This window comes from Bacillus cereus group sp. N11, assembly GCF_016483605.1.
Classification (GTDB): domain Bacteria; phylum Bacillota; class Bacilli; order Bacillales; family Bacillaceae_G; genus Bacillus_A; species Bacillus_A toyonensis.
The window spans coordinates 1-57671 of record NZ_JAEHBN010000004.1 but is presented as its reverse complement, the minus strand read 5'-3'; the positions used below and the strand labels follow the sequence as shown (position 1 = coordinate 57671).

Here is a 57671-nt window from a genome sequence, read left to right as displayed (position 1 = left end):
TATACAAAAGATTCTGATTATTTTAAATATTTATTTTCATAAAAAGAAAAAAAGCGGTCAGAAATCGCTTTCCCTCCGCTTTGTTGAATAGCATTTACTTGTAAGCCATCCTCTATATCAAATGGATTTTGAACTTTAAATATTTCCTCCATTATTTTCAAAAACTCTTCTTCATTTTTAGATTCACCGTTAATCGTAAGTGAATATGGTTCCACTTCTCCCAATTTATAATCAACAATAAATTGAATTGTCACCTTTTTCCTTGGCATCTCAGGACTCTCCCCCTGAAATTCTACTAATTCTAATCCTTCCGTTCCACGATAGTATATCCATCCTGAATTTTGAAAATAATTTTCGAACGATTCACCAATTGAAAAGACTGGATATTCATAAAGCGAGCTTGTACGAACTTTTTGAATAATATCCCGATCAGTTGGGAAAAAGAAATGACTGAGCAAAATACTAGCAACTGCTAACATTGTAACGATCGTTGCTCCCATTTTACTCGTTCCTCCACTATCACGAATGAGATAATTTTCAACCGATTCATCTTTAATTTCACGTGCCTTTATGCGGTATATACGTCTTTCTGCAAATTGATAATATAATCCATTCGCAAAAATCCCTAGCCCGAATAAGATAAAAACGAGTAATAAAAACGTGAGAGGCACCATATTAATGATTGGCAATGCTACGTTGAAGCCCATATAATATGAAAACGCATCACACACTACTAATAACAGTATAAATAATGCAGCGGGTAAATAATACTTACGATAGCCAAGCCAACCTACATTAAAAATAGCAGCCCAACCATTCCAGCTCCATTTTGCAATTCGCTTATTTTCAAGCTCCCATTTTTTTTTGTAGTACGGATATTGTCTCCCTACATATTCTTCTAATTCTTTGTCTATTAGCGAGCTTCCTTCACCTTGTTTATTATGCAGTTTTTGCTGACAGTTTGCACAATTTAACTGTTCATTCGCACAAGGTTGCCCACAATTTATACATTCCAAAACAATCCCTCTTTCCATTCATACTTCATTTCAAAATACCTTCGTGTTTTAACAGCCACTCTTTCCTCCATAAACCACCCGCATACCCTACAAGCTTTCCACTCTTTCCTATTACACGGTGACACGGAACGATAATTGAAATGGGATTACGACTGTTTGCTCCTCCTATTGCTCGTACAGCTTTCGTATTACCAACCTTCTCCGCAACATCTAAATATGAAGCACTTACGCCATAAGGAATAGTGTAGAGCGCATCCCATACATTTTTTTGAAATGACGTTCCCTCTGCAGACAGTGGTACAGTAAACTCTTTTCTTTTTCCTTTAAAATATTCATCTAGCTCATTTATACATTGATCTATCATTTCATTTGTATTTTCTTCTTGTCGTTCATCAACAAATATAACAGACGTAATTCCTTCTTCGTTCGCTGTAATTTCTAGCAAACCTAATTCACTTTCATAATAAGCCTGGTACATATGTCATCCTCCAATTCAGTTCATATTAGTCATTGTAACACGAATAGACAAAATTTTTCGTATAAGCGTTTTATTAGAGAAACAAAAAAGAGAATGGTAAAATATAAGAAAATTCAATCAAGGAGGCTATTTGATGCATTCCAAACTTTTTTCACCCTACACAATTAAGGATGTTATACTAAAAAACCGTATCGTCATGTCGCCTATGTGTATGTATTCTTCGGAAAATGAGGATGGAAAAGTAACGAATTTCCACCTCGTTCATTATGGAACTAGGGCTGCCGGTCAAGTCGGTTTAGTTATGATTGAAGCAACAGCTGTGTTACCTGAAGGTCGCATTTCTAACAAAGATTTAGGTATTTGGGACGACAGTCTAATTGAAGGATTACATACAGCGACAACTTTTATACATGATAATGGTGCAAAAGCTGCCATTCAACTCGCTCACGCCGGAAGAAAAGCTGAGTTAGAAACAGATGCGTTAGCACCTTCAGCAATCCCATTTAATGAAACAATGAAAATACCACTGGAAATGAGTAAAGAGCAAATTAAAGACACCGCACTAGCTTTTCAAAAGGCTGCACTGCGTTCAAAACAAGCTGGATTTGACGTTATTGAAATACACGGCGCTCACGGTTATCTAATTAACGAATTTCTTTCTCCACTTTCCAATAAACGAACGGATGAATATGGCGGTTCATCTGAAAACCGCTATCGTTTCTTACGTGAAATCATCGAATCTATAAATGAAGTTTGGGACGGACCGTTATTTGTTCGTATTTCAGCAAATGATTATCATCCTGACGGGCTAACCGTTCAAGATTACGTTCAGTATTCAAAATGGATGAAAGAACAAGGAGTAGATTTAATCGATTGTAGTTCTGGTGCAGTTGTACCGACACATATTGATGTTTATCCTGGTTACCAAGTACAATATGCTAAACATATTAAAGAACATGCTAACATTGCAACTGGGGCAGTTGGATTGATTACGACTGGGGCACAGGCAGAGCAAATATTAAATACTAACGAAGCAGATTTAATTTTTATCGGACGTGAGTTACTTCGCAATCCGTACTTCCCAAGAATAGCCGCAAATGAACTTGGTTTTGAATTGCAAGAACCGTATCAATATAAGCGGGCTCCTGGGAAAATCAATATGAATAAATAAAACCGAGAAGCCATTCTTCTCGGTTTTATTTATTCTATCGTTGTAATTTCATTTGAATTATAAATGTGGAGACCAGATTCTTCTCGCAGCGCAGTTATATACATCCCTTTCGCCACATCTTTAGCTGAAATTGGTTTATACTTTTTGAAAGCCCCTTTAAATATAAAAGGAATAATTCGAGTTAACTTTTCAGCCATTCGTTCACCAAAACGAAACTCTTGTCGATTTCCAACTAATAAAGACGGCCTAAAAATATGAATACCACCAATCACTAACTTTTGCAATTCCTCTTCCATTTTCCCTTTTACTTGTGAATAAAAGAAAAATGATTTAGGATTTGCTCCCATCGAAGACACAACAAGGAAGTTTTGCACCCCTTGCTTTTCAGCTAAACAAGCAGCTCGTAACGTATATTCATAATCTACTTTTTTGAAATTCGCCTTTGTTTTTGCTTTTTTTATTGTTGTTCCTAGACAACTAAAAACATCATCTACTGCAAAAAATTCTTTATATTTTTCTAATGCCGAATAATCTACTTTCTTCTGCTGTAACTTCTCATGTTGCCATTGCATTGGTTCTCTTACAAAAATAGTAACCGAATCGTAGTAATCTGATTCAAGTAATAGACGCGTTATCTCTTGTCCAACTAAACCACTTGCACCAAGTACTAACGCTGTTCGCTTATTCATATATGCATATACCTCTTATTTTACTTTTCTCTCCTTCAGTGACATACAACTTTTAGGAGTTTCCTTCTTTTTATTTTACCATAAGTAAAGCACTATGCGTATGCATAGTGCTTTACTTACTCTTTTTTCTTTTCTTTCTCTGGTAATTTCGTTATCGTTGATGCATTCCCTAAATTACTTATTAAGCGTCTTAAAAAGATTAAAACGAAAGATAATGGCAATACTACCGCTAATATCAATAAGATAGCTTCCATTAAATATCCCAAGCGCTCATCCCCCTCTTCACCTTCCTTTCAAATATATGAAAGCAGCGTTGTCACATATGCATGCATTCACAAAAATAATACATCTATATTTGACAACTTTATTACAAAATCAAATCGTAATGATTATTATTTATTGCAACTTTATGAAAGATGTATTATACTAAGTTCGCAAACTAAAACGTAATTATTCCGTTTTGTATTAAAATGATATTTTTCTTCTATAATTGAAGATATATCCGTAAAAAAAGAAAAGAGGAGAACTTCATGCCTAAAAGATTGACTATATTTTCATTCTTACTTATTTTCACTTTAATTTTTACTGGCTGCTCAAATAAAAAAGAAGGTACTGCCAAGAAAGATGGAAAGCTAACTGTTTATACAACTATCTTCCCTCTTGCAGATTTCGCAAAAAAAATTGGTGGCGACTATGTAACAGTAGAAGCAATTTACCCTCCTGGTGCCGATTCACATACATTTGAACCGAGTCAAAAACAAACAGTACAAGTTGCAAAAGCCGATTTATTCGTTTATAACGGTGCTGAATTAGAACCATTTGCTGAGAAGATGGAAAAAACATTACAAAAAGAAAATGTTAAAATTGTAAATGCATCAAAAGGAATTAAACTTCGTGCTTCTTCTGAAGAAGAACATCACGATCACGGAGATGGTCATAAAGAAGATGATCACCATCATGATAAAGACCCGCATGTTTGGATAGACCCTACTCTTGCGATGAAACAAGCTGAAAAAATCAAAAATGCTCTTGTGGAATTACAACCTGACCATAAACAAGAATTCGAGAAAAACTTTGCAGCACTTCAAACTAAATTTACCGATTTAGACGATCAATTTAAAGCTGCTGTAGCAAATGCGAAAACGAAAGAAATTTTAGTTTCTCATGCTGCTTATGGTTATTGGGAACAGCGCTATGGTTTAAAACAGATTCCTATCGCCGGAATTTCAGCTTCTGATGAGCCATCTCAAAAAGAGCTTGCTGACATTACAAAAACAGTAAAAGAACACGGTCTAAAATATATTTTATTTGAAACTTTCTCTACGCCAAAAGTCGCATCAGTTATTCAAAAAGAAACTGGTACAACAGTTTTACGCTTAAATCACCTTGCTACTATTTCTGAAGATGATGCGAAAAACAATAAAGATTACTTTACTTTAATGGAAGAAAACGTAAACACATTGAAAGAAGCAACAAACTAATTTACTATATTTTCTAAGCAGCTGAATCTATTGTTCAGCTGCCTTTTTATGTATGTATCCTTGACTTGACCAAAATAACAAGTAAAATTATCCATATTAGCTTTAAGCTATACTCTTTTAGAAGGTGAGTTGGAATTATGAATCTTCACATTTGTGAAGTAACAGCAAAAAATTGGCGTTCAGTAGCTGCTTTAAACGTCGCAAAAAACCAGCAGCAATTTATTGAAAGTAATGCGTTTTCTTTAGCAGAATCATTATATGAAGGAAACGGGACGTCAGTAGGTTTATATGATGGAGAAACACTTGTTGGATACGCAATGTACGGTTGGTATTCAAAAAAACACGAAAGCATCTGGTTAGATCGTTTTATGATTGACCAACAATATCAAGGAAAAGGATACGCAAAACGTTTCCTCCGCTTACTCATTCAATTTTTACAACAACAATTTACATGTAAAATAATTTACTTAAGTTTACATCCGGACAACAAACTTGCCATGGGCCTATATGAATCATTTGGTTTCCATTTAAACGGGGATATTGATGATGAGGGTCCAGTTGTAGGTGTTGTAATGGAGTTACTAATAAACGAAAACACAAGCCTGTGAAAACAGGCTTTTTATTATATATTTATCAATGTTATTTTCTATTTTCCGTTTCTTTCCCTTATGTGTTTCGTTATTGAAATCTAGTACAATCTCAATAGAATGCTCATAAAAAAATAAGCCTGCAGTTGACGCAGACTTATTTCACACACTCCCCAAAATGTTCTTGGAACCATTCTTTATTAATATCTTTACCGATAAATACGACTTCACTTACTCGCTTTTCACCCTCTTGCCACTCTCTATCATACGAAGCAGCAAATAATGTATGTACACCTTGGAACACGATACGTTTATCTACTCCATCGATAGATAAAATCCCTTTATAACGATATAAATACTCCCCTAGCTCTTGCACGACAGCTGACATCCACTCATTTAGTTTTTGTAAATCTAACGGACGCTCTTCACGTAGTACAAATGATTTTACACCTTCTAAATGATTATGCTCTTTATGAGGATAAATTTGTAACGTATCTTTCGTTTTAAACGTTTGAATTTGTAATAATGATGGTATATCTACCTCACAGTTAGTTGCCTCGATTAACTTTGCAGTGGGGTTAATACCTTGCAGTTCATGCAAAAGATTTTCCTTTTCACTTTCTTCAATTAAATCTAATTTATTCACCAACACTACATCAGCAAATGCAATTTGTTCCTTTGCTTCTAATCCCTTGTCAAAATGTTTATGTATATGGTAACTATCTACTACCGTTACAACGCCATTAATTTGGTATGCAGATTGAATAACAGGATCTAAAAAGAATGTTTGAATAATCGGGCCTGGATTTGCAAGACCTGTTGTTTCAATTACTAAGCCTTCAAAGTCCATTTTCCCTTCTGCTTTTACGTCCAGTAATTGTTTTAACGCAACGAGTAAATCTTCACGTACAGTACAGCATAAACAACCGTTAGTCATTTCCATAATTTCTTCTTCAACATTCATAATCAACTGATTATCGATACCAATTTGTCCTATTTCATTTACAATCACCGCTAATTTCTTACCGTGATTTTCTGATAAAATACGATTTAATAAAGTCGTTTTCCCTGATCCAAGAAAACCAGTTAATATTGTTACTGGAATCATCCCTTACATCTCCTTATAGCTATATGTGTCTACATTATAGCATATAGAGAAAATCGTTTTTGTAGCAAAACATATTTATTGTTTGTACGCTCCTCAAACTATATAATATGTAGTAAGAAAGCCTTTTCAAAATAATAATCATTCATCAAGGGGGTACTTATAATGGAACGAGTTCAAATGACCGAAACACTAAAATTTTCTCGTATTATTCAAGGATTTTGGCGTTTAGCAGAATGGAATATGACGAAACAAGAGTTACTTTCTTTCATTGAAGAATGTATGGATATGGGGATTACTACTTTCGATCACGCTGATATTTATGGTGGATATACGTGTGAAGGGCTGTTTGGAGAAGCTTTACAACTAAAGCCTTCCTTACGAGAAAACATGCAAATTGTTACCAAGTGTGGAATCGCTCCCCCATCACCGAAATTTCCAGAGCGATATGTTGCTCACTACAATACGAATGCTGAACATATCATAAAGAGTGCGGAGGATTCATTACAAAACTTACATACAGATTATATTGATGTATTACTCATCCATCGTCCTGATCCATTTATGGATCCAAATGAAGTAGCAGAAGCGTTCTCACGCTTAAAGCAAGAAGGAAAGGTTCGTCACTTCGGTGTATCTAACTTTTTACCTTCACAGTTTCATATGTTAAGTTCATATTTAGATTTCCCGCTCATTACAAATCAAATCGAAGTATCTGCGCTGCAGCTTGAGCACTTTGAAAAAGGTACGATTAATTTATGCCAAGAAAAACGAATCAATCCAATGATTTGGTCACCTCTTGCTGGTGGCGAAATCTTTACCGGTCAAACTGAACGTGCTGTACGTGTACGTGAAACTGTACAAAAAGTTGCTAATGAGCTAGGTGTTACTAGCATCGATACGATTATGTATGCTTGGCTGCTTGCTCATCCAGCTAACATGATGCCAATCGTTGGCTCTGGGAAATTAGATCGTGTAAAAACGGCCGCTCTTGCTACAAAAGTTAACTTAGATCGTCAACAATGGTTTACAATTTTTGAAAGCTCTAACGGTCATCCTGTACCATAATATAAAGAAGAAGAGCTGTTTCTTTACAGCTCTTCTTTTTCATATGTATTTCTCGTCATTGCAAATACACACATATCCCTTAATCCATTTTCATCTACCGCAACACTAGCACTTTCTAAAATACCCTCTAATTTAAAACCTAATTTCTCAGGTATTGCTCTACTCTTTTTATTTAGAGAATCACAACGAATTTCTACGCGGTTTGCTTTTAGTTCAGAAAAAGCATAATCCGTTATACCTTTCGCAGCCTCTACCATATAGCCTTTTCCACTATATCTCGAATCAATCCAATACCCGATTTCAAATTGAGGTATCTCCCAATTAATACGATGTAATCCGCTAGAAGCAATAAATTCACCTGTTTCTTTCGAGAATACTAGCAATCTCAAATCTTCTCTTTGTAAAAATTGAATATGCGATTTTCTTATACTCTCTTCTATTTCTTCCTCTGTTTGCTCTTTCTGTGCAAAAACCATCCAAGGTTTTAATTCTTGTATTGAAGCTTGAATTGCGTCATATACAACTTTACCATCGCCTGGTTTCGGCATTCGAATAAAAAGCCTGTCAGTATAAAATTCAGAAGGAAAATCAAATAATAACGGATTCACTGTAAACACTCCCTATAATTCTTTTATATATTATAATATCCATTTCAAGTTGTACAGTAAAGAAATTTCTGAATTTTAAATATTTTATTCATTCACTTCCACCGCTACACGAACTCCAGACTCAATCGCACCTTGAATCCATCCGTGATATAACGTTGTATGATCTCCAGCAAAGAATATTTTCCCCTCTGGCTTTACAATCGCTGGTTGTAGCTCAGATTCTTGACCGGCTTGAAAAAGAGCAAATCCTCCAAGTGCATATGGATCCAATGTCCAACTTTTTGATATTCCAGACATGAATTCATCATATACTTGACCACCTAATATCGTTGCTAAGTTGTGTAATGTGTAATAGATACGATCACCCTTCGATAACCCATCCCATAGCAGCGCATCATAAGACCATGTATAGCTTCCTAACATCATAGCTGGTCCTTTCTGTCCAATTCCATGGCTTGGATAATAGGCGTAACGAATTGGCAAATCTGTTATAATTCTGCCACCTAATTGCCCTTGTTCTTCCCAAAATCGACTTTTAAATTGAATGCCTATTTTCGTCGCAGGCATATAATGCAATTCACGAATTGCTTTCCACTTTTCATGAGATATAGAGTCAAATGGATCTACTTCCACAAAACGCATTGTCGAAAACGGAATTGTAACAATAACTAAATCCCCTGTAATACTACTATATTCAAAAGTTTCCTCGTTTCGATAGAAAGCCGTCACACCGTTATCGTGTTGATGTAGCTTCATTAATTTTTGATTATAAATAATATTTTCTTCTAATTGCGGTAAAAAAGATTTTGGTAATCTATCGTTTCCACCTATTATTTCACAAAATCCGCTCTCCTCTTGCATAATGTATAAAAAACGTAACGTCTCAACGAATGACCTTTCTAAAAAACCTTCTAAATCTAATAAAACACCAATCATCTCAATCGTTATTGGTGAAAAATACGTATTATATTGATAAGGATGGTACTTTAAAAATTGTCCTGTAGAGTATCTTCCAAAATCCTTTACTACAACATCCCAATTTTTCTCTGGATTCTTTTTTATAAAATTTATAATGGGCTGTACCGCTAACAATAATAGTTCCTCAGACGTTTTCCCAACTTCATTCATTTCCACAGGATATCTTAAAATACTTGGATCTTTTTCGTATTGTTTTAATGTCGTTTTCCGACCATTTACGTAGATGATATCTGTCTCATTCCTATTAATAAAAGGACTCACCTGTAACCCAAACTTTCTTATATATGCCATCGTTAACGTGTGCGAATATGGAATTCTCATTGCCCCAACATCTAAATATAATCCGGTATCTTCCATTCTAACTGTCTCTATGCGGCCGCCTACACGATTGTTTGCTTCAAAAACCTTCACTTCATGTCCTGCAGCCTTTAATAAAGATGCCGAAACTAATCCAGCCATGCCTGCCCCTACTACAATAATTTGTTTCGGACGTGTCGTCTTATTCAATCCCTTATTTATAACTTGTAACGTTTCATCCATCTCAGTGTTATACATTAAATCTTTCTGCACAATTCCACCCCTTACTTCATAAAGTGAAACTATAATCAGTGGGTGTTCTTCCCCCACTGATTATTAGTTGAACCAATCGGGCTTTTATGGGCAGTAAAACTCCCACCTAACTTCATTGCTCCAGCCGAATTTTGAGGTGGGAGTTTTACTGCCCGTTAATGCGGGATAAAATGCGCATTAGTGGTTTAGTGCATTTTATTCATAAATCCCTATAAACATAACACCATTGCAATTTGAATATTCACTAAAAGTACATAAGAGACAGATCTCACATTTCTTTATGCTTCGTATAATATAGCAACTGCAACGAAGGAGTGGTTGAAAATGAAACAGACTTATGATTACCACGCTACAAAAAAACATCTAGAATTAAAGAAACAAAACTTATGTAAAAAACTTAGCAATAAGAGACTATCTGAAAAAGAACGTGAACAGCTAAAATGTGAAATTGACAACTATGAATATATTTTAAACTTAGTCGAAATGAATCATTATGAACGGGGATTTTCTCGTTAAAAGCGGATATAAAATGATCCGCTTTTCATTTTGAGCATTTCATTACGCATTTTTCGTAAGTAAATATATAATAGGGTGTACATTAAGATTGAGAGGTATATTCTATGATCAAATTAAGTGTATTAGACCAATCACCTATTTCAGATGGTAGCACAGCAATCCAAGCTATTTCACATACAGTTACGCTTGCACAAGAAGTGGAAAAACTCGGATTCACACGTTTTTGGGTATCCGAGCATCATAATTCCGTAAGCTTAGCTGGTTCAAGTCCAGAAATACTTATTTCTCATATTGCAGCGAAAACAGGACATATGAGAGTTGGTTCGGGTGGTGTTATGTTGCCGCATTATAGCCCATATAAAGTTGCCGAGAATTTCCGTGTTTTAGAAGCACTTTATCCAAACCGCATCGACCTTGGTGTTGGTAGAGCACCTGGTGGTATGCCAATAGCAACTCGCGCACTACAAGAAGGAAAAATGGTCTCACTTGATCAATACCCAGAACAAGTTACAGATGTTGCAATGTATTTACATGATCAAGTACCAGAAAATCATCATTATGCAAATTTAAAGGCTACTCCAGTTATTCCAACATCACCTGAAATGTGGATGCTCGGTTCTAGCGGAGAGAGCGCTAAAATTGCGGCGCACAACGGAGCTTCTTTTGCATTTGCACAATTTATTAATGGCTTCGGAGGCCCAGAAGTTATGAGGGCTTACCAGGAACAATTTCAACCTTCCTATTTAGGAGATAAACCAAAATCAATTGTCGCGATTTTTGTTATTTGCGGAGAAACAAATGAAGAGGCAGAAAAAATTGCTTCTAGTTTAGATTTATCAATCTTATTACTAGAGCAAGGAAAACGAACGACTGGTACACCTTCTATCGAAACTGCTCAAAATTATTCATACAGCGCGTATGATTTATTCCGTATAAAAGAAAATCGTCAACGTATGATCGTAGGTGATCCAACTTCTGTGAAAGAAAAAATAGTAAATTTAAGTAAAGCGTACAATACTGACGAATTTATGGTTGTCACGATTACTCATCAATTTGAACATAAATTAAATTCTTATCGCTTACTAGCAAATGCTTTTAATTTATAATTGTAAAAGGGAGATACATCAACGACGATGTATCTCCCTTTCTTACTATTTATTGTTTTTACTTCCTATATATTCAATAGCTTCTTTTAATAACTCATCAAAATGATTAGGATAATCATGATTTAAGTTAGGCACAATTTTATACTTATGCTCTATATTCTTATCTCTTAATAATCGTACAAATTGCTGCGTGCATTCGAAACAATCTTCATCTTGATCCCCGCATACTATATATCCCTTTATATGTTTATCCTGTAGCACTTCCAGCAACTCATTCCATTCTTCAATCTCTGGAAGCCACGGTGCCATAAAAATAAAACCATCTACATCTATATCTTTTTGTAAAATCGTAAGTAAAGCTACTCTTGCTCCAGCAGAAAAACCACCTATTATTACATTTTCTACTGTATGATTCTCTATAAATTTATCGTAATGCTCTTTTAATTCTTCTTTCCCTCTATGTATATCATCCCAAACAAACCCATCTGAAAATTGAATTTGCGAAGACTGTGGTAACGCTAACGTATAATCTTGTGTAATAACTGATTTCCAATATGGTTCTATTATTCCTATATTTTCTTGATCACCATGCATTGTAACTAGTAGATTTCCCTTTTCCTCGCTGTAAATATATTTCACATCTGCTCGTTCTGTTTTCTTTGCTACTTCTTCTCTTTCTTTACATAATTGAACCATTTTATGAAACTCTTCAAACTTATGTAGTGGTTTTAAATCGTCGTCGGAAATTAAATATTCATTTCCATACCAAAATCCATTCTCTATAATAGCTTCCTTCATTACATGCAAAGCTTCTTCTTCAAGTCCTGCTGCACTTGCTAGTGCATATTTAAAATTATATATTTGTGCCTCATTACCTATTACACCTTTAGCATGTTCCATTATATACGTATACGCTTCAAAACTTCCTTTATTTGCATAACAACGTAAAGTTTCATTTAATAACTGGATGTAAGTCATACTATTTTTCATATACCAATCCCCCGAAACCGTTTATAATATTTATTTCTCGAACTTGTATACCATCCTTTGATCATGGTATGTACATTGTTATATTCAATAACTCAACCTAACCATACTTGATCCTCAGAATGATATTTAATAATTACCGTATGTTTACGCATAATACATCACCTCTTCCTATCCAATACGTGTAGTATAAAACTAAATAGACAGAATAGTCAATATATTTTCAATCAAAAAAAGACAACAATATATTATTGTTGTTTTTTACATCTACCCGCTCTTTTGTTTTTTTCTATCCGGTTTACTTGAAACTAAATAATGTTTTTCTGAAATATATAAGTCTCTTTTTAATAGACGATTTAAGTACGGCCCTAGCTTCATTCCGCATATAAGGCGATCTTCACTACCCTCAACAATTGGAAACATTTCTTTTTCTGTTACATATTGATCTACTGCCTTTTGTACGATATCAATTTCTTTAACTAGGTTTAAATTTTCTTCTGTATGTTCAAATACCTCAAGCGTTTCCTTCGTAATAAGAAAAACATTTGTCGGAAATACAGGCAAATACGGCTTTAACAAATCATAATTTACTGTATAATCATCATTTACTAATACTGTATATACGATATTAGCATTTGTTTCTAGAAACTTAGCCATCGCTTGTTCTAATTCATCTTTCGTAATTTCCCGTTCTTCTTTTCCAGTTCTGAAAAAGCGAAACATTGCATCGCCTCCCTTTTACTATATTATAGCATAAAAGAAAACTGAAAAATCACAAAAAAATCCATTGAAAAAATTTTTCAATGGATTTTTCAAAATATATTTATTTTTATTTTAAGAATGCACTTAGCATCCATACATGCTGTTCTAATGTCGTGTGAATCGCTAGTAACATATCAGCTGATGTTTCATCGCCAGCTTCACCAGCAACTTCCATACCTTCTTTTAATTCTTGAATAAGTGCAGAGTAATCATTCACTAAAGTTTGCACCATTTCCTCAGCTGATTCCTTGCTTGTCCCCTCACTGACACTAGATGTTGCAAGATATTCTTTCATTGTCGCTAACGGTTTACCTTCTAACGCTAAAATGCGTTCTGCTAACTCATCAATATACGTCCCTGCTTCATTATAAAACTCTTCAAATTTCTCATGTAATGTAAAGAAGTGTGGTCCTGTCACATACCAGTGATAATTATGTAGTTTCACATATAACACATTCCAGTTTGCTACCTGCTTGTTTAATACTTCAACAACATTTGTATTCGTACTCATACAATCCACTCCTCTTATCGTTTTGTAATGCTTATCTTTTAATAACCTAATTACATTTTACCATACATTTCCTACCCTTTCGAATGATTGGCTCATATGTAACAAAGTTTTAACACCTTTAATATTTCCCTAATATCATACAATTCATGTATTTTTTCAACTACTTCATATGTCTAATCGTCCAAGCTGCTACATATGCATTATAGTAAGTCAAGCTCATCATAGAAGAAAGAGGGATAACATGGACAATCAACAATGGCAAGTAGCAAAGAAAGTTGCTGCTACTTATATCGGAACTGTCGTTGGAGCTGGATTTGCTACTGGACGAGAAATTGTTGAATTTTTTACAGTGAACGGATTATACGGAACAATTGGTATATGTGTAAGTGGATTTTTTTTTATTTGGCTCGGCACAAAGATGATGTTACTTTCATCACAAATCGGGGCATTTTCAGCGCAAGATTTTAACAAATATTTATTTGGAGATGTATTCGGAAATGTTGTAAATACATTATTACTACTCGTATTATTTGGTGTAACGAGCGTTATGCTATCAGGGGCTGGAGCGGTATTTGAAGAGCAACTTCGTTTACCAAGACAACTCGGTATTCTCATTACAGTTATCGCCTGTCTCATTATAGGTAGCCGCGGATTACAAGGTGTTTTTGAAGTAAATACACTTGTCGTACCTATTATGATGATATTTATTATAGGACTTGCTATTACAACCTTTTTCCACAGTACAACACCTATTAGTAATACTATTCCTGCAGAGAGCTGGAATATGAAGTGGATTACTAGCCCTATTACATATGTCGCTTTAAATCTTTCTCTCGCCCAAAGCGTTCTCGTCCCGTTAGCCGGTGAAGTAAAGGATCGAAAAGCCATTTTGTGGGGTGGAATTTTAGGTGGTGCAGGACTTTCTTTAATTTTATTATGCAGCCATTTAGCTATCTTATCAGTCGACCAATTTTATCAATACAATATCCCAATGGCTGAAGTCATAAGAAGATTTAATGCAACGTTTCACTTTTTCTTTGTTCTTATTATTTTCGGTGAAGTGTTTACAACTTTAGTTGGTAATGTGTTCGGGATGACAAAACAAATGCAATCTATCACTGGGTGGAAAAGTAACAATATTATTTTCTTCATTTTACTAATTAGTTATTGCTTTAGTTACATCGGTTACAGTGAGCTACTCCACATTCTATATCCAATCATCGGATGGGTAAGTATCGTTCTACTTCCAATCATTGCTTTTAAACAACTTCAAAAAACATAAAGAAAGCATCCATTTTATTGGATGCTTTCTTTATGTTCATTCACAATCATCACATATTTCCCAGTACGGTCCCATTTCCAATGCCAAATATGGCTTTAATTGCAATCGAATCATTCGACTAGGCATGCGCTCTAAAACAAATTGAATCCCTTCTTCATCCTCGTCTAATTCAACTTTTGAAATAGCAATTCTTTGCATAGTAGAAATAGGAATTCCATCTTTATATAAAGTGATTTTCACCTCATCATATTCATTAAAATACAATTCAATACTCATTTGATTTTTCAACATTTCATCAACAATTTCATATTTATCATTTTGTTCTTGGATTATATATTTCCAGCCACCTCTATCTTTTTTTGGAGCTGCTTGAAATAATGTCATCAAATCCTCGTATAGCATAAGATAACCCCTCTCTTACTAAAAAACGATGAGTATTTTATATACCCTTTATCTCTATCACTATCCATAGTCATTGTACCATATATCACCGTTCTTACCGTATTCATTTGCTTCATTAGTACTTACAAAATACTTATTCTATCTTCATTATTATGTTTCTTAGTCCGTTACTTACTATTCTACTGTAAGTTTTATTCAACACCTATTTTTTATTTACTCACAACAAAAAAAGGAGAGTGATATATCACTCTCCCTAAATAAATTTCCCTGTAGCTGCTATTGCTAATACTATAATTAAAATTGTAAATAATATTGAGACAATTAAACTAAAAATGGGTAATGCTTTCTTTTCATTCTTCTTAAAAAGTAACTTTAAACTAAGAAGGATGTTTACTGGTACGAGTATAAAATAAAAATATTTAACAATTTGCACCGAGCTATCCGAAAGTGTTTTTAAAATAAACACTTCAATTAGAAACACCACAAAAAATGAAATACTTAGCCAAAATGAGACATAACTAAGCCAAGAATGTCTTTTTGTACCCCAATACACTCCCATAATAATCTCCTTTATTTGTATTCGATATGATTGTAATTATACACAAAGTTAACAAATACCTCTATTTTTCGACAAATAATATGAGAAATTCAGTTTTAAACATCATTAAGCTATTCTCCATCCTCATTCATTATAAGCATAAATTCATCCCAGTTAATGTGTTAAAAAAAAGACTGCCCCAATAGCATACTGCTATTGGGGCAGTCTTTCTCTTTTAAACTTTAAATCTTTCAATTAATCCTTGCAACTCTTCAGCCATTTGAGATAATGTACCGGCTGCGAAACCAATTTCTTCCATAGAAGCTAATTGTTCTTCAGCAGACGCTGCGACACTTTGTGTACTCGTCGCATTATTCTGTGCTGTCATTGCAATTTGTCCTACTGAAATAGATACTTCATTGGCACCTTTTGACATCCCATTAGCCGTTTCAACCATCGTTTTAATTTGATTAGCAATTTCATTTGTAGATTGTAAAATCTCAGCAAAATTTTGCTTCGTTTCATTTGCAATAACTAGTCCAGATTGAACTTCTTCATTTACATGACCCATAGATTTTACTGTCTTACTCATATCATCTTGTATTTCACATATTAATTTACTAATTTCACTGGAAGATACACTAGATTGCTCTGCCAATTTACGTACTTCATCTGCAACGATCGCAAATCCTCTTCCGTGCTCACCCGCTCTTGCGGCTTCAATTGCAGCATTCAAAGCAAGAAGATTTGTTTGATCTGCAATATTTTGGATTACTTCTAATATGTCACCAATTTGCTTTGATTTATTATTTAATAACTGTATAACTGCATCAGATTGCGAAACAGATTCTGCAATAGATTGCATTTGATTTACTGTTTTCCCTACTAGCTTTCCACCATCTTCTGCTTTTTCACGAGTATGAGTAGAAGCCGTATTAATAGATGATGAACTATTTGCTACATGCTGAATTCCTTCTGTTACATCAAACAGTAACATCGCACCATTTTCTACACTTGTTGTTTGCGTCGTTGCACCACTTGATATTTCATCCATTGCCATTGTAATTTGTTCTGTTGCTTCACTCGCTTGCCTTACACTAGCAGTTAGCTCTTCTGATGCCGCTGCAACATGCCCGGCCGAATCATTAATCCTTCCAATTAACGTTCGTAGTGAATCTGTCATCTCATTAAAACCTTTTGCAAGTTGACCAATTTCATCGTTTGAATGAATTTCAATTGTTTGTGTTAAATCTCCTTCACTTATTTCTTTAGAAGTGGCAACTAATCTCTTTAAAGGTTTTGTAATAGAAAGCGTTACGAAATAAATAAGTGCCCCTCCTACAACTAGTGAAATAATCATAACAATTAACATATTATAAAATAAAGGCTGAGCAGCTTCAATGACTTCACTTGAGTACATCGTTCCACCGATTTTCCAACCTGTTTTTAAATTTGTAGCAAATACCATTTTCTTTTCACTACCGTCATACGTGTATGAAAAAGCGCCCTGATTATCTTCGTAAATTCTCTTTGCCCAAGAATCAGCTGCTTTATCTCCTGGTTTTTCTTGAGGGTGAGCAATTATTTTTTGTTTTCCATCTAAAATGAAAGTATATCCTTTTTTACCAATATTGATTAGCTTTGTTGTTTTCAATAAATTCTCTAAACTTAAATCTACCGCAACAACACCATTTTTATCTTCTGTTTGTTTCGCAATCGTTACGACAATATGTCCATTTCCTTTTGCCTTATACGGTTCAGTGACCACGATTCCACCTTGTTTACTCACTGCATCTTTATACCAAGAACGAGTTGTTGGATCATAATCTGCTGCCATTTGTATATTAGGTTCTTGCACAAATTTCTTATCATTGCCGGCAACATATACTTGTTCAATATCTTTATTTAAATTAATATACTGAGATAACACCTTTCTTAATTCATCTTGATTATCTCCTTGATACATATCACTATGAACCACTCGTGCAAAGTTATTTATTTCGTTAAATTTCGCCTCAATCATTTGATTGATTAAATTATCTAATATTTTTATATTATCGTGAGCACTACTCGTAATTTGTGATTCAAAATTCTTTTTAGCCGTTTGATAAGACATGCCCCCAATAATAGAGACAGCTGCAATTAAAATTACAAAAAATGAAATTAATAGCTTTTTTGCTACTTTTATATCTCGAAACCACCTTAACAGTTTACTCATTATAAGCCTCCTAAATTCAAATATTAAGTTTTAAAGATAAATAACCGATTATGAATATATCCCATTCCCTATCCTCTATTTTTACAATTCGTTTTTCATAAACACCTTGTAAAGTTTAAACAAATATTCTCACTTTGTCTATATATATAAATAATATTATTATAAAATTTACAAATGTAAAAAACCAAAGGAATAGCCCTTTGGTTTTTTACATTTTTTTATGTTGTTTAGAAATCTTCTTCCACTTATCGCGCTCAGCTCTTGCAAGAATAGCATCTTGTTTTCTCATAAAATACGCCAATTCTCTTTGCAACTTTTTATAGCTTTGCAAACGATTTATCGTCATTAGCCCGTTATCAATTGCTTTATGCACTGCGCATCCTGGCTCATTCTCATGTTTACAATCTCGGAAGCGACATGTTTTTGCAAATTCTTCAATATCAGAAAACGTTGTTTGGATTGCATCGCTTCCATCCCAAAGCTGTAACTCTCTCATGCCAGGAGTATCAATGACTAAGCCCCCACTCGGTAGTTGGAACAGCTCACGATGAGTTGTCGTATGCCGCCCTTTACTATCTTCCTCACGTATATCTCCCGTTTTCGCTATCTCAATTCCTACGAGTGCATTTAACAAAGTAGATTTTCCAACCCCTGATGAGCCGACTAAAGCAATTGTTTTTCCTGAAGCAACAAATTGTTGTAACGAGTCAATACCTCTATGCTCTAAACTATCGACGACGAAGATCGGAACACCAATTGCAACAGCTTCCGTTTCTACAATTTTTTGTTCCACATCTTCACATAAACTACTTTTTGTTAAAACAATAACAGGCATTGCACCACTTTCATACGCTAATAGTAAATAACGCTCCAACCTTCTTACGTTAAAATCATGGTTAAGTGCATTCACTAAAAATAAATAATCAACATTTGCTGCAATAATTTGTTCTTCAGTTCTATTACCAGCTTCTTGTCTTGAAAAAGAACTTCTTCTCGAAAAAATACGATGAATGATTGCCTTTTTCTCATTTTCTATTTTCTTTATATACACCCAATCACCAACTGCTGGGTAATCTCCTTTCGTTACCGCTTCATGTCGAAACTTCCCAGACAGTTCTGCCATATATTCACCGTCATTACAAATAATACGATATATATGCTTATGCTCAAGTAAAATACGCCCTACTTCATAATTCTGCTCTACAGCTTGCTCTTCAAAAAATGAATCCCAGCCGAACGACTCTAAAATATTTTGATTCAAATCAAGATCCTCCCTAGTTTGTACTAAGTGGAAGGATTGCGAACTATCTTATATAATATCGCCCTTTCCATCCACGTTTGTATTTAATTTATTATTCATTACAGTCATATTCGCCATAATACATCACTCCGATCTTATTTTAATTACTCTCATTATATGGAATATCAATTTAAAAAGCTACTTTATTTGACGTAATTTTCAAATAAATATCTCTTTAACATTCTAATTTGTCCACGGTGATTAATTTCATCTTCTATCACATGAAACCAAAGATAGTGCTGGTTATACGCTACACCGTTAGGCCACTTTCTTTCTGACATTAGCCATGTATCATCTACTTTACTCAAATACTTTAGCGACTCTTCTCGAACACTTTGCAAAAGTTGTACATAATACTGTATTTCATGACCATGAATCGTTCTCCCAACTTCCCCTAAATACAGTGCATCTTCCCATATTTCTAATTCTTCTTTTGTAAAGTCACGATTTTGAAATGAAATAAGCTGATGGGCTTTTTCTATAGATGCCATATGTTTTAATAAGGCGCCAATTGAATTCCCACCACTTGGCATAATTAAATCTAATTGCTCAACTGATAGATTTTCTATTTCCTGTAATGTTACCGCCCTCGTATGCTCCAGCATACTTACTAATTCCCCTATATTTTTCGTATAACCATCCACACTTCTTATTCGATACTCTATATTCATATCACACACCTCTTTCTGTATTCATATTATTGTAAATATGATTCATATAATAGACTGAAATATATCGGAATTTTCTGTTATAATTAAATTGAATAAGATTTACCCAAACAAACTTTCTCAATATGCTTATATGAAATATGAAAAGGAATCAATATGAAAAAATCGAATCTTATTCACTAAAAGGAGTGGATTCGATGGAAATGTATCAATGGCTAACCGCAGTTCTCGTTGGTGGCATTACTGGCTTCGTTTCCCATCTAATCAATAACCAAGGTAAGTTATTGCTTCCACGCCGTTTGAAAACTTTTTTTCATTTTGGATTTTTAACTGATATTTTTACTGGTAGCCTAGCCGCACTTCTTGGACTCGTTTTATTCGATGTCACCGCAATAAAGGAAATTATAAAAGTCTCCATTGTGACTGCTATTTCCGGTCAAACTTTTTTACTTCACCAAGCTCTAGGTGGTGAGCAGGCTAAAAATACGCAAATTGGAAAAGCTGATGAGAAGATTCAAGAAATTGACAAATTATTACGACGTTAGTCTATACTTTCTTTAAAAATTATTGTTATAATGAAAAATATATATTTTCTATTGCGTCGTTTGTCAGAAGAAAGGGTGTTTCGTATGACAAAAAAGAAAATAGAAGATTTCTTAACAAACACCGAAAAAGAGGAACTGCTAGAAAACTATAAATGTTTACGAGAAGCCCGCACAAAAAGTGAAGCTAACTATTTTGGTGAAGAAGTAAACCATCTACTAAATAAAGCAAAACAACGAATTATTAAAGATGCAGGCATACATGATGAAAATGCAGCAACTGTTCAATCAAAGAGAAAAGCACTGTTTTAGTTATATTAGCTAAAACAGTGCTTTTTATTTACAAAGATTTTCACCATAAGCATTTTTCACATTACTTTCACATCTATTTCACAAATATAAGTAATCCTATATGTTAAACTAAGTATATCCTTTTCCAAGGAACTATATGCCGATATATAAATCCCTATCTTTATAGGGATTTTTTATTTTTATACTATATGCTGTTTATATAGTATAAAAGAAAAGGAGCTTAGCATGCGATCTTCCCCTTCCTCACTACTCTTCTAATATTAACTCGATTTCTTTCATTGCCCCTTCATTCAATGATACATCCACCGCTTTCACACTTTCTCTTATTTGCTCAGCCCGCTTCCCGCCAGGAATAACAGTATAAATTCCTTCTTTATTTAATAACCATGCTAACGCTAAATGAGGCAATTCAATATTATTTTCTTTAGCTACGTCTTTTAACTTTTCAACTTTTTTAAAGTTACCTTTATATATATTTTCTTCAAATAGATTTACACTTTGACGCCAATCCCCTTTATCCAAGTCAAAATCTTCTGTATATTTACCACCTAATATCCCAAAGGCTAGAGGCCCATACGGTATAAATGAAATACCTTCTTTTATACAATACGGCAATAGTTCTTCCTCGGCAGTACGATTTAACATATTGTAAGGCGATTGTACAACATCAATATGACCATGTTGATTCGCTTCTTTTAATTGTTCTATGTTTACATTCGATATTCCAATTGAACGAATTTTCCCTTCTTCTTTTAAACGAGTAAGCTCTCCGATTGAATCTATGTAACTTGTTTCAGGATTTGTAAAATGTAAATAATATAAATCAATATAATCAGTCTGTAATCTTCTTAAGCTATTCTCCACAGCATTTCTTAAATAACTTGGTTCATTGTTAATATAAGTTTCTCCATTTAATAACGGCTGAATTCCACCTTTTGTAGCAAGTACAAACTCGTGGCGTTTCTCTTTTAATACCTCTCCTATCAATTCCTCCGATCTACCAAAACCGTATGAATCCGCTGTATCAAAAAATGTAATTCCTTGCAGGATTGCTTCTTCTATTAATCGTTTTCCTTCTCCCTCATTCACATCAACATATAAATTATGCCCCCCTACTGCATTTGTACCTAAACCCAACTTTGAAATATTTAGTCCAGCCTTTTGCAATTTTATATACTTCATTTTTTCTCCCCTTATATTTCTATTGTTCGAATATAATTGAACAATAGAAATATATCACTTTATATGCTATAGTGCAAATATATTAACTTATACAAGTAGGTGAAAAAATGCGTACACTCTATCATCCAAATCGAGAAGAAATTCAATTTTCTTCTGTCCTATATGCACTTAGCGACCAAATTCGTTTACAAATTGTAAATATGTTACTAGAGAAAAATGAGCAATCTTGTGGTGCGTTAAACATTCCAATCGCAAAATCAACTTTATCTCACCATTTCAAAGTTTTACGTGAATCAGGTGTCATGTATACACGTCTTGAAGGAACACAACGTTTCATTTCAATTCGTGAAGATGACTTAAATGCTAGATTCCCGGGTTTATTAAACGTTGTATTACATGCGACAGGGCCATACTAAAAAACATCTCACTTACAAATGAGATGTTTTTTAGTATTTGTTATTCTTTTAATAGATCTATTAATCCATTCCCTTCAGATGTACGCTCATATCCTAAAGGTACAGTTCTTTTAATAAGTTGCGCGTAAATTTCTGGCTCTGATAACTTTCTGCCATATTCTCTTTCGCACTGCTTAATGAGAAGTGCTAATGCACCAGCGACATGCGGCGTCGCCATTGAAGTTCCACTTAATACAGCATATTTCCCCTCTGGATACGTAGATAATATTTCATCACCTGGCGCTACTAAATCAATTTCTTGATTTGAATTACTAAAACATGCGATTTTCCGCTCTAAATTGACAGCACCAACTTCAATTACTTCAGCATAAGCACCTGGGAAATCTAGTTCCTCCGTATTATCATCACAATCTCCATCATTTCCTGCAGCACATACAACGAGAACATCTTGATTTACTGCATTTTGAATAGCTTCATGTAATTCCGGAACGTCTTGCGGACCACCAAGTGACATTGAAATAACTCTGACTTCTTCTTTATTAGGTCCTCTCCAATTTACAGCGTAATGAATCGCCTCAATAATTTGCTCATAGCTTCCAGAACCATCTCCCGCTAAAACCTTTAACACTAGCATTTTAGCAAGAGGTGCGACTCCTAAAACACCGACATCATTTTCAGTCGCTGCAATCGTCCCCGCTACATGAGTCCCATGGCCGTTATTATCAAGGTAAATGTTCGGATCTCCTTCATAATCTTTCGTGAAATTTCTCCCACCAATAATACGATCTTTTAAATCTATATGATTAATATCACAACCTGTATCTAATACGGCAACGACAACATCTTTTCCTTTCGCACTCTTCTCCCATACTTGTGGAGCGTTAATCAGTTGTACACCTGGTGGAATTTCATTTACTTGTTCAACCACCTTATTTACGGTAAACGGAATCAATTGTATACCTTTTTGTTTATTCGCTGTACTACTGTTCATCGTAATCCCTCCTGAAAATATATTATTTTCATTTCAGACCACTATTGAATAGGTTTACATTTAACATTCGTTTTAACTGTTCTATTTTCCTTCATTTCAAATGTTTCTCAATATAACTTACCAACATTTATCCCGTGCTTTGCAGGCAATAACAGTTCAAATCATTCAACGAATGTATAAAAATAAAAGGACCATTAAATGGCCCTTTTATAGTTTTTTTAAAGAATCATATATAATCTTTAAAATATTATAAATGAAAACTAAATCTCACTTTTTTTTAAAAACTTCTCTATTTCTTTTATTAAATGTTTCGCTCCATCTATACTAACAGTAATGTTTCCATTTGCTAATGATATGTTCTGGTCTGAAACATCACCTGTTATTTGACAAGCATTGTAAGGTTCATATTTTTGTAAAATGACTTTATCTTCATCTACGAAAATTTCAAGTGGTGATTTAATTTGTATCCCTAATACATCTCTTAATTCTTTAGGAATAACAATTCGCCCTAATTCGTCTACTTTTCGAATAACTCCTGTTGCTTTCATATTACTCCCCCCTTACTCTCTATTAATTTTCCACCTCGCTTTTTCCATTTTATCACTTTTTGGCAATACTTGTATCTTTTTAGAAAATTTTGTACTCAAGTTAAAAAAACACAGTTAACGAATACGTAATCTCTCTTTCAATTGTTTTAAATAACGAGATCGTATTATTAAGAAGTATACAACTTGAATTCCTACGAAAATACTTAATACAATTGTATTTTCTTTAAACAGTGAGTACTCAAACATCTGTCCTAACGCAGTTAACGCTACTGCCCCGTGTAATGTTGCAACACCTATCGGAACGAAGAATAAAAGTGCCAATCGAATTGTAACTACTTTCGATAATTCCCCGCTCGTTAAGCCAACTTTTCGAATCATTTCAAATAACCCAGTATCATCCTCCAAATCAGAAAATAAACGGAAGTAAAGGAAGCTTCCTGCACATACGAAAAATACAATACCAATAAAGAAACCTACAAATAAAATTGGTCCTGCGATTTGTAAACTTTGGTTTTGTTCGTACTCTTCTGCACTAAACGTTGCATGTTCTTCATAAGGCTTCATCTGACTCGTAAGTTCTTTACCAACCTCAATTTCATCTTTCATTCCTTCAGTTTTATACATATAATCTTTTGTTTCTATAAATCCATCTTGTAATGAATCATATTGATTATTAGGGATTACATAAACATTTCCTCTTAATATTTTCCCCAATGAAGAAGAAGTAACTTTTTTCACTTTTAAATGTTCATTCATATTAGGTAAAGTAATTTCTTTTCTTTCTTTCATCGGTGGTCCTGGTATTTCGGCCGACAAAAATAAAACCTCTTTATTTGCTACAGTATTAAATGGTTCTCCTGTTAACTTTGCATATCCCCTATACTCTGATTCTTTTATAAAAATGGCGCTTCTTAATGACTGCTCCTCCGTTTTCTTCGATGAGATATTAGTTTTTGAAGCTGCTATATTATGTTTTTTTAGTCCCTCATCGATGATCTTCAGATGCTGTGATTCATTACTATTCCCTTGCTTAGAGTGGTAATGAAACGCAATTTGTCTCTCCATAATCCCTTTCGTCATTGATGCAAAGCCAACTAATGTACCTATTGCCGAAAATGCTACAGTTGAAATTATCGTTACAATAAAGAACATTCTTGCGTTATCTCTCATACGGTACGCTAAATCTGACAACGTAATAATATTTGTCTGTGTCCAATAGAAACGTTTACTTTTTTTACATAGCCGAATAATAAAGACACTCAACTGCTTGTACAGCAAATACGTACCAATAATGACTACCGTTGTAACCGGAATCATCATCACAAATACCATAGCACCATGTGACATAAGAGCGCCTGTATAACCAGCACTAAGCAATACTACTGCTAATATAGAAGAAATACTCGATGCTTTCGGTTCTGGCTTCGCCTCTGCTGATCCTCTAAACAATTTCATAATATTATTTTTACGAACCATTCCGGCACTAAATAATGAAATAATCATAAATAATATGAAAAACATAATACTCGTTACAACAACTGCTTTCATTGGAATGTAATAGGATAAGGAAATATCTAGTTTTAATATCATTGGGGCTACAAAAATTAATACTCCTGAAAACAACATACCTGAAAGAATCCCGAAAATAATTGCCCCTATTCCAATCATAATATTTTCAAAGAAGATAAGACGCTTTAATTGATATTTCGTCATACCAAGCATCATTAAAATTCCTAGTTCACGCTTTCTCGTTTTTAAAAACATTCCCATTGAATATAAAATAAAGAAGAATGTAAATACGTAAATAATAGACTGTGCAAACGACATACTTACAAATACATACTGACCTAATTCTCCTGCACTTAATGCCGGATGAAACGCAAAAAACGAATATACAAAAAAGGCCATAATTGCAAATGCACTACTCAAAAAATATGCTGAATATGTCCGTCTATTTCGCGTTACATTCCGATATGCGAGTTCTCTAATGTTCATATTACTTCTCCGCCCTTCTACTAACTATGCTTTTATAGTAGTAAAGTAGGGAAATACCTTCCATCGATTCAAATGACAAAAACCTTACATTTTTGAAAGGTAAAAAAATTGCTTAAACGAAACAGTTTCATTATAATGACTACATTCATATTCATACACACATCCTATTGTATATTCGTTAGTTTTGCGAAATAATAAAGGATAGAAGTATGTACCAATATATACATAAAAATTTTTTATTTACCGCTTTAATATGAATAGGAGGAAAACATAATGACATTACAAGAACAGATTATGAAAGCATTACATGTTCAGCCTGTAATTGATCCGAAAGTAGAAATTCGTAAACGAGTTGATTTCTTAAAAGATTATGTAAAAAAAACAGGTGCGAAAGGATTTGTACTTGGAATTAGCGGCGGCCAAGACTCTACATTAGCAGGACGTTTAGCACAGCTTGCAGTTGAAGAAATTCGTAACGAAGGTGGTAACGCAACGTTTATCGCTGTACGTCTTCCTTACAAAGTGCAAAAGGATGAAGATGACGCACAATTAGCATTACAATTTATTCAAGCTGATCAATCAACTGCATTTGATATCGCTTCAACCGTTGATGCTTTTTCAAATCAATACGAGAACTTATTAGGTGAATCATTAACTGATTTCAATAAAGGTAACGTGAAAGCTCGTATCCGTATGGTTACACAATATGCAATTGGTGGACAAAAAGGTCTACTTGTTATCGGAACAGATCATGCTGCAGAAGCTGTAACAGGATTCTTTACAAAATTCGGAGATGGTGGTGCAGATTTATTACCATTAACGGGGTTAACGAAGCGCCAAGGACGTGCTTTATTACAAGAGTTAGGTGCAGATGAGCGACTTTACTTAAAAATGCCAACAGCTGATTTATTAGATGAAAAGCCAGGTCAAGCTGATGAAACAGAATTAGGCATTACTTACGATCAATTAGATGATTATTTAGAGGGTAAATCAGTTCCAGCTGACGTTGCAGAAAAAATCGAAAAGCGTTACACAGTGAGTGAACATAAAAGACAAGTACCAGCGTCAATGTTTGATGATTGGTGGAAATAAAACATAAAAAAGAAGCTAATCTTTTAGCTTCTTTTTTATATGTTAGCGATATACCCCTACTCTTTTCTCCAATAAATCTTGCAAGCAATCTTCATGTTGTTTACAAAATAACGGAGGCATTTTGTCTAATGGGAAAAATTTTAAATCTAACGTCTCATCACCGTCTATTTTTTTATTCCCTCCAACTATTGAGCATGAAAAGCACATCACAATTGTCTGTGCTTTATCTCCATTTGGATATGTTTGAAAATATTTTGTATACACTCCAATAAGCTCATGTATTTCTACATCATACCCAGTTTCTTCTTTTATTTCTCGAATCGCAGTTTCCGCAGCCGACTCTCCTATCTCCATTGCGCCACCTGGAAAGCCCCAAGCATTAAAGTCTCCTCTTTTTTGCAGTAATACTTCTCCCTCTTTATTAAACACAAAACCACCCGCAAAGTTTAAGAAAACATAATCATGTCCTACTTTTTCACGTAATTCTTTTATATAATCGGCCATTTCTTTTCCTCTTTTCATACGTCTTCCATCGTTATCTCGCTATTTGCCAGGCAGTAAGATCCCCACCTCAAAATGTAGCGGAAGCAAAGAAATTAGGTGGGAGATCAACTGCTCGTAAAAGCCTTCACTTTACTTCTTATTTATTTCTAGCAATTCAATAATTCGATCTAGCTTCTGATTCATATTGATAACATGTTGTTTTTTTGCAGCGCTACTTTGCAATAATCTTCTAATAAACAAAGTAAATGATAGGAAAAACAAAACGATAAGTTCGATTATTAAACAAGTATATATCAATATAAATATATTACTTTCGAACAAATCCATTTAAATTCCACATCCTTCCTTTTTATTTTATCACACAATTCTGTTTTTTAAAACGATACATAATAAAAAGAGCACCTTTTACAGATGCTCTTCTTCATTACTTAATACGTAAATGTAATTGTCGCTAATGAATAACCTGCCATTGCACTATATGGTGCTACTTGATAAGATACACGCTTTGCACCTTTTGGCCAATTTATTTCATTTAATACTTTCTTTATATCTTGCATTGTTCCATCCATGGACTGCTTATATCGTACTTCTACCTTTTCTGGTTTACTAGCAAATTGTTGCTGCAACTTTTGCTTAAATTCATTATAATTTTCCGCTCCGTATTGTGCAGATAAGTATTGTAAATTTGTTTCTTTTAACATTTGCTCATATACAACGTTTTTTGAACTACCAGCTTTTATTTTGTTTGTTAACTCACCAAAGTAACTTGTAGTTGCTGCTGGATATTTACTACGATCCCAGTCATGGTCTTTACTTAATTGGTCGTCAGACATATTAAAATATGAATATGTTACACGTCCAGCTTTGTCTGGTACTGGATCATCGAATGTAGTATCAAGATGGTACCATTTGTTTTCAATGTTCACTAAATTCCATGCATGAGCTTGTCCATTTCCTGTACCAGTTACAATATGATTTTGAATACCTGCTTCTTTTAGTAATTCATATGTTAATAATGTATACCCTTGGCAAACAGCAGAACGGTTCGCTAACGCTTCATATGCTGTATACGCTTGATAAGAAGTGTCGTATGATACATGTTTCACAACATAATCATGAATAGCTTTTACTTTTTCATGCGCATCCATTCCTGGCTTTACAATTGAACTTATAATTGCTTTCGCCTGAGATTTTACATATTGTGTTTGCTCTTTTGATTCACGGTATTTCACTTGTAGTGTAAACGAATAGTTCCCTGGCATCCCTTTAATAGAATATCTAGTAGAGGCTACATTATATTTTACATACTCATCAGCATCTACGATTTTATTAAACTCGCCGTACAATTGGTCCATAATCTTTCTAGCATCTCTATCTTTTGTTTTATATGTGATTGTAATATTTTCTTCACGATTATCAATCTGTTTTTTTAATTCTTTTCTGAAATCATCTAATAACTTTGCATCTGATTGTGTCGTCACTACAGTTGGATTCGTAGCTGCATAAGATACAGTTGACGATTGTAAGCCTCCCATTACAATCGTTGAACAAAGTGCGGCAGCTGTCATATACTTACTTGTCTTTCCCATCTTGTCACTCCTTATATTCTATAACTATACGAAAAAGTATCGTATAGTTTCAGAGTATACAATACTTTTCAAAATAGGTCATATGAGATTATGCATATTAATTAATTCACATAAAAAAGGTTGCTCTTTTAAAAAGAGCAACCTTTTTTATTAACACGTTTGTAACACACAGCATGTATTTTCAAAACGTCGATTTTTCAAATCTTCATTACCAATACAGAAATATAACATTCCTAACTCTCCCCAAACCATATTACAATTTTTATGATCTGAATCGATTTGGAATAAAAGCGTCATTTGCTGTGGATCTATCCCCATATATTCTCCTGTCTCATGTAGTACTTCCTCTTGTACAGAGAATGGGTCACCAAACATTTGATGGTTATCGTAGTTATCTGGGATTAGTTCTTCAAGTAATTGCAAGAAACGATCTGAATCGGCCTCATCTTCAATGAAAAGTTCTGGTAATTTATACGTCAGTTCAAAAGTAATTGCGCATTGATTATATTTCGCTTGCGTTTCATCCGCTCTTCGTAATTGCTCTACTGGAACATCATAATAAAGTACGCGCCCAGCTTCCATTGGATTCACATCTTCTTCAAAATAATTTTCAATGCTAAAGAAATATAACATTCCTGCCTTAGGTAGATTGTGATTCATACGAACGTTTTGTAAATCATTTAGATTAAATTGCGCGATAAAATGTAACGGATTTCCTTTATACATTGGATATTCAAATGTATCCGGTAAATCAGGAGCTCCCCCCATTTTTGAACTACCAATCGCAACCGTTTCTTGCTGCTCAGGCACAACTTTTACACAAGGAAATACAGTATTAATAAGTTCCTCTTTTAAATGTGTCAGTCCATATTTATCAATTAACACTTCAATTTTGTTATCCATATATTCTCCTTACATCTCTATACTTATTTGTATCATAGCACAAAGATTATACTCCATTTATCACAAAATCAACAAGCCTTCCAAAAAACGGGCTTATCCCTCATACGCGAACAAGTTTAAAAAAGCATAGTATACATTGTTCCTACAAACACGATAGTTCTTTATTCCTTCCAGTACATTTTCCCTTCGTTCATTTTCATTTTTAATTTAAGGAGGAATTCCACATGGGTTACGGATATAGTTGCGGCGGTTACGGTTACGGCGGTAGTTGTGGTGGATGTGGTTATGGAGGTTTCGCTTTATTAATCGTTTTATTTATCCTTCTAATCATCATCGGAGCTAGCTGTTGGGGCGGCTTTGCAGGCTGCTAGTAAACTTAAAAACTATTGTAAAAAAGCACGTATATTACGTGCTTTTTTTACATTTTCATTTTTAGAAAGGAAGTATGTGCAATGAAAATTGATGGTGTTTTTGAAGGAGGCGGTGTGCGTGGAATTGCACATGTAGGGGCAATTTGCGCGTTAGCTGAAAAAGGGTATGAATGGGAGCGTGTAGCTGGAACATCGGCTGGTGCTATTATTGCAGCTCTTTTAGCTGCTGGCTATTCTTGTTCAGAATTAAAAACAATTATAACTGATATTGATTATAACAAATTTATGAAGAAAACTTTCCTTGATAGAATCCCGTTTATCGGTAAAGGAATAAGTGCATGGTCTACTCTAGGTATTTATTCCAATTTATTTATAGAAGAATGGCTTGAAGAATTACTACGAAAAAAAGGAGTTCACTTATTTACAGATTTACCTGATTTAAACAAACTTAAAATTATTGCTTCTGATATAAGCAACGGTAAAATGGTTGTCTTTCCCGATGACTTGCCAAACTACGGATTTTTAAATTATCGCTTCTCGATTGCTAAGGCAGTAAGAATGAGTAGTACCATTCCTTTCTTCTTTGAACCAGTAAAATGGAGAACACCAAAATGGAAACAACCTTGTTATATGGTTGATGGTGGGATTTTAAGCAATTATCCCATTTGGATTTTTGACTCCCCTACCTCACCTCGCTGGCCAACTTTTGGATTTCATTTTGTAAAAGATGAAATTCAAGCTGATCCCGCCCATTATAAAGAGCCCATTTCCATGTTCAAAGGACTATTTAAAACAATGATGCAAGCTCATGATTTACGGCATTTAGATAAAGAATCAAAAGCAAGAACAATTACAATTCCTACAGGGACGATTACAAGTACAAATTTTGAATTAACGAAAGAGGAAAAAGAATGGCTTTACAATTCTGGTTATAACTCCGCAAATAAGTTTTTACAATCTTGGAACTTCAGACAATATGTTGATGAATATAGAAATGGAAATCAAGATCGCAAAACCAATAGATTTTTCCGTCAGCTTGACTCATAATATTTTTATTTTCATACGGGATTTCTTGACGCTTTAATATTAAATAAGCCTAGTAATTTCATATATTACTAGGCTTATTTACCAACTACGTACCCCACACATTGCTTACGGATAAGTTAACCCTTTCGCTTCTTCCGCGGTAATTACTATGTAACGATTTCCCGTTCTTAATCCTAGCAGTTCTGCTTTTTCGACTGCGTCCTGCTTCGTCTCTGCATAAGCAGCTAAATATTTATCTCCATCGATAATTTGGCAAATTACATATTGTTTCATTACTTTCTCCTTTTACATTTTAATTAGTTGTGCAAGTTTTTTTATACCTATTTCAATTTCTTCTAACGTTGCATATGAATACGATAGTCGCAAAAATTGGTTTGCACTTCTATCATACAAAGTACCTGGATTTAATAAAATCTTTTCTTGTAAAGCTTTGTCAAATAAGCTACGATTCGAAACGGGTACATTCATATGTAACCAAATATAAAAACCACCTGTCGGTTCATACCATGTTGCTATTTCACGACAATATTTCTCTAACATATGTAACATAAAATCTCTACGTTTCTTCAATTCATTTCTTACAAACTGTAAATGTTCATCATATAATCCATTTGTAAACCATTCTGCTGCAATTTGCTGGGATATAGAACTCGAACCATAATCTGTTTGCATTTTTATATCTGCCAACCTTTGAATTACTGATTCAGGTCCAACAATCCATCCAATTCTTAAACCTGGACTAATCACTTTAGACATACTCCCGATATGTAGTACAATTCCGTTTTTATCATATGCTTTTAAAGGCTTTGAAACAGGCTCATCAAACCATAAGTCTTGATACACTGCGTCCTCTATAATAGGCAATCCAATTTCATTACATATCTCCATTACTTCTTTCCGCTTCTCTGCATTCATACTAAAGTTCGTCGGATTATGAAAAGACGGAATTGTATATAAAATAGATGCGTTAAATTGCTTCTTATATTTCGCAATATATGATGCATTTAATCCATTCTCATCCATTGGTATTCCAATTAAACGCATTCCTGCTGATTGAAAAACATTAAGCGAATATAAATAGGATGGTTTTTCTAGTAAAATCGATGCCCCTTTCGGAAGAAGCCCCATAGAAATAAGTTGCAACGCTTGAATTGCTCCTGAAACAATTAAAATAGAATCAGGAGATACATATACACCATGCCCTTTTAAGTAGCCCGCAATTTTCTCCCTTAAATAGAGATTTCCTTTCGGCTCTTCATACCCAAGTGGCACGTTTGATTGCAACAGCTTATTCATTATTAGTTTCATCTTTTTTTCAGGTAAGAGACTCGGCGCGAGTTCACCTGTTCCTAAACGAATTACATGCGGATAAAATTCAGCTTGATTAATATCTTGAATAGCAGGAAGGTTCGGATAATGAAGCCCTGTTTCTACATAAGACTGCCAATTAGGAGGCGGAGCATATGTTGAAGTGTTCTCATTATTATTTACAACAATCGTTCCCTTTCGGCCATTTCCCTCAATGTACCCTTTTACTGCTAGTTCATCGAAAGCCATTACAATTGTACTTCGATTCACACCAAATGTATGTGCCAAATCTCTTTGTGAAGGTAACTTTGTTCCAACAGTCCATTCTCCATTAACGATTCTTTCTTTTATATACGTTTCTATTTGTTTATACAAAGGAGACGCTAAAGACATATCAGGCTTCCAAACTAATCTTTCCATCATACATATCACCTTACATTCTTTTTGGTTGGTGACCTCCCCAACCATATGGATGGATACAAATTTTCATTTCTTCTATACAATATACACTATCATAATGAATTAAAGTAGGAGGTAATATAATGAGTGAAGCGATTATTCACGGTATCATCCTTGCATTTGGCCTTATCATTCCATTAGGTGTCCAAAATGTTTTCGTATTTAACCAAGGTGCGAGCCAACCTAATATTTGGAGGGCAGCCCCTGTAGTATTAACTGCTTCTCTATGTGATACGTTACTAATATTAATTGCAGTACAGGGTGTATCCCTTGTACTCCTTACTTTTTCTTGGCTAACGACGACATTATATACGATTGGATTTATCTTTCTCATATATATGGGCTTCGTTATTTGGAGAAGTAAGCCTTCCAAAGATGTAAAACAAGAAAAAAGCATGCCTTTAAAAAAACAAATTATTTTCGCTGTATCGGTTTCGTTATTAAATCCACATGCGATTTTAGATACAATCGGTGTAATTGGGACAAATTCTATTCAATATATAGGAAGTGAAAAATGGGCTTTTACATCTGCAACGATTATCATTTCTTGGATTTGGTTTATTAGCTTAGCTTTAGCTGGAAAGTTTTTAAAGAGGCTAGACTCAACTGGAAAGGCAATCGTATTATTAAACAAAATTTCAGGCCTCGTCATATGGGGAGTCGCACTTTATATGTTAAAACAAGTTATTTTCCCTAACTAAATTAATAGGATTGCACGCTAATTATAGGTCATGCAATCCTATTTCAAATTATGCAGTCGGTTCTGGCTTCTGTTTTATTGCCTTTTCATCTTTTGCTGGTTTAATCCAAATCATTGCTATAACGGCACCAATAACAGCGAAAATACTTGTCAAATAAAACACTTCATGGTCCGACCCTTTCATAAAAAATGAATATAGGGGTGGTCCAGCTGCTACACCGATAAATCGCATCGAACTATAAAATGACGTAACCGTGCCTCTCTGCTCCTTTTCAATCCCTTGTGTAATTAGGGCATCTAAACATGGGAGTGCCATACCAATTCCTACTCCCATAATAACGAGACATAGAAGTAGTAAATAGATCCCTTTTATAAATAAAGGGATTATGACTGATGCCGCAGCCAGTAAAAAGCCAATATAAATACACTTCTTCATAACATTTTGATTATCTCCAATTTTTTTACCAGCCATATATGAACTAATCGATAATACAAGCAAAGGAATAGCAAGTACACACCCTTTCCATATACCATGAATGTCATACTTTGACTCCAGTATAGTAGACAAATAAAAGAGAATTCCGAATAAAATAAGCATTATAATTGCACCTAGTGCAAAAATGGCAATTAACCATCTTCCCTTTTCTCGAAACGTAGAGATAATAGCTTGAATAAACTCTTTTAATGGTGGTACTTCTCCTTCTTGTTTTTTTGCTTTTACTAGTACCAGTAATAAAACAATCGATACTACACATAAAACTGGAATCGCCCAAAATGGTAAGAACCATACAATGGCAGCTAGAGCAGATCCTAAAATAGGGCTGAGCACTTTTCCAAATGTATTTGATGTCTCAATGATTCCTAAACCTGCGCTAACCTGTTTTTCATCTTTGTATAAATCACCAACACACGGTATAACAACTGGCATTGCACCAGCAGCACCAATACCTTGAATCGCTCTACCGATAAGTATCCAAACGTAGGGATTATCAACTTTCCATGATACCCAACCAGTTACCGCTCCTCCGATAGCCGCAATCAGTAAACTCGGAACCATTACCATCTTCCGTCCCCATCTATCTGATAAATAACCAGCAATCGGTATAAGTAAAATTGCAACTATGGAGTAAATTGTAATAATCATGGATACTTGAAACGATGAAATATGTAATTTCTTTTCGATAGTCGGCAGTATTGGAATGAGCATTGAATTCCCTAATGTCATAACAAGTGGAACTGATGCAAGCGCAATTAAACAACAGTTTTCTTTTTTTAACATGTTGACTTCGGAACCTTTCATCATATATTTCTTGCCATATAATAGCCCTGATGGAACGTAATTTTTCATTCCACCAGGGCTATTACATCTTTACTACTTCCCATTCACAACGAAAGAAATTGGGTAAAATATAGTATTATTCCTATTGTTTGAATCCAGTTCGCTATATATCCATACCAATTAATTGAAAAAAAAAAGAAAGGAAGAATCCTTCCTTTCTCCTATAACCTTCTACATTTAGCGAGTATATCCGCCACCAAGTTGTTGTTCTGCCATCGCTACAAGGCGTTTCGTGATTTCACCACCTACAGAACCGTTTGCACGTGAAGAAGTTTCAGCTCCAAGTTGTACACCAAACTCTTGTGCAATTTCATATTTCATTTGATCTAGAGCCGCTTGTGCTCCATGTGATGCTAATTGATTAGAATTACGATTTCTAGCCATTACCAATCACCTCCTTGATATATATATAAATTGTGCCAAATTCGAATTTAAATACATGGTAATTTTTGGTTATTTTTAATTATAAAAAAAGAGACTCTAAATAGAGACTCTTTTATCATTTTATATTACGAAGTTACTACCTCTAATCTTCTATCTGTTAATACTTTCATTTCTTCTTTTAATATATCTTTCGCGTTGTGTCCAAACCATTCTAGCGAAGCAAAATAGTCCGTATCTCGCACTTCCCGAATGATATCATCATAATTTACAATACCTTCAAATAATGGAACCATACCAATACGACTTCCCGCTGCGGCATATACATTATTAGGTTCAAATACATGTAAATAATCCGCTGACGATATATTCTTAAAATGGTAATGTTGTATCCACGGTCTTAGTCGATGAAAACTGTCTATTGGATCTGCACCAGACTCCCATATATGAAGAAAATCAAGGTTTATTTTCAAATTCGGATGGTCTACTTCTTCTAATAATTCCAAAGTAGACGGCAACGTGTCCGTTAACGTATTTGGATGTGTTTCTAAAAGTACATACATATTATGTTGAGCAAATAAATCACAAATCTTGTGGATTCGCTTTACATACTCTTGCCTCTCTTGTTTCGAGAAGTCTACACTCCCTTTTTGTCCGGCAAACGTACGAATTTTATTCGTATTAAACCAATTTGCTAACATTACGAGTTGTTCACATTTCCCCATCGTTTTTTCAAAATCTGCTGATAATGATATGTCTAAATAATCACTTATCATCGTAATTTCTAAGTTTTTATCCTTTAAAAAATTCAACTCTCGTTCTGTCGTTTCACGCTCTTGCACATACAAATTTTGTGCATGAGTTCCCCACAATTCAATTCCTTCAAAACCGTTTTCATATGCAAATTGAACAATATCAGTAAATGAAATTAATTGATGACGAAATGAAATGGTACATAGCGAATATTTCATAACTTTAAACTCCCCTATCTTAAAATTCAGTTAGCTTTTTAAAGAGTTACGACAGACTGACTTGTTTTCATACCTTTCCATGATAGAAACTGTCTCTCTAATTCCTTCTTAATTTGCAGTTCAATTGCATTCATTTCATCCAGTTTTTCAATAATCGATACGAGCATACCCTTATTATTCGTCATTGCCATTTTAATTGCACGATACTGTACATTTGTAAATCCTTGTACAATATCCTCTACCCGATCACACCAATAATCAAACTCCTCTTCCGAGTATTGTAACGTTTCACGGAAGTATGCAAAGGCATGTTCATAACTATATTTACGAATTGCAAGTACTGGTATTTGTTTTACTGCTGCTACAAGCTTAGAGAGCGAATACCCCTCTTCCTCATTTGCCATTTTTATAATTAAATTTTTTAATTCCATAGTCAGTTCATTATCATACTTTTTGAATGTCTCAGTGAAATAATTAGCTACCATTTCTTGCGTCGGCTCCTGAATCGCCTCTACATCAATGAAATAACCACCACCAAATGGATTATCTTGAACAGAGTGAATCACTTTTTCTCTTTCCATATTCCCTTCCCAACGAAAATCAGGATCTAACATGAACCATTCTTCTTCTTTCTCTGTCTTCGATATCATTAAATAATGCGGAAATGGTTTTTGGTGAAACTTATTTTCCCTCTCTGGTAATAAAGACATATCCACCATTACAATTACATAACGATTTTCCGGCTTATTTTCTACTAATTCTAAAAATGTTTCTACATTTCTATCTTTATCTTTTGCATGATCATACCATTCGTTCACTTTAATACCATACAGTTTTTCATACCAAAGTAAATAATTATCATGGTTAATGTTTTCGGAGTGATACGAAATAATTCCGCCTTCTGTTATATCAAAGTCTCCATCCCATAATCCAAAATAAAATGGACGAAAATCTATATCACCGCGTCTTTTTATAATTTCACAAAAACAGCTCACTAAACAGTGCACTTTAATTGAAGTCATACTCTCATCCACTTTCTCCAAGGTTAGTTATTCACATTTGATTCTTGTAACGGCTGTAACTCTTCCATAAAATCAAGTAAAGATCCTACAGTAAGAAACGCCTTTGGATCTACCTCATCCTCTGGGACACATAACTTCAAATCCATTTCTATGTATACGATAAGCTGCAATATCATTACCGAATCTATATATAAATCTTGATTTAAACGCATTGTTTCTTCTAAATGCGTTACATTTTTCAGTTCTATTTTTTCTGTCATAATTTTCAGCACTGCACTCTTTAACGTTTCACGTCTCATGTTGTAACCTCTCCCATCTCTAGTAACTTTCTACTTACTTTTCCAGTTTTATTTTTCGGAATTTCAGTTACACTTTCAATTTCATGCGGAACTTTATAAGACGGTAAATGCTGAATACACCATTCTCTTATTTGTACTGGGTCAATATGAGAGATTACTTTCGCTTTTACGATTTCTCCCATCACTGGATGTTTCCCTCGGTATACAATGGCTTCTTGAATACCTTCTAATCGAAGCATCGTTTCTTCCACCTCTATAGGAAACACTTTTAACCCTGAAACATTGATTACATCATCCATACGCCCCATAAAGTGAAGGCCGCGCTCAGATTCATATCCTAAATCTTTCGTATAAATTTCCTTTCCAGCAATTTTCACTACGATTTCTTCAGGCTCGTTTTCATCTGACCCTATGTTTATACTTACATGTGGAAGTGGTTTTCCTAAATCTAAATGACTCTCCATATCATGACATATACTAATACAACCAGCTTCAGAACATCCATATTGCTGCATCATGTACGTTGTCATTTCATTTAGTTTATAAAATAATGTTTCGGGCAAAGGTGATCCGGATGTCATAATTTTATGAAACTGGAACGTTCCTAGTGGAAAACTCCCCATAATATGTAGCATCAATGGTACTGCATATATGATATGTTTTTCTGTATTGCGAATAATATTTAATGCAAATTTAGGGTTTTTATTCGTAATAATTATAGGCTTACTTCCTCTTGTAATAGAAGATAACGTACCACATATTAATCCGTATGAATGTGAAACAGGAGCCATAACAATCGGTACTTCATCTTCTTCACAATTTAAAGCTTCATTATAAGCAACGATTTCAGTATCAACTTCCGTCCATGATCTGCAAATCAATTTCGGTTCTCCCGTGGTTCCTGAGCTATATTGCAATAAAGAAGGCTCTTGTAGTAATGAATTCACTACTTCTAATTTTTTAAATTCGCTACATTCTCCATATAAAAGTCCCGTACAATTTGCACGCCTTGCCATTTTAATAGCCGTATCTTCTGGTGTATCTTCATGTATAAGAAGTACAGATGATTTCTTTTCTTTTAAGAAAAACACAAGTGTAATAATATCAAATGGATCTTTCAGACAAAGTGCAAATCTATTTCCTTTTGCTGCTTGAAATTGTTCCATTTCCTCGTAAACTTGTAATCTCGATTCAAAATCATTTTTACTATACTCTTGTTTATTAACGATTAGCATAATTTCCCCCTGTAACAAATGATTTTTGTATGTTAAGTTGCTTTGCACTATACAATGGATTTGGAACTTCATGAACAAGCGATTCTACATCCAAATATAAACGACGCTTCGTTAATTGCTCCGCATAGAAAGTAGCTGTGTATAATTGAATGGATTCAAATCTCTCTTTCAAATGTGGATATTTTCTAAAATGATTTTCAATTTCTTCGACAATCATCATCCAAAAACGTTCTTCTTTCCATTCATATTCATCCGCAAGTATGAAAGCTAACTCTCCTAGATTAAATAAGAAAAGTGCATCTAAAACCATCTCTTGCAAACATTCGATGCGATCCATTTCAAAGAAATCATTCATTTTTCCGTTCACATACGTTTTATGCATTTTTGTAAACTCAGGGCATTTGTCAATTTCTTTCAAGTATGGACGATAAAACTCAAGTCCTTCATGAAAGTCCTTTAATGCAACCCGGACAGGTAGCCCTTCTTTATGGACTAAAATCATATTTTGACCGTGTGATTCTAATGCGATCCCGTGCTCTACAACAAGGTGTAAAACCGGTATTATCGCTTTTTGAATAAGTACTTGCAGCCAATTTTCTATTCCATATTTGTTTAACCATGCATCAATAATTGGTGTACTATCTTTCTTTTTGGCATATAAGCCATTAAAGGGAACTGCATCCTCTTGTTTATCTACATATTTGTGAACGCTTTCACGCCAAATACATCCTAATGAACCATATGTAGCTTTCTTATTCGTATCATACGTTACGCTCGAGAATTCCTTTAATAAAATCAAGCGCGATTCATCCCTTAAATAAGGATCCTGACTTACGACATCACTTAACCAATTTGATATAGCTGGTGCACTCACAACCGAATGTGGTTTCAACGTACGGATAGTTGAAGTATTAAGTAAATTCATCGATAACTTAACATACGGCTTCTTTGGATTCGTCATATTTCTTAATGTTCTCATTGACTGTTGGGCGCAGTAATCATCCGATGATTCCCCTAAATAAATCACATATTTCCCCTGTATATGATCCGCATAATTAGGAATAATAAAGTTCTCCCACTGCCAAGGGTGGACTGGGATAAACAAATACTGTTTTGGATTACATCCCATATTTTGAATACGATTTATATATTCTTCTATTCTCTGCACACCAATTTCTTCTGTTAAAGTATTGCTATAAATCATTTCATTTTCATAACCTACAGTCGCATATTTCTTATGTGCTGCAATCCATATGAGTTTTATTGGCTTCATGAATTCATATCCATATTGAAAATTGTCACGATATTGAAATCCAATGCGCGCTTTATAGCTAGGATGATACGGGTGACCGTCTATTAAATGGCTTTCAAACTCATCGTAAGATTTTCGAGTATATTCCTCCCTTTTATTTCTTTCATATTGTGCAATCGTGTCTTTAAATATTGTTTGTTCTAATTCGTGAATAAAAGAATCTAATCTAGTTCGTTCTACGTTAACAACCCGAAAAACTTCTTCTAAAAATTGCGACACAGATTGTATTTCTTGTTGTTCGTCTTGCACTCGTATTAGTAATGAGTCTACAGCAATACGTCCAAATGTCATCCTTTCTCTTCCATGGCATTGATACGAAACATTTTTGTTTTCTTCATCAAGTCCTTGTATAATAAAAAGAATTTGTTCTTCCTTCTCTACACGAACTGGCGTTATAATCCCCTCATAAATTAACGATTCTACTAACTGACGTAACACCCTTCTTCGCACTGAAATGTATTCTTCTGATTCAAGTGCCTTCAATATTTTCGTGTGATACATATCCACTTTCATAAACTCCTCCACTTATGACGAAATACCAAATTCCATTATTTGTATTACGTGAAATTTTAACGCTATTTATGAACGAACAGCCACTTCTCTAACGAGTGGATTATGCACTTGCACATAAATTGCTTGCTCTAATGGATTTGTTAATTCATCGACATCGAAAAATCTCGTTAATAAATTTGCTTTACATGCCAACTTATCCTCTTCCAACAATTCTTTTAAAAATGTAGAAGGTTCACGGTTATATGGAAGGAATGATTCCAATACAGACCTTAATTCAGAAAGTAGAATTTCCTCCTTAATTAATCCTGCCGTACCAAAACCGTTAATAAGTCCAAACATATGATTAAAAATTAAATAGTAACGAAACCTTTCATCTACAATATAATCGTCATATAAATTCCCAGTACGTTCTCCAATACCAGATAACTCATTATTAAGCATCTCTTTCATTGAATTACAGAAATAAAATCCTTGATTATCACGGAAATAATATTTTACTGGATAACCATCCTTCAACTGTACAACACTATTTTGTTGATGAGCTTCTAATGCAACTCCATACTGTAAATACATCCATACCATCGGCTTTAAAGAAATATTTACATACCGTCTAAACCACTCTAAACTTACTTCTTCACAGCTTCTATTTTCTAACTCTGCTAAATGATGAATTATATTCGATAAACGAGTGTGCTCGCCAGGAATAGCATCTTGAACTAGTCCAGCAATTAATGTAGCATCATTTGCATGTTCACTATAGAAAGGGTTCTCGCGAATAATTACTTCAAATCCAGATTCTTGTGTTCCATAATTTAATGTAATAAAGGCTGGATCACAAATAAAATCAAAGCCTGGAAATCTTTCTCGTACTTCACCAATAGCCGTATTTATCATTTCCTTCCCTTCAAGGCCACTCTCAAGTTCTTTCAACTTATTAATGCGCATTGAATTTGTTACTTTCACTGGAAAGGAAAACTTAAGCATATATTTCGAATGAGGATGATATAGCGTCCTAAGTGATGATGTTGCCATATAACACTTACCTACTGGACCAATATATTCAAGCACTCCTTGATTTATCCACTCTTGTACATAAGGTTGATGTAATAACCATTCAGCCTGAAGCGGATGAATTGGAATTAATGAATATTCATCTTCCTTACAGTACTTCTCTATAAATTCCTCATTTACCATCTCATCTTTACTTAATTCTTCTTTTATAATCGTTGTTGTAGAATCTAATAATAATGATTTTTCATTTACTATACTTTTATGTGCGCGAAAATAATGAAGCTGGCATTCTCCTTTTAATTCTGGAGAATACATTGCACTTTTCCAATCCAATATACCTTGTCTACTCTTTGGGGTAGGATGAGTTAAATGCCCAAATAATAAAGATTGCTCCGCCTCTATAAAAGTTGTATGGAAACCATATAATGCAGATGTATCTTCTGCTCTCTCTTTTGTAAATTCTTCAATATTTTGACAACTGCGAATAACTCGAAGCATAAGCTCAGCAGGATTAGTTCCTTCTCCATAGTTGATAGACATCTCTTTTATTAAAAATGTAATAACTGTAACATAATCTGCTTTTATAACAGTTTTAGTTTCTCCAATTTGATAATAAAACTGTTCTCCAAACAAATGGCGATCTGTTGCTGATTTATATATAACTTCTCCATACAAAGTAACATTCTGTGCCGATAGCCGACAACATAAATATGTGGGGACTACATTTCTATTCAACGTATTACTGAAGATACTTTCCATTCTTTCATCCTCTGTAATCCATTCTCCACTCCCTGTTTCTCTTAAATAACAGTTTAAAAAACTTTGTATTGTTGCATGTTCTGCGATTTGTTTCGCATGCTGCATACTGGTCCTCCTCTTTATATTAACGCTATCGAAATTTTATAAAACAACCAATGATTGAATATCATTATCAATTATGATTCTAATTGATTGTTATTATCAATTCAAGAGTATATTTCAGAATTTTTTTATCTAACTAAATTTTTTTCCTTTTCTATCATTTATTTCATCTAATTAAAGATACAATAGAAAAATTTTTACTCTCAAGTTAACTATTCATTATTTTTCACATTACTCGTTATTAATCGATTGAACAGAGTTAAACAAAAAGGTATACCAATTAAAGGTATACCTTTTAAAAACATAAAGTTTACATAATAATATTATTTATATTCCTCCAGCAATACGCTGTTTCTTCTACCTGTACTCTCTCTAAAAATTTCGTATCAATTTTTTCAGGGTTATATTTTTCATAAAACTTTTTAGCGGGATTATTAGTAACGACCCAAACTAAAAGAGATTGCATACCATTTTTTATACATTCCGACAGTAACGCTTGAAATAATTTTTGTCCTATTTTCAGTCCTTGATACTGTTGTAACAGATAAATCGCATATAATTCCCCATCACAATTATATGTACCGCTTCTTTCAACTCCCCCATCAATGAATCCGATTATTTTTCCATTTAACGTTTCTGCTACAAATTTGAATTGGTAATTATCTTCTTTTTGAAAAATATCCTCCCACTGCTTTTTTCTTTGTTCAAATGTTACATTTTCTAAAATTTCGTTTTCGAATATCCCGGTATACGTTGTTTTCCAGCTTTCCACATGTACTTTTGCTATTGCTGCAATATCCGATTTTGTCGCCCTTCTAATGTGTATCTCCACCATTCTCATCCCCTTTAGAGAATAATTATAGCAAACTGTTTTTTTATGCGTAAAAAAAAGAGTGAATTTTCATCACCCTTTTTTATCTACTTTCAACTTCAACTGAAACAACTCGATCAATCTCTTTTAGTGAACTATATAACTCAGTTGTATATAAATCTTCTGGAGCTAAAATAACCATCTCCAATTGTTGAAATGCACCACTATCAATATCTTTAATTTTCACTCGTTTTACATGCATGCCTAATTTTTTAATTTGCTTAAATATACCATCTAATTCTTGGTGCTCTTTTACAGTAATTTTTATAGATAAGTCCTTTTGTCTTAATGAATACGGGCCTGCAATTTTCACAATTTGCGGAAGTACGTTAATCGCTAAAATAATTAAAATCATGGCAACGGTCGCTTGCAAATAAAACCCTGCTCCAATTGCTATACCTAAAGCTGAAGCAGCCCACACCATAGAAGCTGTCGTTAATCCAGAAATAACGTCATTACTTCTTCGTAAAATGACACCTGCTCCAAGGAAACCGATTCCGCTCACAATTTGAGCAGCAAGACGCATTGGATCCATATTTGTATGACCTGGAACAGAATATACATGAACTGATTCAATTGAAACCATCGTAATTAAACAACTTGCTACAGAAATAACCATACTTGTTTTCACACCAAGCGGTTTATTCTTTAGCTGCCTATCTATCCCGATGAATAATCCTAAAAAGAGCGCTAAACCTAATTTGAGTAAAAATTCATATGACATGTTTCATTCTCCTTACTTTACAATGTTTCCCTTCGAATAATTCACTATAACTCTTTTATGATATCTATTCCAGTCTTTTCTATTCATTTAACGATAAAAGCCGAAAAAACATTTTTATATGTTTTTTCGGCTTTATATTCCGATTAAGAACTTTCTTTATTTCTGTTCTTTAATCTTAATCTGCGCATCTTTATAAAATGCTAATTTACTGTCATTATACTCTTTTGTATAATTGTTAAACTGCTCTTTCGACTTTTGTGCTTCTCCATTTAACTCATTAAAAGTTTTAACTTTCTCACCAATCTCTTTTAATTTCGTTTCTTTTACCTTTAATTGTTCGTACAATTCTTTTTCAGTCGCTAACGCCTTCGTGTAGTTTTCATTCATCTTTTGGAATGCATCGTAACGTTTTTTATACGACTCTTCAACTGCCTTTGCTTGCTTTTGCACTTTCTTATCTTCAAGTTTTTCTATATTACTTTGAACGGATTTCGTTTCCTTCTGCGCTTTTTCTAGCATTTCTTTTTCGTTTTTCAATACTTTTTCACGGTCAGCTACATTTGCAGTCGCTTGTTCTATCTTTTTCATAACTGCGTCATTATGATCTTTACCTTCTTGTAAAATTTGAGAATATAGTTCTTGACCTTGCTTCTCTAAACCCTCTAATTTTTTCGCTTCATCAACTAAAGACTTTTCTTGTGTCGCTGCTGTTTCAAAAGCTGTATATAAATTTTCTTCTGGCTTTTCACCGAAACAACCTGTTAATACCCCTACTGATAACGCTCCAACTAATGCTACTTTTCCATACTTCAACATTCATTCCTCCATTACATACGGTTATCATGCCAGAAGTTCACTGGGAAATGACTTTCTTCATGATAAGCTTCAAACTCATAACCCTTTTCTTTTAACCCCTTTAAAATTGCTGGCACAGCAGCGACTGATTGCGGGTGAATATCATGCATTAAAATTACTTCTTGTGGTTTTGTTGCATTTGTTAATACGTTTTGAGCAATTTGCGCTGCAGCTGCATCAACTTGCATTTTATTATATTTCCAATCTAATGAATCAATTGTCCAATCCCAAACTTTAAAACCGCCTTCTACCACTTTATTTCGAAGGCCTTCATTTAATCCAGGCATCGAACCATATGGCGGACGTGTTAATTTAGGTGATTTTCCAATAATATTAGCAATTAAGCTTTGGTCTTCTTTCATCTCATTTACATATTCACCATTTTTATATAACTTTGCAAAATTATGTGTCATACTATGCATACCTACATAATGTCCCTCTGCATTTTCACGTTTCACTAAATCCGGAAACTCTTTTACATTCGCTCCAATTAAAAAGAATGTCGCCTTCGCATCATGCTGTTTTAACGTATTTAATAATTCAGCCGTATATTTTCCTGGTCCATCATCAAATGTAAGATAAGCAACTTTTCTTTCTTTTCCATTAAAACGACTTGGTGCCGTTTTATTCAATTCAACTTTTGATTGTTCACTTGCAAGCTGTACTACATTTTCTTGTTTTGCAACAGCCTTTGCTGGTGAAGTAATTGATTGAAACATAAAATACCCAATAGCTACTGCTGCAACCGCTATTAAAACGACTACTACTCGTTTCATATTAAAAGCTTTTTCCATTCTATCGAATTCCTCTCCCTATTAATCTTATATATAAATCACCCAATGTAATTATACATCTATTTATTTTATTGCACGATATAAAGTGAAACTTTAATCAGTGGGGGGATTCATCCCCCACTGATTATTAACCTTCACCAATCGAGTGTTTACGGGCAGTTAATTTCCCACCTACCTTCTTTGCTCTAGCCGAATTTTGAGGCGGGAATCTCACTACCCACAAATAGCGTGATAAATAGACTGCATATGTATTATAATGGGAGTTTTATCAAAATTGTTGTTCCTATTCCTTCTTTACTCACAATACTAAGTGTACCTCTATGAAGCTCCACCATTTTTTTTACGATAGCTAAGCCAAGGCCTGCACCTGCAGCATGATTATTAATCTGGTAAAAAGACTGCTCTATATATGGTAAATGCTCTTTAGCAATTCCAATCCCTTCATCTTTCACCTTTATCACTGCTTGTCCTTCATTTTTAGTCGCTTCAATGTATACAGTACCATTTTCATGTGAATATTTAATTGCATTTTGAATAATATTCAAGAAAATTTGCTTTAGCCTATTTCGGTCTCCCAACAATTCAATTCGTTCTATAGTATTAATGAATTGAATTTGTTTCTTTTCAGCGTTAGGAGTTAATTGCCAAATCGTCTCCTCTAGTATATCGTACAATTGCACCTTTTGTTTATATAAATTAAAATGATTTGATTGTAATCTTGAAAAATCTAACAATTCTTCTACTAAATGAATCAATCGGTCTGTCTCACCGGAAATAATCCCCATACCTTGCTTGATTTCTTCTTCTGTTAAATGTTCTACTGTTTTAAGCGTCTCACTCCAACCTTTAATTCCTGTTAAAGGTGTTCGTATTTCATGAGAAATAGAAGCGATAAATTCATTTTTCATCTGTTCCGCTTTTTCTATTTTATCAGACATATAGTTTAAACTATGTGCTAATTCACCTAATTCACCAGGATAATCTTCTTTAATTTTATTTTTCAACGTTCCTTCTGCGATTTGTGAAGAAGCTTGAATGATAGATTCAATTGGCTCAACAAAAGAATTTGCCAAGCGTCTACTAATTGAGAAGACAATACATGAAATAACAATACCAACGGCAATAGTAAACATAATAATTTCAATAATCTTTGCATTCACATGTGTTAATACTGTCGTATATTTTAAAACACCGATTGTTTGTCCTTGATGTATAAGTGGGCTTAGCACTTCTAGTTGTTTTTCATTATCTTTCGTAGTAGTAACTTGATTATACATTTCACCTTCCAATAAAGATTGTGGGATATTCACTTTACCTTCTACTTTTTCACCACTTGAAGATTGTATAACCGAACCATGACGATCAATTAACTGTAATTCCGTTCCATCTAATTGAAAACTACTAATTATGTCACCACTATATTCTTGCAAACGAATAAAATATAATGAATTGTATTCTGAGAAAAATCGAGTACTCGTCTTCGCATGAGATTCTATATATTGCACAATACCATTATAATAATATCGATAAATTGAGACCGAAAATACTACCTCAAACAATACAAGCATAAGTGTAATGACCGTCATAAAATATAAAGTCACTTTCCGTTTCATCTTATACTTTCCTTCCACACATATCCTTTTCCCCACACTGTAAGGATAAATTCGGGTTCTGATGGATTACATTCTATCTTTTGGCGTAACCGTCTCATATTTACATCTACGACTTTCGTCTCGCCTACGTAATTCGTTCCCCAAATCATATTTAAAATTTCATCACGTGAAACCGGCTTTGAGGATTGATTCATTAAGTATTGTAAAATCATATACTCTGTAGGTGTTAAATCAACCAATTGTCCATCTCTATATAATCTTTCTTCTATAATATTTAACGAAAACGGACCAGACGTAATTGTATTCGTTTTTTCTTTATGCACTTCTATTCTTCTTAATAGAGATTGTATACGTGCAGTTAACTCTACTGGACTAAACGGTTTTGTAATATAATCATCTGCACCAATTCCTAGTCCTTGCACCACATCTCCATCTTGTACACGTGCGGTTAACATAATAATGCCCATTTTTTTATTTTCTTCCCGAATAGTTTTACAAACTTGAAAACCATCAATTCCTGGTAACATGACATCAAGTAACGCTACATCAACAGTGTGATCACATAAAATCTGTAACGCTTCTTCTCCAGTACTAGCTTCTAATACATAAAATCCAGCACGCTTTAAATTTAAGACAATAAAACTACGGATTGGCATTTCATCTTCTAAAACTAAAATTGTTGACATAATTTCCACCTCCCTACTCTTGTTGATAATCCGCTAGCGGTTTTATATATGCTTTCACTTTTTTAAACTTTGATCGCTTCGGCACTGCATATACGTGAGAAGCCGTTTTCACCGCTGCCTCGAATCCTTTTATTTTGAACCATTCTTTCCGCTTAAAAATTTGGACTTCAAGCCATATTTCATTTGTATTTACGTCCAAAAACTTTTGAGAATTTGATTCCTTCTGCTGATCTGGGATAGTAATTTTCCCAATCAACTCTTCAGGGATTTTCACAAAATACCCTTTTTCTATATCGATATATCTTTCTTCTATAGGTTTCGTTCCATCTTCACTCCACTGTATGTAACGTTCAAAGAGCGGACTATCTCCATGTGATTTATCTTCCCAACCTTTTGGTCGTACAGTACGAACAAATTCAATAATACCATCTTCATTTACATCTTTACTTTCCACCACATATTCATTGAATAAATCTTCTTTCCCATCTATAGGTAGTACCTCATAATGATCCTTATCAAATTTTGCTACATAAGTTATACCTGAATGAGCCCCAATTCCTGCATCAATTACAATCGCCTTTAATGTTTTAGAAATATTGCCCATTTGTATTCTTTGAATACTATTTATAAATGGATCAAATGTAACTTCTGATATTGTCTTAAACTGCTCAATAAGCTCAACTGTCAACTTCTCATCTTTTTCATAAGTAACAAGGCTTATATCATTAAGACCATTTCTATTTAGATCCTCTATAAATAACTTCGTGTAACGCCGATTATAAATCTCCTTCATATCATCATTTTCTTCTGAAAAAGCATACATAACATGTTCTAACGATTCACGATTTACAGAGATTCCAATTAATAATTCTCGCTTCCCATTCCCTGTAAAATCACCGACTTCAACGATATCTATATCCTCACCATCAAATTTATGCGTGGACTTTATTTTCCACTTATAGCCGATTTCCTCATATACAGCTAAATATACGCTACGATCTTCATTCGGCAATTTATAAAATACGATGGCTTCTTTTTTATTATCTTGTTTAAAATCCATTGACCAAATCATTTGTTTATCTTTATTAGACTTTGGAGTAAGCAACCGATAATTAACAGGCAAATCTTTATCTATTTGCTCTTTTAGTTCATTAATCCACTTTTCATTTGCAGGAGCTCCCATTAAACTGGTTGGAGCTTCAGACATTTTACATCCAGTCAATATAAAGACGATTCCCATAATGCTTATCCATTTTTGCATATGTTATCTTTCCTTATAACAGTATTTATCTTTACTTTTTGCTTATCCAATAATCTCATACATATGAGTATAATTTTTCTAGAATAAAAAATCGTTACAGAAAAGTTACAAATCCATTTCCATAAAAAAAGATTGGCAAAGGCCAATCTTTTTTACTTTTCATTTAGAACTGATTTTGGCGTTACACCTAGATGTTGATTCAGTTTATTTGAAATATCTTTCACATTTTTTTCATTTGGAATGTAATAATAAATACCACCAATACGTTTATCAGTACCTTCAATTTGCATCTTTTCCATTTGTAAATCCGATCCTGCCATGTTTTTCGTAATAGCAAGCATATCATCAAATGTTAAGTTTGTTTTCATGTTTTTATCAACTGCATCAAGTAGAGAGCCCATTTTGCTAATTGATTGAACAGACATTGCTTTTTTCGCAATTGCTTCTATTACAAGTTGTTGTCTCTGTCCGCGCATTGCATCACTATCAATTTTACGTGTTCTTGCAAGTGCAAGTGCCTGTTCTCCATTTAAATGTTGGAAACCTTTTTCTAAATGAATCATACCTGCTTGGTCTTTACTATCTTGCTCTGTGAACGTAACAGGTACATCAATATCAATACCACCTAGTGAATCTACAATTTGAACAAATGACTCAAAGTTAAACTTCACATAGTAATCAACTGGAACATTTAAAAATCTTTCCACAGTATCTCGTGTACTTTCAACACCACCAAATACATGTGCATGCGTAATTTTATCTAATTTTTTTCTAGATGGAATATAAACACGTGAATCACGCGGAATACTAACTAATTTAACAGATTTATCATCTTTATTAATTGTTGCTAATAAAAGTGCATCTGTTCGAACCGCTTCACCATATTGACTTTTCCGCATTTCACTACCGTCTACACCCATAATTAAAATTGAGATATTATCCTTTAAAGGTTCCACTTCTTTATCACGTTTTGATGATTTATCAATTTGTGCATATGCATCACTTACAACCGCTTTTGCTTTATTATATATTAACGACCCATATCCTACTCCACCAAAAACAAGTAAGAACAATGGAATTATTATAAACCACTTTATTGACTTTCTTTTAGAACGCTTTTTATTACTTCTCGTATTTTGTTCTAATTCAGAGCTCATACCCATTCGCCTCTCTTTCTCTTTCCCTAGTATAATGTATGTCTAGTAATCTTCATATTGAATTTCCTTTCAATTACCTTACAAATTTGTAAGGTTACATTGTGGATTCAATATGTATTCCATTTCACATTATACTCTCGTACTTATTTTTGGCAAGTCACTATTTACTAACTTCAAAAATTTAGCACTTCGTAACATTCGAAATTACAGATTTATCAACCTTTTCATTTCAAATAATCTGACTTTCAACTGAAAGAACGAACAAAATAGTGAGTCAAGTTATTTATTAACTCTCTATTCATACAGTTATATTTCACATTATTGTTTCGCCAACGGCGTATACATGATTTTCTTCCCATTATTATAAATTAAAGCAGTCTTTGCTTTTAATTTCGTTTTTTCTATTTCCACATCTTCATTTGAGAAATTCACAATAATTTTAATATCATTTCCATATGAAGTAGATTGTACTAGCTTATCTTCTGACAAGTATGCAAAGTTTGTCATTTCTTCTTTTACTGCCTTTTTATGAACTTCATTCCAAACTTTCAGATGCTCTGTAATTTCTTTTTTATGCTGATTCCACTCTACTTCATCTAAATGGTACAAAGGAGGAACATTATACAATAACTCATATAGCATACGGTTTCCTGCCTCATCTTTTACTTTCAAACTTCCCCATTCCCAGTGGTGCGTTGTAATAACGGAATCGTTGTATACTAATTTATATAAAGGAACCGAATATACTGGACTTAAATATACTTGTTTATATTCTTCTTTCAACGGTACTTCTTTTGCATATTTTTCTGGAACATTTTGATTTGGTGAATAATATCCACCGACATAATACGGGCTTGTTTTGTTTTTCCGCATATCTTCATCGTCCCATTTAATAACTGGAGTTTCAATTCCATGAGCAAATGCAATCGTACTACTTGCAAAATCATTTCCGCCCTCAGAGCCAACTACCATACCTTTTTCTTGGGCGATATAATCCATTCGTTGTAATCTCGCTTTTAAATCTTGTTCTTGTGTCGTTACATGTTTTGATGAATAGTCATCATAAATTTCACCCGTTGCATCACAATCAATAAACCAGGAATTATATTTAGGGCCATTTTGTAATATATCGTTTATCCGTTCTTTTACACTAGGAAGTGATAATGTTGGATTTAGTTTTCGCCCTCTACCTAAAAACCCTTGCACCTTTTCTCCATTTCTCTTCGTTACAGTTGCCTCTTCATATAACGATGGATCATTAAAGGAAGCTGTGTTCCAATTTTTATCACCTTTCTCATGAATAGAATGATAAGAATCATACGGACCAACTAAATATCCCATTTTCTTAGCTTCTGTAACAAAATTAGGTTGCATAAATCCTTGTTCCCAGTTCGGTAGACCAATCCAAGCTTTGTCTATCCCTGCTTCTTTCATTTCTTTTGTTATATCCGTTCCATCTGCGTTTCCCCATTTACTTATATCTTCAACTGAATCACCAAGTACTGACTTTAATAAATGCTTATTTAAGCTATACAGTTCTGCTTTCGATAAGTGATCTACACTTTTGTTTAATAACTCACTAGCCTCCTGATCAACTTTCGAGAAAATATCCTCTTTATATAAATCCTTCATTGATAATACTTCGTTTACATAACGCAAAATAACATTTTTTTGATACTTATCAATGAAGTCTTGTTTACTTACTTGCTCAAATACATTCAATTCCCCAGGCTCTGAACTATTTTTTTGAATAAGCTCTTTTATATGACTAAACACTGGGCTATTTATTTGCTCTCTTAACTTCGGCCAATTTACATTACTTGCTGATAAACCATTTTGATTCCAAAAATAAAAATGAGCCGCTCCATAAAGTTTTTCAATTTCTTTATTTCTTCTTGCCTTTTCTTGTAATGTTTTAAATTCACCTTTTTCCATAATGTTATCCTTATACAGCTTAGCAATACTTACTGCATCAGTATTTGTGACATATAATTGAAAACCATATGTTTTATTTTTATTTATACTCGGGAATTCATGTATAAAATCAAACCCTATTTTCGGATCCGAATGAAATTTCACTTCATTATTAAATATATTATTCGCAATATATACAATGGAATATTTCGAACCATTTAATGCAAAAAACTTCATAGAAAATGATTCAGCAAATGAATATGCATCATCCTTTAAAAACTTCTTCCAATTCTCATCATTACTTGGAATTTGTTTACCTTCCCATAACGGAAGTGTATAATTTTCAGCCTGTACTTTCGGCCATGTAAAGCTTTCTGCACCAATCGATTCTACTTCAATATTTAAGTGGTCTTTTTTCTTTTCTAAGTTTACTTTTACTTTTTGATCTGGATATTCCCACGACGTACGATCCTTATCTTTTTTTACATTCGACACCTTCATTTTCGGCAGAGCTTGCGATGCCTGTTCCTTTACACCATCATGTTCTACAGTTAACGTGAAAGTCTCTGGATTTACATCGTAAGTAAAATCTTTATACGTCGCTTTCTTTATTTTAGACTCTTGTACAGCATTATTACCTTTTACATCACACCCGACTAAAGTCGAAAATGACATAGTTGTAAGAAGACATATCGCTATCATTTTTTTCATCTCCTGCACCTCCATCCCTGAATATACAGGGGCTTTGTTACAGGAATATGGCAAAAAATAATAGAGCTAGCATAACGCTAACTCTATTATGAGTATAAAAAATTCTCAAATAACTATAATTTATTTTTTAATATGTAATACAGAGGGACTTTAATCCTTGTTTTTTATTCTCACAAATAATGTGATTAAACAAATTAAAGTTTCACTAGGCTTTCCTTACCTGAAAAAGTAAGTGTATATAATATATCCTAAAACTAGCACTAAAATTAATATCCCTGTACCTTTCCAATTCATGCCCCCTGTCATATCAACAGGGCTACCTGATTCCGCTCTATTGAGCCCATCATTCAAAGATCCGGTAGGGTTATTTTTTAGCTCGCTTTGTCTTATACGTTCTCTTTTTTCTTCTGATGACTCTTTTGAACTCATATAATCACCTCCAAAATTAATACGCTCTTTACTGAATTATACAATACTCATTTTCATTTTATATGCTGATTTAAAGTATATGTACAACAAAAAAAGCTAGCGATGCTAGCTCTTTTTATAATCCAATATGTTCTTCCTTATTTACAGTAATCCCTTTATGATCGATTTCAAGCTCACATACTTTCATAGCGGTAAATACTTTCGCTAATTGCTCAGCGATTTCTTGACGTTTCTCATACGGCGTTAATATAAAAATAGATGGTCCCGCACCGCTAAGTGCTGTGCCGTACGCACCGAATTCTTTTGCGCATTTACGAATAGATGGTAATAACGGTACGAGTTCTAAACGATATGGCTCGTGAAAATGATCTCTTTCCATCATTTCACCTACAACTTCCCACCGCTTTTGGCATAATGCTGCTACTAATACGTTGCTTATCGCACTAGCTTTAACTGCTTCATGAAACGGAAACATTTCTGGTAATACAGATCGACTTTCATCTGTATTTAGCTCTTCATTTGGAATAAGAGAAATTACGCCTAATTCCTTACTTTCAATCCTTACAACTGAAACATTCTTTCCATCAAGTGCTCCGATTACAGTTCCACCTAATATAGAAGCTGCAACATTATCTGGATGCCCTTCAAAATTTGTAGCAATTTGAACCTTTTGATCAGTCGTTAAGTTCAAATTAGCAAGTTGATTCGCAAGCTCTATTCCTGCTACAATCGCTGAGGCACTACTTCCTAGTCCTCTTGTTAGCGGAATATTACTAGTAACTTCTATTATATGGGGTGATAAAGAAGGACATACTTTACATGCCGTGCTAACGATTAAATTTTTATCATCTGTCGGAATTGAATCTTCAAAGGAATGTATTACTTGCCATTTATCAGCTGTTCCCTTTACAACAACCTCTAAATATAATGACAAAGCTATTCCTACTGAATCAAATCCAGGTCCAACATTTGCTGTACTAGCAGGAATACGAACGCTTAGTGGTATCACGACATGATCACCCCTTTAATATGATCTTTAATTTGTTCTATATCATTTGACACACTTGCAATGTCTAATTTATTAGAAGAAATAGCGATATCAGGATCTTTCAAACCATTTCCAGTTAATACCACAACTACTGTTTCTCCTTTTTTGATTTTTCCAGATTGAACATGTTTCATTACGCCAGCTAATGAAGCATTTGATCCTGGCTCAGCGAAAACTCCCTCCGTTTTTGCTAACAATCTATACGCATGTAATATTTCCTCATCTGATACCATATCTATCTCACCTCGAGACTGCTCAGCAGCCTCTACTGCATATGACCAACTCGCTGGGTTACCAATGCGTATTGCTGTTGCAATTGTTTCAGGTTCTTCAATTACATGTCCCTTTACAATTGCAGCTGCTCCTTCCGCTTCAAACCCGTGAATTCTTGGCTTTTTGTAGCCTTTTTCTTTCTCATATTCACAGAACCCTTTCCAGTATGCTGTAATATTCCCTGCATTCCCAACAGGAATAGCGAGAACATCTGGCGCTTTTTGCAACTGGTCACAAATTTCAAACGCTGCTGTTTTTTGCCCTTCAATTCGATAAGGGTTCACTGAGTTTACTAATGTAATTGGCTCTTCCGCAGCAATGTTTCTTACAGCCTTAAGTGCATCATCAAAATTTCCTTCTATTGAAATGATTTCAGCTCCATAAGCGACTGCTTGCGCTAATTTTCCATGCGCAATCTTTCCTTCCGGGATTACGATAATACATTTCATTCCGAGGCGTGCCGCATATGCTGCAGCCGCTGCCGATGTATTACCTGTTGATGCACAAATGATTGCCTCAGAACCTTCTTCTTTCGCTTTAGCAACCGCCATTACCATACCACGATCTTTAAAAGAACCTGTTGGATTCGCTCCTTCATACTTACCATATAAGTGAATCCCTAATTGTTTTGATATATTTAATAATGGAATTAGAGGTGTATTCCCTTCCATTAAACTGACATCAGGTGTGTTTTCATTCACTGGTAAATAAGCAGCATACTGTTTTAATAGTCCTTTATACATATTGTTTTTCCTCCTCAATAATGTAATAACTGTTTATTTCACTTGCGACAGCTTCTATTGCTCCTAAAACTTTTTCGAATTGATATTTTGAAGTTTGATGTGTCACAACAACGACTTCTGCAAGCTCACGATTCAAAGGTAATTGAATCACTTCTTTTAAACTTACAGAATAATTAACGAAACATTCTGTTACTTTTTGCAACATCCCTGGCTCATCTTGTAATGAAATACGTAAGAAGTATTTCGAAACAACTTCTTCATCTCCTTGTAATTCATACGGCACTGGTTCTTTTAACGCACTTTTATTTTTCGGAACTTGATTCATATTTTTAACGATCGAAATAATATCACTTACTACAGCAGAGCCAGTCGGTAACTTCCCAGCTCCAGGTCCGTAAAACATCACTTCCCCTACTGCTTGACCGTGAACATACACTGCATTAAATTCATTATTTACATTTGATAACGGATGACGGCTTGGTAAAAGAGTCGGTTCTACACTTAAATGAATAGCTGATCCTTGTTTCTCCGCTTTACCAATTAGTTTCATAGTAAATCCTAACTTTTCAGCCATTTGTAAATCTTCTTTTTCAACCTTTCGAATCCCTCTCACTTGCACATCATCTAATGAAACATTCATCGAAAACCCTAAATTCGCAAGGATCGCTACCTTTCTCGCCGCATCTAGTCCATCTACATCTGCTGTCGGATCTGATTCTGCGAATCCTAATTTTTGTGCTTCCTGTAAAGCCTCTTCATACGACCATCCATTTTGACTCATCTTTGTTAACATGTAATTTGTTGTTCCATTTACAATTCCCATTATTTTTTCAATTTGATCTGAAGCTAATCCGTCTGTTAATCCTCTTAACACTGGAATACCACCCGCTACACTTGCCTCATAACATAGATCACAATCATTTACGTTCGCTAATTGAAGAAGTTCCGCACCGTATACAGCCATTAAATCTTTATTTGCTGTTACGACATGCTTCTTATTTCGTAAAGCCTTCACAATATGCTGTTTTGCTTCTTCAATTCCGCCCATTACCTCTACTACAATATCAATATTTGAATCATTTAGAACTACATCTGCATGACTTGTTACTGCAATTCCATCAATACAAACATCGCGTTCTTTTTCCAAATCACGTACAACGACTGTTTTTACTTTCACTTCGTATCCTGTATCAAGTGCGATTTTTTTATAATGTTCTTTCAAAATGTGGACAACACCACTTCCGACTGTACCTAATCCTAACACCCCAACATTAATAACGTTATGCATCTTCTAATCTCCTCCTACAATTTTATTTTTTATCTCTATCAATCACCTTGTTCTGCTTTTTAATCATGCAGGTGGTGGTTATTTCCGTACGTACGAATCGTTTCATGTTACAGCACCTCCTTTCAAAGTAATAAAGTGAAACTTTAATCAGTGGAGATTTTGTCCATTTCTCACTGATTATTAGTTGAACCAATCGGGCTTTTACGGACAGTTGATCTCCCATCTAACTCCCTCGCATCTGCCAAATTTTGAGATGGGAGTCTTACTGACCGTTAATGCGGGATAAAAAAACACACTCATCCCTAGGAAAGGGACGAATGTGTTTTCGTGGTTCCACCCTTGTTCCAATCTAGACGTAGC

General features: G+C 34.1%; 60 protein-coding genes. 14 read left to right on the top strand and 46 right to left on the bottom strand.

Translation table 11 applies throughout. The features are described from left to right. Positions 1 to 17: 17 nt before the first annotated feature. The gene (locus tag JDS98_RS08055; protein WP_140158532.1) at positions 18 to 1016 is read right to left on the bottom strand and encodes a DUF2628 domain-containing protein; all 999 of its coding nucleotides are present in this window, start codon (positions 1014 to 1016) and stop codon (positions 18 to 20) included. Between the two features lie 25 nt (positions 1017 to 1041). Continuing rightward, positions 1042 to 1494: a methylated-DNA--[protein]-cysteine S-methyltransferase gene (locus JDS98_RS08050; RefSeq protein ID WP_199633771.1), complete on the bottom strand. Its 453-nt coding sequence runs from the start codon at positions 1492 to 1494 to the stop codon at positions 1042 to 1044. Positions 1495 to 1627: 133 nt separating this feature from the next. Here JDS98_RS08050 and namA point away from each other — a divergent pair, with 133 nt between their 5' ends. Then, positions 1628 to 2665, top strand: a complete 1038-nt coding sequence (gene namA, locus JDS98_RS08045; protein ID WP_087970086.1) for an NADPH dehydrogenase NamA — start codon at positions 1628 to 1630, stop codon at positions 2663 to 2665. Between the two features lie 29 nt (positions 2666 to 2694). On the opposite strand, the gene JDS98_RS08040 is transcribed toward namA, so the two are convergent. Together JDS98_RS08040 and JDS98_RS08035 are read right to left on the bottom strand one after the other, a co-directional pair. Beyond that, positions 2695 to 3354, bottom strand: coding sequence for an oxidoreductase (locus JDS98_RS08040; RefSeq protein WP_087970085.1), 660 nt, complete (start codon positions 3352 to 3354; stop codon positions 2695 to 2697). A gap of 116 nt (positions 3355 to 3470) precedes the next feature. Further along, a complete protein-coding gene (locus tag JDS98_RS08035) occupies positions 3471 to 3620 on the bottom strand; it encodes a hypothetical protein (protein WP_000540935.1) in 150 nt (49 codons plus the stop codon). Between the two features lie 264 nt (positions 3621 to 3884). Here JDS98_RS08035 and JDS98_RS08030 point away from each other — a divergent pair, with 264 nt between their 5' ends. Further along, positions 3885 to 4835, top strand: coding sequence for a metal ABC transporter substrate-binding protein (locus JDS98_RS08030; protein ID WP_001126163.1), 951 nt, complete (start codon positions 3885 to 3887; stop codon positions 4833 to 4835). Between the two features lie 137 nt (positions 4836 to 4972). Beyond that, the gene (locus JDS98_RS08025) at positions 4973 to 5443 is read left to right on the top strand and encodes a GNAT family N-acetyltransferase (RefSeq protein WP_199633770.1); all 471 of its coding nucleotides are present in this window, start codon (positions 4973 to 4975) and stop codon (positions 5441 to 5443) included. A 136-nt stretch (positions 5444 to 5579) separates the two neighbouring features. Here the strand turns inward: JDS98_RS08025 and JDS98_RS08020 are convergent, their stop codons facing one another. Continuing rightward, positions 5580 to 6530, bottom strand: coding sequence for a CobW family GTP-binding protein (locus tag JDS98_RS08020; RefSeq protein WP_087970083.1), 951 nt, complete (start codon positions 6528 to 6530; stop codon positions 5580 to 5582). Between the two features lie 162 nt (positions 6531 to 6692). Here JDS98_RS08020 and JDS98_RS08015 point away from each other — a divergent pair, with 162 nt between their 5' ends. Continuing rightward, positions 6693 to 7595 (top strand): aldo/keto reductase, encoded by a 903-nt coding sequence (locus JDS98_RS08015; RefSeq protein WP_087970082.1) that lies wholly within the window; start codon positions 6693 to 6695, stop codon positions 7593 to 7595. Positions 7596 to 7618: 23 nt separating this feature from the next. Here JDS98_RS08015 and JDS98_RS08010 read toward each other — a convergent pair whose 3' ends face one another. Next, positions 7619 to 8203 carry a GNAT family N-acetyltransferase gene (locus tag JDS98_RS08010; protein ID WP_087970081.1) on the bottom strand — a complete coding sequence of 195 codons (585 nt, stop codon included), beginning with the start codon at positions 8201 to 8203 and terminating at the stop codon, positions 7619 to 7621. Positions 8204 to 8287: 84 nt separating this feature from the next. Further along, positions 8288 to 9751, bottom strand: coding sequence for a flavin monoamine oxidase family protein (locus JDS98_RS08005; RefSeq protein WP_199633769.1), 1464 nt, complete (start codon positions 9749 to 9751; stop codon positions 8288 to 8290). Between the two features lie 324 nt (positions 9752 to 10075). Here JDS98_RS08005 and JDS98_RS08000 point away from each other — a divergent pair, with 324 nt between their 5' ends. Together JDS98_RS08000 and JDS98_RS07995 are read left to right on the top strand one after the other, a co-directional pair. Continuing rightward, positions 10076 to 10267: a DUF3896 family protein gene (locus JDS98_RS08000; protein ID WP_000815495.1), complete on the top strand. Its 192-nt coding sequence runs from the start codon at positions 10076 to 10078 to the stop codon at positions 10265 to 10267. Between the two features lie 104 nt (positions 10268 to 10371). Continuing rightward, positions 10372 to 11373, top strand: a complete 1002-nt coding sequence (locus JDS98_RS07995; protein ID WP_097959177.1) for an LLM class flavin-dependent oxidoreductase — start codon at positions 10372 to 10374, stop codon at positions 11371 to 11373. Positions 11374 to 11418: 45 nt separating this feature from the next. On the opposite strand, the gene JDS98_RS07990 is transcribed toward JDS98_RS07995, so the two are convergent. The 3 genes from JDS98_RS07990 to JDS98_RS07980 all read right to left on the bottom strand — a co-directional run bounded on the left by JDS98_RS07990 (position 11419) and on the right by JDS98_RS07980 (position 13633). After that, complete coding sequence (locus tag JDS98_RS07990) at positions 11419 to 12363, bottom strand: alpha/beta hydrolase (protein WP_000798330.1); 945 nt, start codon at positions 12361 to 12363, stop codon at positions 11419 to 11421. A gap of 264 nt (positions 12364 to 12627) precedes the next feature. Next, on the bottom strand, positions 12628 to 13083 hold the full coding sequence (locus JDS98_RS07985; RefSeq protein ID WP_000488204.1) for a DUF3939 domain-containing protein: 456 nt from the start codon (positions 13081 to 13083) through the stop codon (positions 12628 to 12630). Between the two features lie 106 nt (positions 13084 to 13189). Continuing rightward, positions 13190 to 13633, bottom strand: coding sequence for a Dps family protein (locus JDS98_RS07980; RefSeq protein WP_000106367.1), 444 nt, complete (start codon positions 13631 to 13633; stop codon positions 13190 to 13192). A 241-nt stretch (positions 13634 to 13874) separates the two neighbouring features. Here JDS98_RS07980 and JDS98_RS07975 point away from each other — a divergent pair, with 241 nt between their 5' ends. Next, the gene (locus tag JDS98_RS07975) at positions 13875 to 14915 is read left to right on the top strand and encodes a YkvI family membrane protein (RefSeq protein WP_000370197.1); all 1041 of its coding nucleotides are present in this window, start codon (positions 13875 to 13877) and stop codon (positions 14913 to 14915) included. A gap of 36 nt (positions 14916 to 14951) precedes the next feature. Here the strand turns inward: JDS98_RS07975 and JDS98_RS07970 are convergent, their stop codons facing one another. The 5 genes from JDS98_RS07970 to JDS98_RS07950 all read right to left on the bottom strand — a co-directional run bounded on the left by JDS98_RS07970 (position 14952) and on the right by JDS98_RS07950 (position 20044). Continuing rightward, on the bottom strand, positions 14952 to 15317 hold the full coding sequence (locus tag JDS98_RS07970) for a DUF3979 family protein (protein WP_000965090.1): 366 nt from the start codon (positions 15315 to 15317) through the stop codon (positions 14952 to 14954). A 253-nt stretch (positions 15318 to 15570) separates the two neighbouring features. Then, positions 15571 to 15876: a hypothetical protein gene (locus JDS98_RS07965; RefSeq protein ID WP_199631372.1), complete on the bottom strand. Its 306-nt coding sequence runs from the start codon at positions 15874 to 15876 to the stop codon at positions 15571 to 15573. A 214-nt stretch (positions 15877 to 16090) separates the two neighbouring features. Beyond that, a complete protein-coding gene (locus JDS98_RS07960; protein ID WP_199633768.1) occupies positions 16091 to 18073 on the bottom strand; it encodes a methyl-accepting chemotaxis protein in 1983 nt (660 codons plus the stop codon). Positions 18074 to 18281: 208 nt separating this feature from the next. Continuing rightward, positions 18282 to 19334 carry a ribosome small subunit-dependent GTPase A gene (gene rsgA / locus JDS98_RS07955; protein WP_097854923.1) on the bottom strand — a complete coding sequence of 351 codons (1053 nt, stop codon included), beginning with the start codon at positions 19332 to 19334 and terminating at the stop codon, positions 18282 to 18284. Positions 19335 to 19516: 182 nt separating this feature from the next. Then, positions 19517 to 20044: a DinB family protein gene (locus JDS98_RS07950; RefSeq protein ID WP_001019820.1), complete on the bottom strand. Its 528-nt coding sequence runs from the start codon at positions 20042 to 20044 to the stop codon at positions 19517 to 19519. A gap of 194 nt (positions 20045 to 20238) precedes the next feature. Here JDS98_RS07950 and JDS98_RS07945 point away from each other — a divergent pair, with 194 nt between their 5' ends. Further along, on the top strand, positions 20239 to 20586 hold the full coding sequence (locus JDS98_RS07945; RefSeq protein WP_000426317.1) for a DUF4257 domain-containing protein: 348 nt from the start codon (positions 20239 to 20241) through the stop codon (positions 20584 to 20586). A gap of 84 nt (positions 20587 to 20670) precedes the next feature. Then, the gene (locus JDS98_RS07940; RefSeq protein WP_000162608.1) at positions 20671 to 20895 is read left to right on the top strand and encodes a hypothetical protein; all 225 of its coding nucleotides are present in this window, start codon (positions 20671 to 20673) and stop codon (positions 20893 to 20895) included. 246 nt (positions 20896 to 21141) lie between these two features. Here the strand turns inward: JDS98_RS07940 and JDS98_RS07935 are convergent, their stop codons facing one another. Beyond that, positions 21142 to 22077 carry an aldo/keto reductase gene (locus tag JDS98_RS07935; RefSeq protein WP_199633767.1) on the bottom strand — a complete coding sequence of 312 codons (936 nt, stop codon included), beginning with the start codon at positions 22075 to 22077 and terminating at the stop codon, positions 21142 to 21144. 107 nt (positions 22078 to 22184) lie between these two features. Here JDS98_RS07935 and JDS98_RS07930 point away from each other — a divergent pair, with 107 nt between their 5' ends. Then, entirely contained in the window at positions 22185 to 22493 is a 309-nt protein-coding gene (locus JDS98_RS07930) for an ArsR/SmtB family transcription factor (RefSeq protein ID WP_097959169.1), read from the top strand. Between the two features lie 40 nt (positions 22494 to 22533). On the opposite strand, the gene JDS98_RS07925 is transcribed toward JDS98_RS07930, so the two are convergent. From JDS98_RS07925 to JDS98_RS07915, 3 genes are all read right to left on the bottom strand, one after another. Continuing rightward, the gene (locus JDS98_RS07925; RefSeq protein ID WP_001089053.1) at positions 22534 to 23484 is read right to left on the bottom strand and encodes a serine protease; all 951 of its coding nucleotides are present in this window, start codon (positions 23482 to 23484) and stop codon (positions 22534 to 22536) included. 260 nt (positions 23485 to 23744) lie between these two features. Continuing rightward, complete coding sequence (locus JDS98_RS07920) at positions 23745 to 24032, bottom strand: AbrB/MazE/SpoVT family DNA-binding domain-containing protein (protein ID WP_000648323.1); 288 nt, start codon at positions 24030 to 24032, stop codon at positions 23745 to 23747. 114 nt (positions 24033 to 24146) lie between these two features. Continuing rightward, positions 24147 to 26027 (bottom strand): FtsX-like permease family protein, encoded by a 1881-nt coding sequence (locus JDS98_RS07915; RefSeq protein ID WP_199633766.1) that lies wholly within the window; start codon positions 26025 to 26027, stop codon positions 24147 to 24149. A gap of 273 nt (positions 26028 to 26300) precedes the next feature. Between JDS98_RS07915 and nadE the strand changes: the two genes are divergently transcribed. Continuing rightward, positions 26301 to 27119 (top strand): ammonia-dependent NAD(+) synthetase, encoded by an 819-nt coding sequence (gene nadE, locus JDS98_RS07910; protein WP_000174898.1) that lies wholly within the window; start codon positions 26301 to 26303, stop codon positions 27117 to 27119. 42 nt (positions 27120 to 27161) lie between these two features. On the opposite strand, the gene JDS98_RS07905 is transcribed toward nadE, so the two are convergent. The 4 genes from JDS98_RS07905 to JDS98_RS07890 all read right to left on the bottom strand — a co-directional run bounded on the left by JDS98_RS07905 (position 27162) and on the right by JDS98_RS07890 (position 30115). Beyond that, positions 27162 to 27623 (bottom strand): NUDIX hydrolase, encoded by a 462-nt coding sequence (locus JDS98_RS07905; RefSeq protein ID WP_000796418.1) that lies wholly within the window; start codon positions 27621 to 27623, stop codon positions 27162 to 27164. A 129-nt stretch (positions 27624 to 27752) separates the two neighbouring features. Next, entirely contained in the window at positions 27753 to 27950 is a 198-nt protein-coding gene (locus tag JDS98_RS07900) for a DUF4083 domain-containing protein (RefSeq protein ID WP_098000856.1), read from the bottom strand. Positions 27951 to 28051: 101 nt separating this feature from the next. Beyond that, complete coding sequence (locus JDS98_RS07895) at positions 28052 to 29212, bottom strand: transglutaminase domain-containing protein (protein WP_097953348.1); 1161 nt, start codon at positions 29210 to 29212, stop codon at positions 28052 to 28054. Positions 29213 to 29362: 150 nt separating this feature from the next. Next, the gene (locus tag JDS98_RS07890) at positions 29363 to 30115 is read right to left on the bottom strand and encodes a YwqG family protein (protein ID WP_199633765.1); all 753 of its coding nucleotides are present in this window, start codon (positions 30113 to 30115) and stop codon (positions 29363 to 29365) included. Positions 30116 to 30339: 224 nt separating this feature from the next. On the opposite strand from JDS98_RS07890, the gene JDS98_RS07885 reads away from it, so the two are divergent. Together JDS98_RS07885 and JDS98_RS07880 are read left to right on the top strand one after the other, a co-directional pair. Continuing rightward, positions 30340 to 30486 (top strand): YjcZ family sporulation protein, encoded by a 147-nt coding sequence (locus JDS98_RS07885; protein WP_070173045.1) that lies wholly within the window; start codon positions 30340 to 30342, stop codon positions 30484 to 30486. An 81-nt stretch (positions 30487 to 30567) separates the two neighbouring features. Next, positions 30568 to 31533: a patatin-like phospholipase family protein gene (locus JDS98_RS07880; protein ID WP_199633764.1), complete on the top strand. Its 966-nt coding sequence runs from the start codon at positions 30568 to 30570 to the stop codon at positions 31531 to 31533. Positions 31534 to 31638: 105 nt separating this feature from the next. Here the strand turns inward: JDS98_RS07880 and JDS98_RS07875 are convergent, their stop codons facing one another. Then, the gene (locus tag JDS98_RS07875; RefSeq protein ID WP_000816372.1) at positions 31639 to 31806 is read right to left on the bottom strand and encodes a DUF3933 family protein; all 168 of its coding nucleotides are present in this window, start codon (positions 31804 to 31806) and stop codon (positions 31639 to 31641) included. 12 nt (positions 31807 to 31818) lie between these two features. Then, on the bottom strand, positions 31819 to 33264 hold the full coding sequence (locus JDS98_RS07870) for an aminotransferase-like domain-containing protein (RefSeq protein ID WP_106080521.1): 1446 nt from the start codon (positions 33262 to 33264) through the stop codon (positions 31819 to 31821). A 119-nt stretch (positions 33265 to 33383) separates the two neighbouring features. On the opposite strand from JDS98_RS07870, the gene JDS98_RS07865 reads away from it, so the two are divergent. Continuing rightward, positions 33384 to 34001, top strand: coding sequence for a LysE/ArgO family amino acid transporter (locus JDS98_RS07865; RefSeq protein ID WP_001287314.1), 618 nt, complete (start codon positions 33384 to 33386; stop codon positions 33999 to 34001). A 48-nt stretch (positions 34002 to 34049) separates the two neighbouring features. Here JDS98_RS07865 and JDS98_RS07860 read toward each other — a convergent pair whose 3' ends face one another. From JDS98_RS07860 to JDS98_RS07760, 21 genes are all read right to left on the bottom strand, one after another. Next, on the bottom strand, positions 34050 to 35279 hold the full coding sequence (locus JDS98_RS07860) for a bacillibactin exporter BcbE (protein ID WP_043322897.1): 1230 nt from the start codon (positions 35277 to 35279) through the stop codon (positions 34050 to 34052). Between the two features lie 237 nt (positions 35280 to 35516). Beyond that, complete coding sequence (locus JDS98_RS07855; RefSeq protein ID WP_000113546.1) at positions 35517 to 35723, bottom strand: alpha/beta-type small acid-soluble spore protein; 207 nt, start codon at positions 35721 to 35723, stop codon at positions 35517 to 35519. Between the two features lie 125 nt (positions 35724 to 35848). Continuing rightward, the gene (locus JDS98_RS07850; RefSeq protein WP_000877705.1) at positions 35849 to 36691 is read right to left on the bottom strand and encodes a sugar phosphate isomerase/epimerase family protein; all 843 of its coding nucleotides are present in this window, start codon (positions 36689 to 36691) and stop codon (positions 35849 to 35851) included. A gap of 38 nt (positions 36692 to 36729) precedes the next feature. Then, positions 36730 to 37713 carry a DUF6005 family protein gene (locus JDS98_RS07845; RefSeq protein WP_141556001.1) on the bottom strand — a complete coding sequence of 328 codons (984 nt, stop codon included), beginning with the start codon at positions 37711 to 37713 and terminating at the stop codon, positions 36730 to 36732. A gap of 23 nt (positions 37714 to 37736) precedes the next feature. Continuing rightward, positions 37737 to 38012, bottom strand: coding sequence for a petrobactin biosynthesis protein AsbD (gene asbD, locus JDS98_RS07840; protein WP_097959157.1), 276 nt, complete (start codon positions 38010 to 38012; stop codon positions 37737 to 37739). Next, entirely contained in the window at positions 38009 to 39247 is a 1239-nt protein-coding gene (locus JDS98_RS07835) for an AMP-binding protein (RefSeq protein ID WP_098710963.1), read from the bottom strand. Before JDS98_RS07835 ends, asbD begins: the two co-directional genes overlap by 4 nt. After that, positions 39234 to 41072 carry an IucA/IucC family protein gene (locus JDS98_RS07830; RefSeq protein ID WP_000861776.1) on the bottom strand — a complete coding sequence of 613 codons (1839 nt, stop codon included), beginning with the start codon at positions 41070 to 41072 and terminating at the stop codon, positions 39234 to 39236. The genes JDS98_RS07835 and JDS98_RS07830 overlap by 14 nt, the downstream gene beginning before the upstream one ends. Before the next feature lie 66 nt (positions 41073 to 41138). After that, positions 41139 to 42947, bottom strand: coding sequence for an IucA/IucC family protein (locus JDS98_RS07825; RefSeq protein WP_199633763.1), 1809 nt, complete (start codon positions 42945 to 42947; stop codon positions 41139 to 41141). 307 nt (positions 42948 to 43254) lie between these two features. Then, positions 43255 to 43779 (bottom strand): GNAT family N-acetyltransferase, encoded by a 525-nt coding sequence (locus JDS98_RS07820; protein WP_098911517.1) that lies wholly within the window; start codon positions 43777 to 43779, stop codon positions 43255 to 43257. Between the two features lie 79 nt (positions 43780 to 43858). Further along, positions 43859 to 44539, bottom strand: coding sequence for an MgtC/SapB family protein (locus JDS98_RS07815; RefSeq protein WP_000119505.1), 681 nt, complete (start codon positions 44537 to 44539; stop codon positions 43859 to 43861). Positions 44540 to 44695: 156 nt separating this feature from the next. Continuing rightward, positions 44696 to 45352 carry a YkyA family protein gene (locus JDS98_RS07810; RefSeq protein ID WP_033658408.1) on the bottom strand — a complete coding sequence of 219 codons (657 nt, stop codon included), beginning with the start codon at positions 45350 to 45352 and terminating at the stop codon, positions 44696 to 44698. Between the two features lie 14 nt (positions 45353 to 45366). After that, on the bottom strand, positions 45367 to 46188 hold the full coding sequence (locus tag JDS98_RS07805) for a peptidoglycan-N-acetylglucosamine deacetylase (protein ID WP_000409398.1): 822 nt from the start codon (positions 46186 to 46188) through the stop codon (positions 45367 to 45369). A 251-nt stretch (positions 46189 to 46439) separates the two neighbouring features. Next, entirely contained in the window at positions 46440 to 47801 is a 1362-nt protein-coding gene (locus tag JDS98_RS07800; RefSeq protein ID WP_000824522.1) for a HAMP domain-containing sensor histidine kinase, read from the bottom strand. After that, positions 47798 to 48487 (bottom strand): response regulator transcription factor, encoded by a 690-nt coding sequence (locus JDS98_RS07795; protein ID WP_000104235.1) that lies wholly within the window; start codon positions 48485 to 48487, stop codon positions 47798 to 47800. The genes JDS98_RS07800 and JDS98_RS07795 overlap by 4 nt, the downstream gene beginning before the upstream one ends. Before the next feature lie 13 nt (positions 48488 to 48500). Beyond that, positions 48501 to 49748, bottom strand: coding sequence for a hypothetical protein (locus tag JDS98_RS07790; RefSeq protein WP_199633762.1), 1248 nt, complete (start codon positions 49746 to 49748; stop codon positions 48501 to 48503). 152 nt (positions 49749 to 49900) lie between these two features. Beyond that, positions 49901 to 50905, bottom strand: coding sequence for an LCP family protein (locus JDS98_RS07785; RefSeq protein ID WP_002093782.1), 1005 nt, complete (start codon positions 50903 to 50905; stop codon positions 49901 to 49903). A gap of 318 nt (positions 50906 to 51223) precedes the next feature. Continuing rightward, the gene (locus tag JDS98_RS07780; RefSeq protein WP_199633761.1) at positions 51224 to 53530 is read right to left on the bottom strand and encodes a glycoside hydrolase; all 2307 of its coding nucleotides are present in this window, start codon (positions 53528 to 53530) and stop codon (positions 51224 to 51226) included. Positions 53531 to 53746: 216 nt separating this feature from the next. Continuing rightward, positions 53747 to 53959 (bottom strand): DUF6366 family protein, encoded by a 213-nt coding sequence (locus JDS98_RS07775; protein WP_000095428.1) that lies wholly within the window; start codon positions 53957 to 53959, stop codon positions 53747 to 53749. A gap of 115 nt (positions 53960 to 54074) precedes the next feature. Next, a complete protein-coding gene (gene thrB, locus JDS98_RS07770; protein WP_000612680.1) occupies positions 54075 to 54968 on the bottom strand; it encodes a homoserine kinase in 894 nt (297 codons plus the stop codon). Next, complete coding sequence (thrC, locus tag JDS98_RS07765) at positions 54965 to 56023, bottom strand: threonine synthase (RefSeq protein WP_070173038.1); 1059 nt, start codon at positions 56021 to 56023, stop codon at positions 54965 to 54967. Before thrC ends, thrB begins: the two co-directional genes overlap by 4 nt. Next, entirely contained in the window at positions 56016 to 57311 is a 1296-nt protein-coding gene (locus JDS98_RS07760; protein WP_199633760.1) for a homoserine dehydrogenase, read from the bottom strand. The genes thrC and JDS98_RS07760 overlap by 8 nt, the downstream gene beginning before the upstream one ends. Positions 57312 to 57671 lie beyond the last annotated feature (360 nt).

What these genes read in the sequence shown, in the direction of transcription:
- JDS98_RS08050 (WP_199633771.1), bottom strand. Translation starts at nt 1,494, where the DNA reads ATGTACCAGGCTTATTATGAAAGTGAATTAGGTTTGCTAGAAATTACA.
- namA (WP_087970086.1), top strand. Translation starts at nt 1,628, where the DNA reads ATGCATTCCAAACTTTTTTCACCCTACACAATTAAGGATGTTATACTA.
- JDS98_RS08040 (WP_087970085.1), bottom strand. Translation starts at nt 3,354, where the DNA reads ATGAATAAGCGAACAGCGTTAGTACTTGGTGCAAGTGGTTTAGTTGGA.
- JDS98_RS08030 (WP_001126163.1), top strand. Translation starts at nt 3,885, where the DNA reads ATGCCTAAAAGATTGACTATATTTTCATTCTTACTTATTTTCACTTTA.
- JDS98_RS08025 (WP_199633770.1), top strand. Translation starts at nt 4,973, where the DNA reads ATGAATCTTCACATTTGTGAAGTAACAGCAAAAAATTGGCGTTCAGTA.
- JDS98_RS08020 (WP_087970083.1), bottom strand. Translation starts at nt 6,530, where the DNA reads ATGATTCCAGTAACAATATTAACTGGTTTTCTTGGATCAGGGAAAACG.
- JDS98_RS08015 (WP_087970082.1), top strand. Translation starts at nt 6,693, where the DNA reads ATGGAACGAGTTCAAATGACCGAAACACTAAAATTTTCTCGTATTATT.
- JDS98_RS08000 (WP_000815495.1), top strand. Translation starts at nt 10,076, where the DNA reads ATGAAACAGACTTATGATTACCACGCTACAAAAAAACATCTAGAATTA.
- JDS98_RS07995 (WP_097959177.1), top strand. Translation starts at nt 10,372, where the DNA reads ATGATCAAATTAAGTGTATTAGACCAATCACCTATTTCAGATGGTAGC.
- JDS98_RS07990 (WP_000798330.1), bottom strand. Translation starts at nt 12,363, where the DNA reads ATGAAAAATAGTATGACTTACATCCAGTTATTAAATGAAACTTTACGT.
- JDS98_RS07985 (WP_000488204.1), bottom strand. Translation starts at nt 13,083, where the DNA reads ATGTTTCGCTTTTTCAGAACTGGAAAAGAAGAACGGGAAATTACGAAA.
- JDS98_RS07980 (WP_000106367.1), bottom strand. Translation starts at nt 13,633, where the DNA reads ATGAGTACGAATACAAATGTTGTTGAAGTATTAAACAAGCAGGTAGCA.
- JDS98_RS07975 (WP_000370197.1), top strand. Translation starts at nt 13,875, where the DNA reads ATGGACAATCAACAATGGCAAGTAGCAAAGAAAGTTGCTGCTACTTAT.
- JDS98_RS07970 (WP_000965090.1), bottom strand. Translation starts at nt 15,317, where the DNA reads ATGCTATACGAGGATTTGATGACATTATTTCAAGCAGCTCCAAAAAAA.
- JDS98_RS07965 (WP_199631372.1), bottom strand. Translation starts at nt 15,876, where the DNA reads ATGGGAGTGTATTGGGGTACAAAAAGACATTCTTGGCTTAGTTATGTC.
- JDS98_RS07960 (WP_199633768.1), bottom strand. Translation starts at nt 18,073, where the DNA reads ATGAGTAAACTGTTAAGGTGGTTTCGAGATATAAAAGTAGCAAAAAAG.
- JDS98_RS07950 (WP_001019820.1), bottom strand. Translation starts at nt 20,044, where the DNA reads ATGAATATAGAGTATCGAATAAGAAGTGTGGATGGTTATACGAAAAAT.
- JDS98_RS07945 (WP_000426317.1), top strand. Translation starts at nt 20,239, where the DNA reads ATGGAAATGTATCAATGGCTAACCGCAGTTCTCGTTGGTGGCATTACT.
- JDS98_RS07940 (WP_000162608.1), top strand. Translation starts at nt 20,671, where the DNA reads ATGACAAAAAAGAAAATAGAAGATTTCTTAACAAACACCGAAAAAGAG.
- JDS98_RS07935 (WP_199633767.1), bottom strand. Translation starts at nt 22,077, where the DNA reads ATGAAGTATATAAAATTGCAAAAGGCTGGACTAAATATTTCAAAGTTG.
- JDS98_RS07930 (WP_097959169.1), top strand. Translation starts at nt 22,185, where the DNA reads ATGCGTACACTCTATCATCCAAATCGAGAAGAAATTCAATTTTCTTCT.
- JDS98_RS07925 (WP_001089053.1), bottom strand. Translation starts at nt 23,484, where the DNA reads ATGAACAGTAGTACAGCGAATAAACAAAAAGGTATACAATTGATTCCG.
- JDS98_RS07920 (WP_000648323.1), bottom strand. Translation starts at nt 24,032, where the DNA reads ATGAAAGCAACAGGAGTTATTCGAAAAGTAGACGAATTAGGGCGAATT.
- JDS98_RS07915 (WP_199633766.1), bottom strand. Translation starts at nt 26,027, where the DNA reads ATGAACATTAGAGAACTCGCATATCGGAATGTAACGCGAAATAGACGG.
- nadE (WP_000174898.1), top strand. Translation starts at nt 26,301, where the DNA reads ATGACATTACAAGAACAGATTATGAAAGCATTACATGTTCAGCCTGTA.
- JDS98_RS07905 (WP_000796418.1), bottom strand. Translation starts at nt 27,623, where the DNA reads ATGGCCGATTATATAAAAGAATTACGTGAAAAAGTAGGACATGATTAT.
- JDS98_RS07900 (WP_098000856.1), bottom strand. Translation starts at nt 27,950, where the DNA reads ATGGATTTGTTCGAAAGTAATATATTTATATTGATATATACTTGTTTA.
- JDS98_RS07895 (WP_097953348.1), bottom strand. Translation starts at nt 29,212, where the DNA reads ATGGGAAAGACAAGTAAGTATATGACAGCTGCCGCACTTTGTTCAACG.
- JDS98_RS07890 (WP_199633765.1), bottom strand. Translation starts at nt 30,115, where the DNA reads ATGGATAACAAAATTGAAGTGTTAATTGATAAATATGGACTGACACAT.
- JDS98_RS07885 (WP_070173045.1), top strand. Translation starts at nt 30,340, where the DNA reads ATGGGTTACGGATATAGTTGCGGCGGTTACGGTTACGGCGGTAGTTGT.
- JDS98_RS07880 (WP_199633764.1), top strand. Translation starts at nt 30,568, where the DNA reads ATGAAAATTGATGGTGTTTTTGAAGGAGGCGGTGTGCGTGGAATTGCA.
- JDS98_RS07875 (WP_000816372.1), bottom strand. Translation starts at nt 31,806, where the DNA reads ATGAAACAATATGTAATTTGCCAAATTATCGATGGAGATAAATATTTA.
- JDS98_RS07870 (WP_106080521.1), bottom strand. Translation starts at nt 33,264, where the DNA reads ATGATGGAAAGATTAGTTTGGAAGCCTGATATGTCTTTAGCGTCTCCT.
- JDS98_RS07865 (WP_001287314.1), top strand. Translation starts at nt 33,384, where the DNA reads ATGAGTGAAGCGATTATTCACGGTATCATCCTTGCATTTGGCCTTATC.
- JDS98_RS07860 (WP_043322897.1), bottom strand. Translation starts at nt 35,279, where the DNA reads ATGTTAAAAAAAGAAAACTGTTGTTTAATTGCGCTTGCATCAGTTCCA.
- JDS98_RS07855 (WP_000113546.1), bottom strand. Translation starts at nt 35,723, where the DNA reads ATGGCTAGAAATCGTAATTCTAATCAATTAGCATCACATGGAGCACAA.
- JDS98_RS07850 (WP_000877705.1), bottom strand. Translation starts at nt 36,691, where the DNA reads ATGAAATATTCGCTATGTACCATTTCATTTCGTCATCAATTAATTTCA.
- JDS98_RS07845 (WP_141556001.1), bottom strand. Translation starts at nt 37,713, where the DNA reads ATGACTTCAATTAAAGTGCACTGTTTAGTGAGCTGTTTTTGTGAAATT.
- asbD (WP_097959157.1), bottom strand. Translation starts at nt 38,012, where the DNA reads ATGAGACGTGAAACGTTAAAGAGTGCAGTGCTGAAAATTATGACAGAA.
- JDS98_RS07835 (WP_098710963.1), bottom strand. Translation starts at nt 39,247, where the DNA reads ATGCTAATCGTTAATAAACAAGAGTATAGTAAAAATGATTTTGAATCG.
- JDS98_RS07830 (WP_000861776.1), bottom strand. Translation starts at nt 41,072, where the DNA reads ATGAAAGTGGATATGTATCACACGAAAATATTGAAGGCACTTGAATCA.
- JDS98_RS07825 (WP_199633763.1), bottom strand. Translation starts at nt 42,947, where the DNA reads ATGCAGCATGCGAAACAAATCGCAGAACATGCAACAATACAAAGTTTT.
- JDS98_RS07820 (WP_098911517.1), bottom strand. Translation starts at nt 43,779, where the DNA reads ATGGTGGAGATACACATTAGAAGGGCGACAAAATCGGATATTGCAGCA.
- JDS98_RS07815 (WP_000119505.1), bottom strand. Translation starts at nt 44,539, where the DNA reads ATGTCATATGAATTTTTACTCAAATTAGGTTTAGCGCTCTTTTTAGGA.
- JDS98_RS07805 (WP_000409398.1), bottom strand. Translation starts at nt 46,188, where the DNA reads ATGGAAAAAGCTTTTAATATGAAACGAGTAGTAGTCGTTTTAATAGCG.
- JDS98_RS07800 (WP_000824522.1), bottom strand. Translation starts at nt 47,801, where the DNA reads ATGAAACGGAAAGTGACTTTATATTTTATGACGGTCATTACACTTATG.
- JDS98_RS07795 (WP_000104235.1), bottom strand. Translation starts at nt 48,487, where the DNA reads ATGTCAACAATTTTAGTTTTAGAAGATGAAATGCCAATCCGTAGTTTT.
- JDS98_RS07790 (WP_199633762.1), bottom strand. Translation starts at nt 49,748, where the DNA reads ATGCAAAAATGGATAAGCATTATGGGAATCGTCTTTATATTGACTGGA.
- JDS98_RS07785 (WP_002093782.1), bottom strand. Translation starts at nt 50,905, where the DNA reads ATGAGCTCTGAATTAGAACAAAATACGAGAAGTAATAAAAAGCGTTCT.
- JDS98_RS07780 (WP_199633761.1), bottom strand. Translation starts at nt 53,530, where the DNA reads ATGAAAAAAATGATAGCGATATGTCTTCTTACAACTATGTCATTTTCG.
- JDS98_RS07775 (WP_000095428.1), bottom strand. Translation starts at nt 53,959, where the DNA reads ATGAGTTCAAAAGAGTCATCAGAAGAAAAAAGAGAACGTATAAGACAA.
- thrC (WP_070173038.1), bottom strand. Translation starts at nt 56,023, where the DNA reads ATGTATAAAGGACTATTAAAACAGTATGCTGCTTATTTACCAGTGAAT.
- JDS98_RS07760 (WP_199633760.1), bottom strand. Translation starts at nt 57,311, where the DNA reads ATGCATAACGTTATTAATGTTGGGGTGTTAGGATTAGGTACAGTCGGA.